The 57,671-nt window shown below is 60.5% G+C and carries 55 protein-coding genes and 5 pseudogenes; 34 read left to right on the top strand and 26 right to left on the bottom strand.

The genetic code is table 11. The features are described 5' to 3' along the window. The 4 genes from IPM84_08290 to IPM84_08305 form a co-directional block, all read right to left on the bottom strand. On the bottom strand, positions 1-734 hold a 734-nt coding region (locus IPM84_08290; protein MBK9092763.1), incomplete at its 3' end, for an RNB domain-containing ribonuclease. Between the two features lie 591 nt (positions 735-1,325). Continuing rightward, entirely contained in the window at positions 1,326-1,613 is a 288-nt protein-coding gene (locus tag IPM84_08295) for a hypothetical protein (GenBank protein MBK9092764.1), read from the bottom strand. Further along, positions 1,610-1,927 carry an NUDIX domain-containing protein gene (locus IPM84_08300; protein MBK9092765.1) on the bottom strand — a complete coding sequence of 106 codons (318 nt, stop codon included), beginning with the start codon at positions 1,925-1,927 and terminating at the stop codon, positions 1,610-1,612. Before IPM84_08300 ends, IPM84_08295 begins: the two co-directional genes overlap by 4 nt. After that, on the bottom strand, positions 1,882-2,079 hold the full coding sequence (locus IPM84_08305; GenBank protein ID MBK9092766.1) for a hypothetical protein: 198 nt from the start codon (positions 2,077-2,079) through the stop codon (positions 1,882-1,884). Before IPM84_08305 ends, IPM84_08300 begins: the two co-directional genes overlap by 46 nt. Positions 2,080-2,771: 692 nt before the next feature. On the opposite strand from IPM84_08305, the gene IPM84_08310 reads away from it, so the two are divergent. The 17 genes from IPM84_08310 (at position 2,772) to IPM84_08390 (ending at position 16,947) form a co-directional block, all read left to right on the top strand. Next, positions 2,772-3,488, top strand: a complete 717-nt coding sequence (locus IPM84_08310) for a hypothetical protein (protein MBK9092767.1) — start codon at positions 2,772-2,774, stop codon at positions 3,486-3,488. Positions 3,489-3,524: 36 nt separating this feature from the next. Continuing rightward, positions 3,525-4,724, top strand: coding sequence for a right-handed parallel beta-helix repeat-containing protein (locus IPM84_08315; GenBank protein ID MBK9092768.1), 1,200 nt, complete (start codon positions 3,525-3,527; stop codon positions 4,722-4,724). Further along, positions 4,691-8,233 (top strand): right-handed parallel beta-helix repeat-containing protein, encoded by a 3,543-nt coding sequence (locus IPM84_08320; GenBank protein ID MBK9092769.1) that lies wholly within the window; start codon positions 4,691-4,693, stop codon positions 8,231-8,233. Before IPM84_08315 ends, IPM84_08320 begins: the two co-directional genes overlap by 34 nt. Positions 8,234-8,275: 42 nt before the next feature. Beyond that, complete coding sequence (locus IPM84_08325) at positions 8,276-9,949, top strand: right-handed parallel beta-helix repeat-containing protein (GenBank protein ID MBK9092770.1); 1,674 nt, start codon at positions 8,276-8,278, stop codon at positions 9,947-9,949. Then, positions 9,855-10,973 (top strand): right-handed parallel beta-helix repeat-containing protein, encoded by a 1,119-nt coding sequence (locus IPM84_08330; protein ID MBK9092771.1) that lies wholly within the window; start codon positions 9,855-9,857, stop codon positions 10,971-10,973. Before IPM84_08325 ends, IPM84_08330 begins: the two co-directional genes overlap by 95 nt. Positions 10,974-10,984: 11 nt before the next feature. Next, complete coding sequence (locus tag IPM84_08335) at positions 10,985-11,698, top strand: hypothetical protein (GenBank protein MBK9092772.1); 714 nt, start codon at positions 10,985-10,987, stop codon at positions 11,696-11,698. 556 nt (positions 11,699-12,254) lie between these two features. Next, positions 12,255-12,422: a hypothetical protein gene (locus IPM84_08340; GenBank protein MBK9092773.1), complete on the top strand. Its 168-nt coding sequence runs from the start codon at positions 12,255-12,257 to the stop codon at positions 12,420-12,422. Continuing rightward, positions 12,419-12,859: a sigma-70 family RNA polymerase sigma factor gene (locus IPM84_08345; protein MBK9092774.1), complete on the top strand. Its 441-nt coding sequence runs from the start codon at positions 12,419-12,421 to the stop codon at positions 12,857-12,859. The genes IPM84_08340 and IPM84_08345 overlap by 4 nt, the downstream gene beginning before the upstream one ends. Positions 12,860-12,866: 7 nt before the next feature. Beyond that, on the top strand, positions 12,867-13,103 hold the full coding sequence (locus IPM84_08350; protein MBK9092775.1) for a zf-HC2 domain-containing protein: 237 nt from the start codon (positions 12,867-12,869) through the stop codon (positions 13,101-13,103). A gap of 2 nt (positions 13,104-13,105) precedes the next feature. Then, positions 13,106-13,429, top strand: coding sequence for a hypothetical protein (locus IPM84_08355; protein ID MBK9092776.1), 324 nt, complete (start codon positions 13,106-13,108; stop codon positions 13,427-13,429). A 28-nt stretch (positions 13,430-13,457) separates the two neighbouring features. Then, a complete protein-coding gene (locus IPM84_08360) occupies positions 13,458-13,715 on the top strand; it encodes a hypothetical protein (protein MBK9092777.1) in 258 nt (85 codons plus the stop codon). A gap of 279 nt (positions 13,716-13,994) precedes the next feature. After that, positions 13,995-14,210, top strand: coding sequence for a type II toxin-antitoxin system HicB family antitoxin (locus IPM84_08365; protein MBK9092778.1), 216 nt, complete (start codon positions 13,995-13,997; stop codon positions 14,208-14,210). A gap of 131 nt (positions 14,211-14,341) precedes the next feature. Beyond that, positions 14,342-14,890 carry a helix-turn-helix domain-containing protein gene (locus tag IPM84_08370; GenBank protein ID MBK9092779.1) on the top strand — a complete coding sequence of 183 codons (549 nt, stop codon included), beginning with the start codon at positions 14,342-14,344 and terminating at the stop codon, positions 14,888-14,890. Beyond that, positions 14,883-15,329 carry a putative toxin-antitoxin system toxin component, PIN family gene (locus tag IPM84_08375; protein ID MBK9092780.1) on the top strand — a complete coding sequence of 149 codons (447 nt, stop codon included), beginning with the start codon at positions 14,883-14,885 and terminating at the stop codon, positions 15,327-15,329. The genes IPM84_08370 and IPM84_08375 overlap by 8 nt, the downstream gene beginning before the upstream one ends. Position 15,330: 1 nt before the next feature. Beyond that, positions 15,331-15,708 (top strand): hypothetical protein, encoded by a 378-nt coding sequence (locus tag IPM84_08380; protein ID MBK9092781.1) that lies wholly within the window; start codon positions 15,331-15,333, stop codon positions 15,706-15,708. A 442-nt stretch (positions 15,709-16,150) separates the two neighbouring features. Then, positions 16,151-16,339 (top strand): hypothetical protein, encoded by a 189-nt coding sequence (locus IPM84_08385; protein MBK9092782.1) that lies wholly within the window; start codon positions 16,151-16,153, stop codon positions 16,337-16,339. 236 nt (positions 16,340-16,575) lie between these two features. After that, positions 16,576-16,947, top strand: a complete 372-nt coding sequence (locus IPM84_08390; GenBank protein ID MBK9092783.1) for a hypothetical protein — start codon at positions 16,576-16,578, stop codon at positions 16,945-16,947. Here IPM84_08390 and IPM84_08395 read toward each other — a convergent pair. Then, on the bottom strand, positions 16,883-17,182 hold the full coding sequence (locus tag IPM84_08395) for a hypothetical protein (GenBank protein MBK9092784.1): 300 nt from the start codon (positions 17,180-17,182) through the stop codon (positions 16,883-16,885). The two genes, IPM84_08390 and IPM84_08395, sit on opposite strands and share 65 nt — an antisense overlap. A 32-nt stretch (positions 17,183-17,214) precedes the next feature. On the opposite strand from IPM84_08395, the gene IPM84_08400 reads away from it, so the two are divergent. From IPM84_08400 to IPM84_08445, 10 genes and pseudogenes are all read left to right on the top strand, one after another. After that, positions 17,215-17,493, top strand: coding sequence for a hypothetical protein (locus IPM84_08400; protein ID MBK9092785.1), 279 nt, complete (start codon positions 17,215-17,217; stop codon positions 17,491-17,493). Between the two features lie 106 nt (positions 17,494-17,599). Further along, on the top strand, positions 17,600-19,093 hold the full coding sequence (pheA, locus tag IPM84_08405; GenBank protein MBK9092786.1) for a prephenate dehydratase: 1,494 nt from the start codon (positions 17,600-17,602) through the stop codon (positions 19,091-19,093). 131 nt (positions 19,094-19,224) lie between these two features. Beyond that, positions 19,225-20,238 (top strand): 3-deoxy-7-phosphoheptulonate synthase, encoded by a 1,014-nt coding sequence (gene aroF / locus IPM84_08410; GenBank protein ID MBK9092787.1) that lies wholly within the window; start codon positions 19,225-19,227, stop codon positions 20,236-20,238. Between the two features lie 99 nt (positions 20,239-20,337). Next, a pseudogene (gene aroF, locus IPM84_08415) lies at positions 20,338-21,280 on the top strand (3-deoxy-7-phosphoheptulonate synthase). Positions 21,281-21,552: 272 nt separating this feature from the next. Then, positions 21,553-22,581, top strand: a complete 1,029-nt coding sequence (locus IPM84_08420; protein ID MBK9092788.1) for a hypothetical protein — start codon at positions 21,553-21,555, stop codon at positions 22,579-22,581. A 50-nt stretch (positions 22,582-22,631) separates the two neighbouring features. Next, the gene (locus IPM84_08425) at positions 22,632-25,340 is read left to right on the top strand and encodes a hypothetical protein (GenBank protein ID MBK9092789.1); all 2,709 of its coding nucleotides are present in this window, start codon (positions 22,632-22,634) and stop codon (positions 25,338-25,340) included. A 22-nt stretch (positions 25,341-25,362) separates the two neighbouring features. Beyond that, a complete protein-coding gene (locus IPM84_08430; protein MBK9092790.1) occupies positions 25,363-26,280 on the top strand; it encodes a prephenate dehydrogenase in 918 nt (305 codons plus the stop codon). Positions 26,281-26,328: 48 nt separating this feature from the next. Further along, positions 26,329-27,630, top strand: coding sequence for a 3-phosphoshikimate 1-carboxyvinyltransferase (gene aroA / locus IPM84_08435; GenBank protein MBK9092791.1), 1,302 nt, complete (start codon positions 26,329-26,331; stop codon positions 27,628-27,630). Between the two features lie 67 nt (positions 27,631-27,697). Further along, on the top strand, positions 27,698-28,561 hold the full coding sequence (locus IPM84_08440) for a shikimate dehydrogenase (GenBank protein ID MBK9092792.1): 864 nt from the start codon (positions 27,698-27,700) through the stop codon (positions 28,559-28,561). A 109-nt stretch (positions 28,562-28,670) separates the two neighbouring features. Further along, on the top strand, positions 28,671-29,297 hold the full coding sequence (locus IPM84_08445) for a hypothetical protein (protein MBK9092793.1): 627 nt from the start codon (positions 28,671-28,673) through the stop codon (positions 29,295-29,297). Positions 29,298-29,368: 71 nt separating this feature from the next. Here the strand turns inward: IPM84_08445 and IPM84_08450 are convergent, their stop codons facing one another. The 4 genes from IPM84_08450 to IPM84_08465 form a co-directional block, all read right to left on the bottom strand. After that, positions 29,369-31,186 carry a hypothetical protein gene (locus tag IPM84_08450; GenBank protein ID MBK9092794.1) on the bottom strand — a complete coding sequence of 606 codons (1,818 nt, stop codon included), beginning with the start codon at positions 31,184-31,186 and terminating at the stop codon, positions 29,369-29,371. 1,130 nt (positions 31,187-32,316) lie between these two features. Continuing rightward, the gene (locus IPM84_08455; GenBank protein ID MBK9092795.1) at positions 32,317-32,748 is read right to left on the bottom strand and encodes a hypothetical protein; all 432 of its coding nucleotides are present in this window, start codon (positions 32,746-32,748) and stop codon (positions 32,317-32,319) included. Between the two features lie 184 nt (positions 32,749-32,932). Beyond that, a complete protein-coding gene (locus IPM84_08460; protein ID MBK9092796.1) occupies positions 32,933-33,406 on the bottom strand; it encodes a hypothetical protein in 474 nt (157 codons plus the stop codon). Between the two features lie 373 nt (positions 33,407-33,779). Next, positions 33,780-35,582 carry a response regulator gene (locus IPM84_08465; protein MBK9092797.1) on the bottom strand — a complete coding sequence of 601 codons (1,803 nt, stop codon included), beginning with the start codon at positions 35,580-35,582 and terminating at the stop codon, positions 33,780-33,782. A gap of 16 nt (positions 35,583-35,598) precedes the next feature. On the opposite strand from IPM84_08465, the gene IPM84_08470 reads away from it, so the two are divergent. Beyond that, positions 35,599-35,991, top strand: coding sequence for a hypothetical protein (locus tag IPM84_08470; GenBank protein ID MBK9092798.1), 393 nt, complete (start codon positions 35,599-35,601; stop codon positions 35,989-35,991). Here the strand turns inward: IPM84_08470 and IPM84_08475 are convergent. From IPM84_08475 to IPM84_08510, 8 genes and pseudogenes are all read right to left on the bottom strand, one after another. Continuing rightward, positions 35,872-37,566 (bottom strand): annotated as a pseudogene (locus IPM84_08475) (HAMP domain-containing protein). The gene IPM84_08470 and the pseudogene IPM84_08475 overlap by 120 nt on opposite strands. 83 nt (positions 37,567-37,649) lie before the next feature. After that, complete coding sequence (locus tag IPM84_08480; protein MBK9092799.1) at positions 37,650-37,787, bottom strand: hypothetical protein; 138 nt, start codon at positions 37,785-37,787, stop codon at positions 37,650-37,652. A gap of 19 nt (positions 37,788-37,806) precedes the next feature. Next, positions 37,807-39,948: an acetate--CoA ligase family protein gene (locus tag IPM84_08485; GenBank protein MBK9092800.1), complete on the bottom strand. Its 2,142-nt coding sequence runs from the start codon at positions 39,946-39,948 to the stop codon at positions 37,807-37,809. A gap of 87 nt (positions 39,949-40,035) precedes the next feature. Further along, complete coding sequence (locus tag IPM84_08490) at positions 40,036-40,626, bottom strand: dihydrofolate reductase family protein (GenBank protein ID MBK9092801.1); 591 nt, start codon at positions 40,624-40,626, stop codon at positions 40,036-40,038. 366 nt (positions 40,627-40,992) lie between these two features. Then, positions 40,993-41,226 (bottom strand): hypothetical protein, encoded by a 234-nt coding sequence (locus IPM84_08495; protein MBK9092802.1) that lies wholly within the window; start codon positions 41,224-41,226, stop codon positions 40,993-40,995. Then, positions 41,220-41,663: pseudogene (locus IPM84_08500) on the bottom strand (PIN domain-containing protein). Before IPM84_08500 ends, IPM84_08495 begins: the two are co-directional and overlap by 7 nt. Before the next feature lie 353 nt (positions 41,664-42,016). After that, entirely contained in the window at positions 42,017-43,063 is a 1,047-nt protein-coding gene (locus tag IPM84_08505; GenBank protein ID MBK9092803.1) for a 6-bladed beta-propeller, read from the bottom strand. 233 nt (positions 43,064-43,296) lie between these two features. Next, positions 43,297-43,728, bottom strand: a complete 432-nt coding sequence (locus IPM84_08510; protein MBK9092804.1) for a nuclear transport factor 2 family protein — start codon at positions 43,726-43,728, stop codon at positions 43,297-43,299. 441 nt (positions 43,729-44,169) lie between these two features. Between IPM84_08510 and IPM84_08515 the strand changes: the two genes are divergently transcribed. Next, on the top strand, positions 44,170-44,319 hold the full coding sequence (locus IPM84_08515) for a hypothetical protein (GenBank protein ID MBK9092805.1): 150 nt from the start codon (positions 44,170-44,172) through the stop codon (positions 44,317-44,319). 281 nt (positions 44,320-44,600) lie between these two features. On the opposite strand, the gene IPM84_08520 is transcribed toward IPM84_08515, so the two are convergent. Continuing rightward, positions 44,601-44,978: a hypothetical protein gene (locus IPM84_08520; protein ID MBK9092806.1), complete on the bottom strand. Its 378-nt coding sequence runs from the start codon at positions 44,976-44,978 to the stop codon at positions 44,601-44,603. Between the two features lie 218 nt (positions 44,979-45,196). Beyond that, entirely contained in the window at positions 45,197-45,997 is an 801-nt protein-coding gene (locus tag IPM84_08525; GenBank protein MBK9092807.1) for a class I SAM-dependent methyltransferase, read from the bottom strand. Positions 45,998-46,573: 576 nt separating this feature from the next. Between IPM84_08525 and IPM84_08530 the strand changes: the two are divergent. Further along, positions 46,574-47,923 (top strand): annotated as a pseudogene (locus IPM84_08530) (transposase). 59 nt (positions 47,924-47,982) lie between these two features. Further along, positions 47,983-48,477 (top strand): hypothetical protein, encoded by a 495-nt coding sequence (locus tag IPM84_08535; protein ID MBK9092808.1) that lies wholly within the window; start codon positions 47,983-47,985, stop codon positions 48,475-48,477. 339 nt (positions 48,478-48,816) lie between these two features. Here IPM84_08535 and IPM84_08540 read toward each other — a convergent pair whose 3' ends face one another. The 5 genes from IPM84_08540 to IPM84_08560 form a co-directional block, all read right to left on the bottom strand. Then, positions 48,817-49,497 carry an NAD(P)-binding domain-containing protein gene (locus tag IPM84_08540; protein MBK9092809.1) on the bottom strand — a complete coding sequence of 227 codons (681 nt, stop codon included), beginning with the start codon at positions 49,495-49,497 and terminating at the stop codon, positions 48,817-48,819. Between the two features lie 215 nt (positions 49,498-49,712). Next, complete coding sequence (locus tag IPM84_08545) at positions 49,713-50,480, bottom strand: hypothetical protein (protein ID MBK9092810.1); 768 nt, start codon at positions 50,478-50,480, stop codon at positions 49,713-49,715. A 36-nt stretch (positions 50,481-50,516) separates the two neighbouring features. Continuing rightward, entirely contained in the window at positions 50,517-51,137 is a 621-nt protein-coding gene (locus IPM84_08550; GenBank protein ID MBK9092811.1) for a hypothetical protein, read from the bottom strand. Between the two features lie 130 nt (positions 51,138-51,267). After that, positions 51,268-51,693: a nuclear transport factor 2 family protein gene (locus tag IPM84_08555; protein MBK9092812.1), complete on the bottom strand. Its 426-nt coding sequence runs from the start codon at positions 51,691-51,693 to the stop codon at positions 51,268-51,270. 168 nt (positions 51,694-51,861) lie between these two features. Further along, positions 51,862-52,314, bottom strand: coding sequence for a YccF domain-containing protein (locus IPM84_08560; GenBank protein MBK9092813.1), 453 nt, complete (start codon positions 52,312-52,314; stop codon positions 51,862-51,864). Between the two features lie 1,238 nt (positions 52,315-53,552). On the opposite strand from IPM84_08560, the gene IPM84_08565 reads away from it, so the two are divergent. The 3 genes from IPM84_08565 to IPM84_08575 all read left to right on the top strand — a co-directional run bounded on the left by IPM84_08565 (position 53,553) and on the right by IPM84_08575 (position 55,329). After that, entirely contained in the window at positions 53,553-54,071 is a 519-nt protein-coding gene (locus IPM84_08565) for a DDE-type integrase/transposase/recombinase (protein MBK9092814.1), read from the top strand. A 4-nt stretch (positions 54,072-54,075) separates the two neighbouring features. Then, positions 54,076-54,387: a hypothetical protein gene (locus IPM84_08570; GenBank protein ID MBK9092815.1), complete on the top strand. Its 312-nt coding sequence runs from the start codon at positions 54,076-54,078 to the stop codon at positions 54,385-54,387. 141 nt (positions 54,388-54,528) lie between these two features. Continuing rightward, positions 54,529-55,329, top strand: coding sequence for an ATP-binding protein (locus IPM84_08575; protein MBK9092816.1), 801 nt, complete (start codon positions 54,529-54,531; stop codon positions 55,327-55,329). Between the two features lie 178 nt (positions 55,330-55,507). On the opposite strand, the gene IPM84_08580 is transcribed toward IPM84_08575, so the two are convergent. Together IPM84_08580 and IPM84_08585 are read right to left on the bottom strand one after the other, a co-directional pair. Next, positions 55,508-55,906: a hypothetical protein gene (locus tag IPM84_08580; protein MBK9092817.1), complete on the bottom strand. Its 399-nt coding sequence runs from the start codon at positions 55,904-55,906 to the stop codon at positions 55,508-55,510. Positions 55,907-56,659: 753 nt separating this feature from the next. Beyond that, positions 56,660-57,290, bottom strand: a pseudogene (locus IPM84_08585) (HAD-IA family hydrolase). Between the last annotated feature and the right edge of the window lie 381 nt (positions 57,291-57,671).

The raw sequence follows: 57,671 nt of genomic DNA on the forward strand, positions 1-57,671 counted from the left end.
ATCTCCAGGCTGTTGATCTGCCCGTTGGCGTCCAGACCGATGCCGAATGAGAGCGCGGGCGAGATGTCCTGCAAGCCCAGGCCGAGCAGCTCGGTGGCGCGCCAGGGCAGCATGGTGACGACTCCTTCCGGCAGGTAGAGCGTGGCTCCGCGGCCGCGTGCCTCCTCGTCTGCGGGATCATCCGGCTGCACCAGGGCGGCCGCGTCGGCCACGTGAACCCAAATGCGGCCGTCCGCGTCCAGGCTGATGGCGTCATCGGGCGAGGTGGTGCGCGCATCGTCAATGGCAAAGGCGGGCAGGTGCGTCAGATCGCGGCGCGCTTCGTCCGGCAGGGAGGGCAGCGGCAGGTCAGGCGAGGCGTTAGGCAGGGTCAGGCGCTGCGGATAGGGGTTGACGGTGACCGGCCAGAAGCCCGTTTCCAGGAGCAGGGCATGGGCGCTTTCCGGCGTCTCCTCACGCTCCAGATCGCGCAGGACGCGGCTGCGGGGCTGGCGTCCCAGGCCCACGGCTTCGACCTCTCTGGGAAGCGGGCATCGCCGGGCGCGGTCTGCTGCTGGCTTGCGCGCTGGGCGAATTCGGCCCAGGCCGCTTTTTCCAGCCGCCTCGGCGCGCGCGCCTGCTGCTTGTGCTCCACCTCGTCCAGGCGAGCGCGCGGTGATCTGCGCCCGTGCCGCGGAAAAGAGACCGTCGCTGACGAAACGCCAGGCCGCCCAGGCGGTGGCGGGCGTGAGCACGCCGTAGATAAGATCGGCCAGTTCGGGCAGGTGGTTTCGCTGCCGGCCAGCGGTTCCCGGGCCGGCTGCGTCGCCCGCTGCGGGGTCGGTTCGCCCAGGCTCTGCACCGGGCGGGGTGCAGCAGGACGATGTCTTTGGGGCGACATACGCGGACTCGCCGCCCGGCAGGTCCAGGTCGAGCTTGTCGCCCAGTACGCGACCCGCGCCGGGCGGTTCTTGTAGAGCACCAGGCTGCCGCTGCGGACGGCGTGTTCGATGAGAGTCAAAGCCTTGCCTTTACGCGGGGAGTCGCTCGTGTGGTAATCCTGACCGGCGATGGCGTGCAGGACGGCGCAGGTCAGGCGGGCGTCGTCCAGGAGCGGTGACTGTTGGGAAGGGGATGCCGCACTGACGGCCGGCGTTTTCCAGGCTGTGCCAGCGGTAGGAGCGGTAGGTCGCGTTCCAGTCGCCCGCAGAACTGGGCGTAGAGTTTCATGATGCACAGGCTCTGGCGCTCGTGACGCTGCCAGGGCAGGCCGTAGCGGCATGGGTTTGGCGCATCATGCGCAGGTCGAAATCGGCGTTGTAGATGGCTCAGGCGGCGCCCTTCGATCAGTTCGGCAATCTGCGGCCACTGAGTTCGGGCCAGGTGAACGGCGGCCCACCTCGGCGTCGCTGATGCCGTGGATGCGCACGACATCGGCCGGGATGGCCGCTGCGCCGCACCAGCGAGGTCAGCAGCACGCTGCCGTCGGCTTCGAGCAGGCAAACTTCGACGATTTCAGCGCCGGCGCCGAGGCCGGTGGTTTCGGTGTCCAGGTAGAGCGGCCGGCTGGTCAGCGCGGCCAGGGCCAGGCTGGTTGCCTGCGCACGCGCGGAAGGGGTGACGATGTCGGTCATGCGGCCTCCGAATCCAGTGGTCGCTGCTGCAGGCGCTGGCGGTAGTGGGCCAGGTTGGCCTGGGTGACGACGGTGAGGTTGGCGGGGACGTCGTCCGGGGCAAACCAGCCGATGGCGGCGCATTTGCCCGGTTCCCGGATGGTCGGCTCGCCGGAAACCAGCCGGCAGATGAAGGTCGGCGAGACCCAGTGCTGACCTTCCGCGGGCAGGAGATGATCCACCACGTCGAGCAGGTCGCCCACTTCAATCTCGACGCCGTACTCCTCGGTCATCTCGCGGCGCAGGGCATCGGCCAGGCGCTCGCCGAACTCCACGCTGCCGCCGGGGGAATTCCCACAGGCCGCGCTCGTTCGCTGGCCGCGGGTCCGCGCAGGGCCAGGAACAGGCGGCCGGTGTCATCGAGAATGACCGCGCCCACGCCCACGCCGATGTAATCCACCCCACGTCGCATGGTGTTTTGGTTCATGGGTTGCACTCCTTTGCCAGACATCTTACTATGTCACCCTCCCGTAGCGCCATTTTACCATATGCATACAGTTGTCGGTAATCGTGTAACTGCTCACCCTGCAGGCCGATTTGGACAGGATGAACAGGATGTACAGGATTCTTGCTCTGTGGTGTGCAAAACTATCGGTACGGAGTTCAGATATCCTGTCAATCCTGTGAATCCTGGTAACTGCTCACCCTGCAGGCCGATTTGGACAGGATGAACAGGATGTACAGGATTCTTGCTCTGTGGTGTGCAAAACTATCGGTACGAGAGTTCCAGAATATCCTGTCAATCCTGTGAATCTGGTAACTGCTCACCCTGCAGGCCGATTTGGACAGGATGAACAGGATGTACAGGATTCTTGCTCTGTGGTGTGCAAAACTATCGGCACGAGAGTTCGAATATCCTGTCAATCCTGTCAATCCTGTCTGAGTTCCAGGCAGACCCAGCAGTTACGTAATCTTTCAATATGCGCCTGGATGTGATTACAGAGCGAGAAGACAGGTTATTGTAGTTACAAATGTTGTACAACATCGTTTTTTAGTCAGCAAAATTGACGGTTGGCGCGGGCGTGGTAGAATGACAGTGGCGGCTCACGAATCGCCTGGATTCGTTGAAACACGCGCCTGCGTTACCGCCACCCGTCGAGGATGTTGAGGAGGTTTCTCATGTCATCGCATCATCCGCTATTCCGTTCGTTGACCATCGTTGTCCTGATCGTCCTTGTGCTCAGTCCGCTGCAACCGGTGGCCGGCGCCGTAGCGCCCCCCACTGGAAACAGGATGACGGGAGGGGATGGCCTCTTTGGCGATGTCAACGGGGACGGAATCATCAATATCGTTGACGTGCAACTCATTACCAGTCATTGGGGTCAAACACCAGCCGATCCGGGTTGGAATCCCGCTTACGACCTGGATCAGAATGGCGTGATAGACGTTGGCGACCTGGTGCTGGTGGGAGGTGTGTGGAATCAATACGCTGCCGGCACCCCGGTGCCCGACTACGACGCCCACGCCCACCTACACGGCGACGCCGACTCATACTCCGACGCTCGCGAATACCCCGACCAATACGCCCACGCTCACGAATACCCCGACCAACACCCCCACGAACACGCCGACATTGACGCCGACGCCCACCAACACCCCGACGAACACGCCGACGCTCACGAATACCCCGACCAACACCCCCACGAACACGCCGACATTGACGCCGACGCCGACCAACACCCCCACGAACACGCCGACATTGACGCCGACGCCCACGAATACCCCCACATTGACAGCGACCCCGACAGCGACCCCGACGGCAACAGCGACTTGGACGGCGACACCAGCCAGCACGGCGACGCCGACCGCAACGCCCCTCAACAGTCCGACCCCTGATCCGCTCACCTCGCCAACACCGACCACCGGCCCACAGTGGCCCGTGATCAACGTGCCCGCCACACTCACGGCGAACACGACCTGGATCAGCGGTACGGTTTACCTGGTGAGCGGCCAGGCCAGCGTGAATGCGGGCGTAACCCTGACGATCCAGCCGGGTACTGTCGTCAAGTTCCAAAACAGCGGCTCGACCAAGGTCGCCTGACGACATGGTGTGCTCTGGCCGTCGGCACGGGCGACCAACCCATCGTCTTCACCTCGGTTCACGACGACTCCTGGGGCGGCGACACTAACCACAACGGCGGCGGCACGTGGCCCAACCCGGGCGACTGGGACGGCCTGTTCTTTACGGGTACAGCCGGCGGCAGCGTGCTCGACTACGGCCAGGTGCTCTACGGCGGCACCTACAGCAATGCAAACGTCAAGGTCACCGGCGCAGCCATCACGCTGGCACACAGCGTGATCCGCGGCAGCAGCTACGACGGCCTGCAGTGGGCCAACGGCGCCAGCGGGCAGATCACCGCCAACGAGATCGCCAATAATCTCGCCAACGGCATTCGTCTCACCGCGGCGAGCAGCCCGACGATTGCAAGCAACACTCTGCGCGACAACCGCAGCTACGCCGTGTATCTGGAGGGCAACTCATTCCCGCCCCTGGGCGGCAACACGGCCTTCAGCAACGCTTTCAACGCCATCGGTGTCTACTACGGCACGCTCGGGAGCGGGACCTGGTTTGCCAACCCGACCCTACCGTACGTCTTCACCACCAATCTTACACTAGAATCGGCCTCGACCCTGACCATCCAGCCGGGCACGGTGGTCAAGTTCCTGGCGGGCACGACCTTCATCATGCGCGGCACCCTGGTCGCCCAGGGCACCGAGGCGAACCCGATCACTTTCACGAGCATCAAAGATGACACGGTCGGCGGCGATACGCAGCAGGATGGGGGTGCGACCAAGCCGAATCCCGGCGACTGGGGCACGATCTATTTTGCCGATACGACCAACGACGCTGGCACGCTCCTCGACTATGTCGTCGTGCGCTACGCTGGGGCCAGCTACAACTATGGCGGCGGCACGGCCACCGCTGGCCTGACCCTCGATAGCGCCTCCCGAACCTGGATCATCTCGTTGTCGAGTGGAGCAGCAGCTATGGCCTGCAGCTCGCGAACGTCTCCTCGCCGCTCTTCCGCCGCAGCACCGTGCGCGACAACGCCAGCCACGGCCTCTGGCTGAGCGCTTCCTCGGCGCCCACCATTTCGTCGAACACCTTCCTGCGTAACGGCGGCTATGCCGTCTACCTGGGCGGCACGTCGCAGGCAGTTTTCCAGGGCAACAGCGCCGAAGGCAACGACGTCAACGGCATCGGCCTGGCAGGAACCATCAGCGCCAATACGACCTGGGAGACCGACCTGCCCTATGTCCTGGCAGATACGACGACCCTAGCGATCAACACCACGCTCACGTTGCAGCCCGGCGTCATCATCAAGATCGCGGATGGCAAACGCTTCGATGTCAGCGGCAAGCTCCTGGCCGAGGGCACAGCCGGCCAGCCGATCATCGTCACCTCACTGAAGGACGATCATATCGGCGGCGACACCAACGGCGATGGCAACGTCACCTGGCCCGTGGCCGGCGCATGGGAGTCGGTCAAGTTCACCCAGACCAGCGGGCAGTCCCGCCTGGCGCACTGGCTCGTGCGCTACGGTGGCAGCAACAGCACGACCGGCGCGCTCATTTTCGACAGCGCCGCACCCACTGCCTCCTATCTCACGGTCATGGGATCGTTGTATCGCGGCATCTACTGCAACAATAGCAGTCCGTATCTGACCGGCTTGCGCCTGAGCGCCAATGCGGTCGGTTTCTACGGCACTACGTCGTGCTACGGCATCGTGGCGGACAGCGCGCTCTACGGTAACACGCAGTACGCGATTCAAAACGCCAACACCACCTACAGTTTCGTCGCTACCGGCAACTGGTGGGGATCGACAACCGGGCCGACCCATCCCACCAACCCGGACGGCGCCGGCGATCCGGTGAGCAACTACGTAGACTTCAGCGGCTTCCTGACCACATCCCCCCTCCCGCTACCTGATCCGCTGCCGCCGGCTGGCACGCCCACCACTTGGACGGCGGTCAGCGGGCTGATCAGCGCGGACACCGTCTGGAGCCTGGCGAGCAGCCCGTACCTGGTCACCGATAGCGTCACGGTCAACGCCGGCCGGCGCCTGACGATCCAGGCGGGTGTGGTGATTAAGTTCTACGCCAGCAAGAGCCTGACCGTCAACGGAATTCTGGTCGCCGTCGGCACCGCGGGCCAGCGCATCACCTTCACCTCGATCAAGGACGACTCCATCGGCGGCGACGCCAACGGCGATGGCAGTGCGACGCGCCCCGCGCCCGGCGACTGGGGCGGTCTTGTCTTCAATGACAGCAGCGTGGACGCTTTGACCAAGCTGCAGTTCGCAACCGTCCGTTTTGGCGGCGGGTACGCCGTGCTGACCGATGCGGCCTCGCCGACGCTCAGCGACAACCAGGTCAGCGACAACAGCGGCTACGGCATTCTTTTGCGCAACTTCAGCGCGCCGCCGGTCAGTCGCAACTGGGTGCTCGACAACCGTGGCGGCGGGATCAAGCTGGAGGCGACCTCCAGCCCGGCCCTGGTGGATAACCAGCTCTGGGGCAACGGCGGGTACGCTGTCTACATGGACGCCACCTGCTATCCCAGCCTCAGCGGTAACGCTGCATACTATAACGTGCGCAATGCCGTGCGCGTGGCCGGGACGGTGGCGTTCAACCAGACCTGGAACGCCAACCTGGACTACGTCGTCGAGGGCAACCTGGTGATCAATGCGGGCACGGCGCTCACACTCGATCCGGGCACGGTGGTCAAGTTCAACGACACCGGCAGCGGCATTACCGTCAATGGTGCGTTGGTGGCGGATGGCACGTTGAGCCAGCGGATCGTGTTCACCTCGCTGCGCGATGACGACTATGGGCATGATGTGATGAACAAGCGGCCGACTATGCGTGGCAAGTCAGCCGATCAGCCAAAACCGCCTGTCGCCGCCGCTTACTTCGAGCCGACCGTTGAAGAAAACTTCCCCGATGCGGCGCCCGAGGACGCCTACTGGCCGGCGCCGGGGGATTGGGGGCGCCTCAGTTACAGCGACACCAGCGATGATAGCGTCAACGTTCTGAATTACGTCGTGGTGCGCTATGGCGGCGCGACCAACAGCCATGCCATTTCCATAGATAGCGCCGCCCCGCACCTCAGCAACAGCGAGGTTGGCTTCAACACCGGTCACGGCGTGTATGTGACCAATCAGTCGAACCCCTTGATCGAGAATAACACCTTTGCACTCAACACCTCGAGTGGCATTTATCTCACCAGCTCGTCCGCGCCGACGATCCGCAACAACGTCTTCACGCGCAACGGCGCCTATGCAGTCGAGATGACCGCCGACGCCAAGCCGCGTTTCAGCGGCAATCTCGCCAGCGACAATGCGACCAACGGCGTCAAGGTGACCGGCACGGTCGCCGGCGCCACGACCTGGGATGCCAACCTGGTTTACGTGGCCGGCGACGTGACCATCCCCAGCGATGCTGGCCTGACCCTCAGCCCCGGCGCCATCATCAAGTTCATGGCCGCGACCAACTGGACAGTCAACGGCCCGCTAGTAGCCGAGGGCACCGCGGCCGCGCCTATTGTCCTGACCTCGCTCAAGGATGACTCCTATGGCGGTGACACCAATAACGATGGCGGAGCAGCATCACCGCAGGCCGGCGATTGGGGCGGCATCACGGTCAACGCTACGGCCAGCGCCAGTCGCTTTCGCCATTCGGTGATTCGATACGGCGGCGACCCGACGGTTAGGGTGGTCAACAGTGCATTGGCCGTCACCGATTCAGTGCTGGACTACAATAAGCACGCACTTTGGTACGAAAACTCCACCGGCGCGATTACAGCAACGATATTCTTGAGCAACACGGAGTATGCGATCTATGAGACGGCTTCGGGGCTAACGATTCAAGGAGACGAGTTTCGTTGGAATAGGCGAGGCGTTTACCTTCAGAATGCCAGCAGTTCTCACAGACCAATTGCCGAGAACGTCTTTGGCGACAACACCGAATATGCTCTGCGAACGGATGTGGGCAGCCTGCAATTCATGAGCGGAACAAATTCATTTGTCAGCAACGGTACCAATGCGGTATGGGTAGAAGACGGATGGATCTCACAGGATAGTACCCTCTATTCAGGCGCTACATACCGGCTGGACTCGTTAAGTATTGGTTCAGGGGTCACCTTGACGATACAGGCCAATGTGGTTGTTAAGTTTGCCTCATCTGGCTCCAACCTGACGGTCTATGGCAAACTGATGACTACCGGAACTCATACGAATCCTGTCTACATCACCTCGCTCAAGGACGACAGCGTGGGTGGGGACACCAACAACGATGGTTCAGCCAGCAGCCCGGCCAAAGGCGACTGGGCCAATCTCCAGATCATCGGCAACGGTCAACTGAGCCTCGACCATGCCAGCGTGCGGTACGGCGGCACACCATTCACCTATTGCGGCAACGCCATGATCTGTAGCTACGCCTCGTCAACCACCGAGGCGGTCGCCCTCACCATCAATCACAGCACCATCGAGGAGAGCGCCTACGACGGCATCTTCCTGAGCGACGGTAATGCCGACCAGCGCAGCACCCTTGTCGGTTGCCAACTCCATCATCCGCAATAACGCAGGTAACGGCATCTCTGTGTACCTCGCACGACGACCACAGTGACCGGCAATACCTTCACCAACAACGCCGGCTATGCCGCTTGGGTGTATGCCGACAGCGTCAGCGCCTTTCTGGCAACACTGGCTCGGGCAATGGCACTAACGGCATCGCACTCGTCGGCTCGGCTGGGTCAGAACACTACGCTGGGAGTCAATGCCAACTTCCCGTACATCATTTCTTCCTACTTGAGCGTAGACAACGGCATGACCTTCACTATCCCTGCTGGTGTGGTCATCAAGTCGGAGCCCAATACCGTCTTGTACATCTACGGCACTTTGCTGGTGCAAGGCACCGCTGACAATCCGGTGTACATCACCTCGCTCAAGGACGACAGCGTGGGTGGGGACACCAACAACGATGGTTCAGCCAGCAGCCCGGCCAAAGGCGACTGGGCCAATCTCCAGATCATCGGCAACGGTCAACTGAGCCTCGACCATGCCAGCGTGCGGTACGGCGGCAATCCATCCACCTATTGCGGCAACGCCATGATCTGTAGCTACGCCTCGTCAACCACCGAGGCGGTCGCCCTCACCATCAATCACAGCACCATCGAGGAGAGCGCCTACGACGGCATAAGCCTGTACGACGGTAATGCCGACCAGCGCAGCACCCTGTCGGTTGCCAACTCCATCATCCGCAATAACGCAGGTAACGGCATCTCTGTGTACCCTCGCACGACGACCACAGTGACCGGCAATACCTTCACCAACAACGCCGGCTATGCCGCTTGGGTGTATGCCGACAGCGTCAGCGCCTTTTCTGGCAACACTGGCTCGGGCAATGGCACTAACGGCATCGCACTCGTCGGCTCGGCCGGTCAGAACACTACGCTGGGAGTCAATGCCAACTTCCCGTACATCATTTCTTCCTACTTGAGCGTAGACAACGGCATGACCTTCACTATCCCTGCTGGTGTGGTCATCAAGTCGGAGCCCAATACCGTCTTGTACCTCTACGGCACTTTGCTGGTGCAAGGCACCGCTGACAATCCGGTGTACATCACCTCGCTCAAGGACGACAGCGTGGGTGGGGACACCAACAACGATGGTTCAGCCAGCAGCCCGGCCAAAGGCGACTGGGCCAATCTCCAGATCATCGGCAACGGTCAACTGAGCCTCGACCATGCCAGCGTGCGGTACGGCGGCACACCATTCACCTATTGCGGCAACGCCATGATCTGTAGCTACGCCTCGTCAACCACCGAGGCGGTCGCCCTCACCATCAATCACAGCACCATCGAGGAGAGCGCCTACGACGGCATCTTCCTGAGCGACGGTAATGCCGACCAGCGCAGCACCCTGTCGGTTGCCAACTCCATCATCCGCAATAACGCAGGTAACGGCATCTCTGTGTACCCTCGCACGACGACCACAGTGACCGGCAATACCTTCACCAACAACGCCGGCTATGCCGCTTGGGTGTATGCCGACAGCGTCAGCGCCTTTTCTGGCAACACTGGCTCGGGCAATGGCACTAACGGCATCGCACCTCGTCGGCTCGGCCGGTCAGAACACTACGCTGGGAGTCAATGCCAACTTCCCGTACATCATTTCTTCCTACTTGAGCGTAGACAACGGCATGACCTTCACTATCCCTGCTGGTGTGGTCATCAAGCCGGAGCCCAATACCGTCTTGTACATCTACGGCACTTTGCTGGTGCAAGGCACCGCTGACAATCCGGTGTACATCACCTCGCTCAAGGACGACAGCGTGGGTGGGGACACCAACAACGATGGTTCAGCCAGCAGCCCGGCCAAAGGCGACTGGGCCAATCTCCAGATCATCGGCAACGGTCAACTGAGCCTCGACCATGCCAGCGTGCGGTACGGCGGCAATCCATCCACCTATTGCGGCAACGCCATGATCTGTAGCTACGCCTCGTCAACCACCGAGGCGGTCGCCCTCACCATCAATCACAGCACCATCGAGGAGAGCGCCTACGACGGCATAAGCCTGTACGACGGTAATGCCGACCAGCGCAGCACCCTGTCGGTTGCCAACTCCATCATCCGCAATAACGCAGGTAACGGGGTGTACCTCAGTGGCTATCTGGCCGGATCGCCCAGCATCCACAACAGCAACATCTATGGGAACGGTGGTTACGGCGTGTACAACGGCGGCTATTCAATCGTCCTCGCCGAAAACAACTGGTGGGGCTCCGATTCCGGCCCAGACCCGTACGGCTCCGGCAACGGCATCAACTATCTCACCTACACCTGCGGTACCCCACCGATCACCTGCTACGACTTTGGTGCCTACGTGGACGTCGTGCCGTGGCTCACCAGCCCACCATCACCGCCGACCATGGCAGACGAAGACGGCGATGGGCTGCCCGACGATTGGGAAATCAACGGCTATGACGCGAACGGAGACGGCGTCATCGACGTCGACCTGCCGGCGATGGGCGCCAATGCACACCACAAGGATCTCTTCGTGGAGATGGACTACATGACACGCGCCTCGGCGGCTTATGGTCTCGCGCCAGGCTCAGGGGTGATCTCGGTCTTGCAGATCGCCTTTAATCAAGCGCCGGTATCTAATCCCGACGGGACTACGGGCGTCCATCTTCATGCTGTGCTTGATAACGAAGTGCCGTACGACGCCCACCTAGGTGTGGACGCTGTGGGCTGCAACAGCTACGACTGGTCTGAGTTTCAAGCCGTGAAGGATTCCAACTTCAACCCTGATCAGGCCTGATCTTCCATTATATGATTTGGGCTGACTACCTGTCACCATGCCTGGGCAGCGTCAGCGGGATATCTCGGAATGTAAGTGACCCTTATTTCGCAAACGGCGCCACGGACTTCATTGTTTCATTAGGCGGTTGGAGTGGAGGGGGCGGAACCGATTACGAAAAGATCGGCACGTTCATGCACGAGCTGGGCCACAACTTGGGTCTAAAGCATGGCGGTGAAGATCACATCAACTACAAGCCCAATTTCCTGAGCATCATGAGCTACACCTTCCAGACGAGCGGACTGATCAGGGACGGCGGCTACGGGACCTTCGACTACTCCAGGTGGACCCTACCTCAACTAGACGAGAACTCACTCAATGAGACGCAAGGCCTCAATGGAGGCAGCGCAATTGCGACTTACGGGACGGTTTGGTATTGCAGAGAACTGGTCGGATTCAGCCTCCATGAGACTGCCAACGCGAACGGCCCGATTGACTGGAACTGCGATGATGATTCGACCGATACCGGGTTATCTGCCGATATCAACCAGGACGATCAGAAACGCCTGCTGACCACACAGGATGACTGGAGCATCATCAGTTTTTCGGGAAATGGAGTTATTGGCAACACAAGCTTCCGATCCATGAGTATCGCCGATCGAGAGAAACTCATACCAACGATCACCACCTACACAGATGAGCTAACATGGGAACGCGATCGTAAGCTTCGCACCCCGCGAGACTGAGCCTGGAGATGTTTCCAATCGCTAATGTCCTGCCTGAACCGCTGCCGCAGATAATATCGGTACCTTTGTGGGGCTGCAAAGTATCGTCGAGGCTGTCTTGCACGACATTGTGGCGACCGCAGGCTAAGCGAGACCAACGCACTGGTCGCACGACATGCACAGGGGTTCCCACGGTTCATGGACATCGGGAACCCCTGTGCTAAGTATTCTGGTTCTATCCCCAACCCACTGCTGACGGGCAGAATTGCTCAACAAAACGTCGGCCAGGCTGATTTGCTACACCAGGCGAGCAGAATTGTTTTCAACCGCGCTGCCGATCGGCCAGTTCCAGCAGGCACGCCTTGCGTTCCCACACATCCTGCGAAGCATGGGCCGGCCCGGTGTCGTGCAGAGGCCGGGAGAACTGCGACGAAACCCCTCCTTATCCGGTCGTTTGCCCGCCGATTTGACCACGTGCTATAATACGGCTGCATGAGAGCGAGTGCAGAAAGGGGGAATTCTCCATGACGACCGCCGGCCGCTCTGTAACCATGGCGCAAGGGCAGCATCTAACTCAATGAGCAACCCAGAGCAAGACCGCCTCCTATTCCAACGCATTCGCCGCGGCGACAAAGCCGCGTGCGCGGAATGTGTCGAGATCCACTCGCCGGCGATCTACCGCCTGGCCCTGCGCCTGATGCAGGATGAGACGGAGGCCGAAGATGGTGGTGGGAAACCTTTCTGAACGCGCTCAAGGCCTTTGGCAGTTTCGAGGGGCGTTCGGAGTTGGGCACCTGGCTCTATCGCATCGCCTACAACGCGGCGTTGGGCCGCCTGCGCCGCCGCAAAGTGGACACGGTGCCGGTGAATGAGGCCGCGGCCGACCGCGAAGGCGCGCTGGTGCCACAGCAGTTGTTTGATTGGTGCTGCCTGCCCGATCAGGATTTCAAGACCGGCGAGACGCGGGCGGAGATGCAGGCGGCGATTGCTGAGCTGCCGGAGAAGCTGCGCCCGGTCTTTGTGCTGCGCGAGCTGGAAGGCCTCTCCACGCAGGAGACGGCTGACGCGCTGGAGTTGTCGGTAGAAAACGTCAAGACCCGCCTGCACCGCGCGCGCTTGTGGCTGCGCGAGCGTCTGTCGGGCTATTTTACCGAGCTTGTCTACGTGCCGATCAAAGGTTGAAGTCAAGATGACGGCTGTGACCTGCCAGGATGTGCTGGCCAGCCTATCCGATTATCTCGACGGCGAAACCCTGCTCGAACAGCGTGTCGCGATCGAGCAACACCTGGCCGCCTGCGCCGATTGCTTTGCCGTGGCCGACACCCTGCGTAAGACCGTGCTCCTCTATCACGAGCTGCCCGCACCCGCATTGAGCCGCGCGGCCCGTGAGCGCCTCTACCGCGCGCTTGACCTGGTGGACGTATGATCATGGCCAACCTTTCTCAACCGACCTGGATTTTGCCCCTGGCCTCGGATCGAGCGACTCTGTTGCTGGTTGGGGGCAAGGCCGCCAACCTGGCGCGCCTGGCGCGGGCAGGCTTGCCTGTACCGGACGGTTTTCTGATCACCACGCCGGCCTACCAGGCATTTCTTACGGCCAATGATTTGACTGAGCGCATCATGGACGCCTTGTCGGAGGGGATGCCCGATTCTCCCGACCAGGCCGAGAAGGCTTCGGCGACCTGCCTTCTGGGGTACAATTCGAGTGAAAGCAGCAGAGGGAATGGAAGAAGTGGCGCAGAGCAAAGGTAGTTAAGAGCAAAACAGAGAGGGGGATACCATGAACAGAACAACCGCAGGATACGCTCGTCTGACTGTGAGCGTGCCGCTTGAGTTGAAGCAACGTGTCCAGTTGATCTGTACTCGGCGTCGCCTGTCCATGGACGAGTATCTGACGAAGGCGTTGGAAGATCGCCTGGCGAACGATCTGACCCTGTCAGATGACGACGGCAGTTGGTTGACTCTGACGGCGCGCGCCGATCCGGTATTGGCAGAACTTTGGGGCAACGAGAAAGATGCCGCCTATGATCGCCTGTGAACAAGGCGATATCGGGAGCATTTCATCCGTGCGATCCGTGTGATCCGTGTACCATTCCATCCATCAGTGTATCGTACCAGTAACGACGGTCTGCGCCAGCGGCAGTCCCCAACATCCACCCATCGAGAGAGCGCATCACGTGATGCGCTCTCTCTTTCTCGGACCCTGGCAGGGCCTGCAGGCGCAGCGCCCGGCCATCGGATCGGTTTGCGGCGACCTGCCTTCTGGGGTACAATTCGGGTGAAAACAGCGGAGGGAGTTGAAAAAGTGGTACAAATGATGAAAACCTTCACCGCCTACGTTGAATTCGACCCAGACACCAATCTGTATGTGGGAATCGTCCCGGGCATCCGCGGCGCACATTCACAGGGCGCTACCTGGGATGAGCTTCAACGCAATCTGAGAGAGGTGCTGGAACTCTGCCTGGAGGAGGCCCAGCCTCTCGATATTCTGCCGCGCTTTGTCGGTCTTCAGCAAATCGAGGTAGCAGCATGAGCCGTCTACCTCTCGTGGATGCCAGAACTGAATCATTTTGCGATCCGGATCCCTCGCGCAGTAACGCACTTTGACACTTCTCCGCGTCTCCTGTATACTCAAGTTATCTCAAGATCAGTGAGGAGACGCTGATGGCTGAGCTACTGAGCATCCAAGAAGTTGCGCAAATCACCGGGCTGCACGAAATCACCATTCGTCGCTATGTCCATGCGGGCGAACTCGAGGCTGTGCGGGTTGGCCGGCGGATTCGCATACGGCGGGAGGCGCTCGACAGGCTGCTGAAACCGATGCAATCTGATGTCGCGCCGCAAGCTACGTCAGAGGAAGCGACGTATCTCAAGGAAGGCGCTGTGGTTTACGAGGCCGCCGGTCTCGGCCAAACACCTGCATCGGTCCAAGCAATCATCGGCGGCGTGGCTCTGCGGCTGGTCCAGTTGCCGATGGAAGATGTCCGGCTGGTGGCGCAAATGGTGGCTCGGTTGCAACAGCAGCGACAGGCCGCCGCATCGCATCGCCTGTCGCCGGCCGAGATCGTAACCGAAGCCCGACGCCGGGCCGCCCTGTTGAGCGACGTGCCGCGAGCCGAGATCGCCGCCCGGTTCGAGGCGCTGGCAGAGGAGATTCGTGAGCAGGCCATCGCGCAGGGCACGGCCATCGAGGGAGATTGGCTCGGTGACTGAGCCACTCCGCGCGGTCTTCGACACGAACGTATTCGTGTCTGCCCTGCTCAGCCGGAACCCGACCAGTCCCACGCAGGAGTTGATGCGCCGCTGGCGCGCAGAGGAATTTGTCCTACTCGTCAGCCAGGCGTTACTCATCGAACTGGTCGAGAAACTACAAGAGCGCGGTATCGGCCAAGATCAGATCCAGGAGCTACTGGCGACGATCAACCGTCTGACGGAATGGGTAAAAGTGTCGCCGGAAGCGGTTGTTCCTGTAATAACCGCTGATCCCGATGACGACCAGATTCTCGCGTGTGCTGTAGTGGGCCGGGCGCACTATCTGGTTACGTATGATCCTCATTCCGATCTGCTGGAAGGAATCTACCGAGGCATCAAGGTCACCAAGGCGCTGCCTTTCCTGTGGAAAGTGCGGGGCGATCAGCCGCCGGAGCCATGATTTGCTCGCTCTGACGGCGCGCGCCGATCCGGTATTGGCAGAACTTTGGAGCAACGAGAAAGATGCCGCCTATGAGAGTCTGGGTCATGAAGCACAGACCTGCGAGTCATCTCTGTGGCTGGAAACGAAAGGACGTGCCATTATGAGTGCAGTGGAGATGCTTCAGTCGGTGCAGTATGTGGTGTATCCCGACGGTCGGCCGGCCGCGGTTCAGATGAGTATGGATACCTGGAATACCTTGCTCGCCTGGTTGGAAGACGTCGAAGATCGGGCGCTGGTAAAGGCTGTGCTGCCCAAGTTGCGTCAAGGCCCGCAGCAGAGCGGCGCGCTGCGCTGGGAAGACGTCAAGGGTGACTGGAATGCCACACAGACCGGGTGAGCCGCCTGCGCATCTGGTTGGATGATACCCGCCTGGTGGCGCAAATAGCGACCCGACTGCAGTAGAGCGCATCACGCGATGCGCTCTTTCTTTCTCCAACCCTGCCACAACAGCGCCCGGCCATCGCATCGGTTTGCGGCGACCTGCCTTCTGGGGTACAATTCGGGTGAAAACAGCGGAAGGAGTCGAGACAAAAACATGACAACTCAAACGATCAGCTTGAAGCACCAGCTTCTGGCGTTGCTAGAATCATTTCCTGAAGATACACTGCGTGAAGTGGTCACGTTTGTCGAGTTCCTGAACTCAGGCGCCAGACACAGACTCACGTGCAGACGCCGTATGTTCCGATTACCCTGGGTGGGCTATGGCAAGGTATTACGCTGCAAGATGAAGATGTGGCTGCCGTACGACGCAAATGTGGCAAAATTTCGGAGAACGGCCTATGAGCCAATTTGTGACAGATACGCATGCCTTGCATTGGCATGTGACCAATGATGCGAGACTCTCTCAAAGAGCGCATCGAGTTTTCCAGGAAACAGACCAGGGACTGCACCAAATACTGATTCCAAGCATCATTCTTGTGGAGCTTGTATATCTGGCCGAAAAGATCGCCTGCCCTATGCGCTTGTGAATCAGGTCTTCAGTCTACTTGAGACGATAGGTGGTAGCTATGCAATAGCGGCACTCGACGAGAAAATTGCGGCGACGTTGCGTAAGGTTGATCGCAGTCTTGTACCCGACATGCCAGATCGCATTATCACCGCCACGGCTCTTCAATTCAATCTACCGCTCATTTCTCGTGATGCTAGAATTCGGCAGGCAGGGATCGTCTCTACCATCTGGTAGCTCATAGACGCTACCAAAGAATTGGAAACGATCGCTGTGGTTTACGAGGCCGCCGGTCTCGGCCAAACACCTGCATCGGTCCAGGCGATCATCGGCGGCGTGGCTGTGCGGCTGGGTCAGTTGCCGCTGGAAGATATCCGCCTGGTGGCGCAAATGGTGGCTCGGTTGCAACAGCAGCGACAAGCTGCCGCATCGCATCGCCTGTCGCCGGCCGAGATCGTAGCCGAAGCCCGATGCCGGGTCGTCCTGTCGAGCGACGTGCCGCGAGCGGAGATCGCCGCCCGGTTCGAGATGCTAGCAGAGGAGACCCACGAGCAAGCAAGCGACTTCACTCATAGCTTGCGCGTCGTTCCGCGACGATCATCTCGCTGGCTGGCAGACCGCCGGCTTTGATCGGCGTGCGGCGAACACGAGTCTTGCGTTGTGCGGATGGCGTCGGTAGGGTGACGATGCCCGTCGAAGCGAGGGCGTCCAGGACATGCTGCTTGGCATGGGGATAAGTGATTTCTGCTTTCCTGATCGCAGCAAGCTGGCGAAGCCCCAGTTCGATGATCTCAGGCAAGCGATCCTGGAGCGGCATGATCTGTCGGGCCAACTCATTGGGCAACTGCAGCGGTATCGTGACCATCTTTCACCTCTTGACGGAGTATAGCAAGAGGCATGGAGACCGTCAAATCGGGTGAAAGCAGCCCAACTTTGACAATTCCCTACGGCTGTGCTAACATGCCCGCAGTCTTGACCACAACAGGCAAGATGATGAACAAGATCGCACGTTCGCTCGATTTGGATCAACGCCCCGCCCACGCCGCTGCTCAGCGCACCGCGGCGGCCTTCGTGCGTCTGCCCAACCCACGCTCGTTCGACTGGCGTGGGTTTTATTTTGCTTATTTTTATGGCGCCTACCAGCGCCAGATTGACGGTGCCCACGCATCAGGGTGATGACAAGGACGTTCAAACCCAACCGACCAGGAAGGCCGAGAAGCGTGGCGCACAAGCCCACGCTTCTTTTTTGCCCAACAGGCAACGGCCTCAGGGAGATGAGTCTGTGACAATCGTCTGCCGAGGCGTCCGCGGCGCGACAACCGTGGACAGCAATACCCGTGAAGAAGTCCTGCGCCGCACGCGCGAAATGCTGGCGCTGATGATCCGGCTCAATGGCATCCACCCCGATGAGGTGGCCGCGGCGCTGTTCACTACCACCGCGGATGTCAACAGCGAGTTCCCGGCTTTTGCCGCCCGCCAGTTGGGCTGGCTGAACGCCGCGCTGATGTGCGGACATGAGATGGCGGTGCCCGGCGCGCTGGGCATGTGCATCCGCGTGCTGGTCTTTTGGAACACGGACCGCGCCGCGGCCGATCTGCACCATGTCTATGTGCGCGGCGCACGCCACCTGCGCCCGGACAAAGCTGCCCTGCCGCCGGTGAACTGGGACAGCCTCAATGACTGGATCGAGCGCCAGATGCAGAGCTGGCGCGAACGACGCCAGGCGCAGAACCAGGCCCTGCTGCCGCCCGCCGCGCCCGCGCCGGTCGCAACCGCCATGATTTATGTCAACTCAGAGGATTCAGCGCCCATGAAAATAGCAGACAACCAAGCATTGAACCCCGCTCAGGCCCCGGCCACCGCGGCCGAGCCAGGCGCCGGTCACGCGACGGCGAGCGCCTTCCGCGTGGCATTTCAGGGCGAGCATGGTGCGTATTCGGAGCAAGCCGGCCGCCAGCATTTCACCGAGCCGGTGCTGACCCTGCCCTGCCACACCTTCGAGGAGATCTTTGGACTGGTGGAAAAGGGCGGCGCGGACTTTGGTGTGGCGCCGGTGGAAAACTCGGTGGCCGGCTCGATCAACAAGACCTACGATCTGCTGCTGGAGCGGGACTTGACCGTGGTGGGCGAGATTCTGCTGCGCGTGCGCCACAACCTGCTGGCCCTGCCCGGCACCGGCATGGCCGACATTCAGCAGGTGCGCTCGCACCCGCAGGCGCTGGCGCAGTGCGAGCGTTACCTGAACCAACACGGCTGGCGCGCGATCCCCTGGTATGACACGGCCGGCAGCGCCAAAGAACTGGCGCAGCATCCAGAGCCGGGCGTGGCGGTGATTGCCAGCGCGTTAGCCGGCCGCACCTACGGGTTGACCGTCCTGGAAGAGGGCATCGAGGACCTGCTCTGGAACTTCACGCGCTTCTTCGTGGTGGCGCAGCGGGGCGCGGCCATGCCGGCTCGCATCGCTGGCGATGAGCCGCACAAGACCTCGCTGGTCTTTGCGACACCGCACACGCCGGGCGCGCTGCACGGCTGCCTGGGTGAATTTGCCAGCCGCGGCATCAACCTGGCCAAGCTGGAAAGCCGGCCGCGGCGCAATCGCCCCTGGCACTACGTCTTCTACCTCGATTTCGAAGGCGACTGGCGCCAGCCCGCCTGCCAGGAAGCGCTCGTCGCCCTCCTGGCCCGCGCCGCGTTCGTCAAACTGCTCGGCAGCTACCCGGCCGCGCGTATGCCCGAAATGGGCGAAGCCAGCCAGGACGCGCTGTTGCAGATCTGAAAGTACAAAGTGCAAAGTGCAAAGTACAAAGTAGCAGAGGGTCGCGTGCGATGCGGCGTAGGCGCATCGAAAATCGAAGAACGGTTAGTGTCACCCGGTTTTCGCAAAATCGAAAATCGAAAGGAGTATTTATGATCGTAGTCATGAAGCCAGGGGCAACGGCGGGGGAGATTGGGGCGGTGATCGCCAGGGTGCAGGAGTTGGGCCTGACGCCGCATCCGATATATGGCGAGGAGCACACGGTGGTGGCGGTCGTGGGTAACGAGCGCAAAATTGACAAGGAAATTTTCGAGGTGATGCCCGGCGTCGAAAAGACGATGGTGGTCATGCACCCCTTCAAGCTCGCCAGCCGCACTTCGAAGCCGGAAGATACCGTGATCGCGCTCAATGGCGTCAAGATCGGCGGCAAGCGGCTGGTCATCATGGCCGGGCCGTGTTCGGTTGAAAGCCGCAGCCAGGTGCTGGAAACGGCCTGGGCGGTCAAGGAGGCCGGCGCGACTATTCTACGCGGCGGCGCGTTCAAGCCGCGCAGCTCGCCCTACAGCTTCCAGGGCTTGGGCCTCAAGGGTCTGGAATACCTGGCGGAGGCGCGGGAGGCGACCGGGCTGTACATCGTGACCGAGGTGATGACGCCCGAAGCGGTGCCGATGGTGGCCGAATACGCAGATATTTTGCAGATCGGCGCGCGCAACATGCAAAACTACGGCCTGCTGCACGCGGTGGGCAGAATCCAACGCCCGGTGCTGCTCAAGCGCGGGCTGATGTCCACCATCGAGGAGCTGCTGATGTCGGCCGAGTACATCCTGAGCAACGGCAACTACCGCGTGATGCTGTGCGAACGCGGCATCCGCACCTTCGAGACCTACACGCGCAACACCTTCGATCTGAACGCGGTGCCCGTCATCAAGCAGCTCAGCCATCTGCCGGTCATCGCCGATCCCAGTCACGCCACCGGCAAGTCGGAGTTGGTGATCCCGATGGCGCGGGCGGCCATTGCGGCCGGCGCGGATGGTCTCATCCTGGAAGTCCATCCCACCCCGGAAACAGCCCTGTCGGACGGCGCACAGAGTCTGAGGCCGGAGAAATTCGCCGAGTTGATGCAGCAGCTCAAACGCATCGCCGCGGCCATGGACCGCGATCTGTAAATGAGGGAGGAAAATCATCAGGGGCAGCGATTTCAATCGCTGAGACCGGCCGCGGGTTTTGGGCCGCGAAATCCGCACGGTGATTAGCGCGTGGAGCGCATGGGCTACAAGGTCCACCTGAGTCAGGGCGAGGCGCGCACGGTGATCGGCGTGGTGGGCGAAAAACCGATCGTGGACCGTGAGCAGTTCGATATGATGGAAGGCGTGGAAAAGACCGTGCGCATCTTACAGCCGTTCAAGCTGGCCGGCCGCGAGTTTCATGCGGCCGATACGGTGATTGACGTCAGCGGCGTCAAGATTGGCGGCAATCAGATCATCCTCATGGCCGGGCCGTGTTCGGTGGAAAGCCGCACGCAACTGCTGGAAACGGCCTGGGCGGTCAAAGAGGCGGGCGCGCATATTCTGCGCGGCGGCGCGTTCAAGCCGCGCAGTTCGCCCTACAGCTTCCAGGGCATGGGCGAGGAGGGGTTGCAAATCCTGGCCGAGGCGCGTGAGCAGACCGGCCTGCCTATCGTCACCGAGGTCATGGCGCCGGAGCAGGTGGCGCTGGTGGCTGAATACAGCGACATCTTGCAGATCGGCGCGCAACATGCAGAACTACGCGCTGCTGCACGCGGTGGGACGCAGCAATCGCCCGGTCTTTCTGAAGCGCGGCATGATGTCCACCATCGAAGAATGGCTGATGTCGGCCGAGTATGTGCTGAGCAACGGCAACTACCAGGTCATGCTGTGCGAACGCGGCATCCGCACCTTCGAACGCTACACGCGCAACACCCTGGACATCAACGCCATCCCGGTGCTCAAGCAGCTCAGCCATCTGCCGGTGATTGGCGACCCCAGCCACGGCACGGGCAAATGGGACCTGGTGGCGGCCACAGCTAAAGCCTGCGTCGCGGCCGGCGCGGACGGCCTGATGATCGAGGTGCATCCAAACCCGGCCGAGGCCCTGTCGGACGGCGCGCAGAGCTTGAAACCGGAGAAGTTCGCCCAATTGGTCAGGGAATTGAAAGCCGTGGCCGCGGCCGTGGGCCGCGCCCTGTAGCCGCTGAGCGACAGGCGATCAAAATCGCGCCTGATGGACGCGAGGCTGGTCGGCGCAGGCCGACCTGGCGGCGGAACGCCCCTTCGCCCCGAATTCATTCGGCCGGCCCCTTCGCCCCGAATTCATTCGGCGGCGCTGATTTACAGGCCATGCAAAAAAGGCGCTTTTCTGGCTCTTGTGGTAGAATAGAGTTCATTCTGTGCATAAACTCTAATAACCGCTGTGAAATTAACGCAGCCAGCCATGCTGCATCTTGATGAGCGAACTATTTCATGACACCAGAACCTGATATTGACCTGGAGCACTCCTGTCCCTTCGTGGGCACTGACTTCGATCGAACCGTCCATTTCGGCTATCCGACGCATGAGAATCTCTGCTTTGCCCTGACGCGCGCCGAAGGGATCGAAATCGAGCATCAGGACACCTTTTGCCTGACGCGTGAGCACGTGCGCTGTCCACTCTATGTCAAGGCTGCGCCTTCGAGGACACGGGCCGCGGTCCTGGCCGAAGCGGACGACGCCGACGAACCTGCGGCGCTCACCGCGCTGCGCTATGTGCTGCTGGGCGCGGTCGTAATCGGCCTGGCCCTGGCCCTGGTCTGGTTTTGGCCGCAGATTCGCAGCCTGATCGAGCCTGCACGCATGGTGATTGCCGAACGCGCCACCGCGACGCTGCCAGCCTCCACGGCAGAGGTCACTGCCACCGATTTCATCCTGCAGGCCGTTGATGGCACGCCCATGCCCACGTCGCCGCCGTTCACAGCCACGAATACCCCCACCTCCACAGCGCCGCCGCCCACGTTCACCCCAACCGCGACTGCCACTGCGACTGCGTCACCGCCGCCGACCGCCACACCCACGCTGACGCCGCGCCCGCGCGCCACCAATACCCCGGTGCGCGCCACGCCCACCCGGCGCCCCACGGCCGCGCCGGCGACGATTGACAAAGCGCCCGTGTTGATCGCGCCGGCCAACAACCTCGTGACGAACGGCGAAGTCACCTTTGCCTGGAATTGGGCCGGCCCACCGCTGGTCGCCAACCAGGGCTTCGAGATACGGGTCTGGCGCGAGGGTCAGCCGGATCACTACGGCGCCAGCTCGCCCGTCAGCACCACCAGCGCCACCGTTGGCCTGGCCGGGTCCTATGGCGTGCAGCAGGGCGGCAGTGGCCGCTATTTCTGGACTGTGGCAGTGGTGCAGTTGAACCCCTACCGCCGCATTGGGCCGGAAGCCTCGGCACGCGTGCTCATGGTCGAACTGCCGGGCGGCGGCCCCACACCGGCGCCAACCCTGCCACCCTGAGAACTGGGCGCACGCCCTGATCGAAACATCGCCACAAGGAGTCTTTGAACATGCGTCTTGACGGACTGCGGCTGCGCCCGCACGCTTTTTGGATCGCGCTCTTGGTGGGCACAATCGCCGTCTCCTGTCTTCTCGCCTGGTCTGGCCCCGTTGCCGCCAACCCAGTGGCCGACATCAGCGGCTGGGCCAGCGTCACCGCCCTGCCCGAAGCCCTGGACAGCACGGCCGCGGTGGCCCTGGGCGACTGGCTGTACGTCATCGGCGGCCGCAACAGCGCAGGTAACGCCCTGAGCACGGTGCGGCGCGCCCGCATCAATGCCAACGGTACGCTCGGCGCCTGGCAGACCACCACCCCGCTGCCCGTGGCCCTCTACAGCCACAACGCCACGGTAGCCAACAATCGCATCTATGTGGCGGCCGGCTACGGCGCCAACTACGAACGCGCGGTCTACATGACCACCGCGGCCGCGGATGGCTCATTGGCGCCCTGGCAAAGCCTGACCCCGCTGCCCGACGGACAGCAGCGCGTGACGCATGCGTTCGCGGCGGTGGGCAATCAGCTTTTTGTCATCGGCGGCTACTTCCAGAACCCACTGGCGTCGGTCTGGCGGGCGAACATTCAGGCCAACGGCAGCCTCGGCGCCTGGACCGCCGCGCCCGCCCTGCCCACCCCCCTCTACCGCCTGAGCGCAGTGATGTTCGACAACGCGCTCTGGGTCAGCGGCGGCCGGCCCACCACAGCCACGGTCTCGCGCCAGGTCTACCGCGCACGGCTGCAGAACGACGGCAGCCTGGGCGCTTGGGAGAACCTGGGCGCAGCCCTGGCCGAAGGCCGCGCCGACCATGCCAGCGTGGCCGATCAGGGCCGTCTCTTCATTGTCGGCGGCACCGACGGCGCGGCCATCGAATCAACCGTCTTCGTCTTCGGCCTGGGCAGCAGCCTGACGCCGCTCCCGCCTGGCGCCTCACTGCCGGTTCCCCGTGCGCGCATGGCGATAGCCGCCAGCCAGGGCCATGACATCTACATCATCGGTGGCTGGAACGGATCAGCGCCCAGCGCCACCGTCTTCCAGGCGCGGGTTCAGCCGCCCACCCCCACGCCGACGGCCACACCGACACGCACGCCAACCGGTACGCGCACGCCGACCGCAACCCCCACGGTCACCCGCACCCCCACGCTCACCCCCACCTTGACGCCCACGCCGACCGCGACGGCCACCCGCACAGCCACCTTCACCGCCACGCCGACCGCCACCGCCACCCCAACGCCTGACCTGGCCCTGCGCCTGACCGGCAGCCGCAGCGGGTCAATCACCTGGGGCGACGAGATCACCTACACCATCGAGTACCAGGTGGGCGACGTGCCGGTGGAAAACGTTATCATCAGCAACACCCTGCCGATACTGCCCGCCGGCGCCTGGGAAATCGTTGACTTGGGCGGCGGCGAGTTGATCGGCAACGCGGTGCATTGGAATCTATCCGCGCTGGCCGCGCAACAAACGGGCAGTGTCAGCTACCGCATCCGCCTGCCAGCCGCGCCCCCCACCGCCACTCCCACCGACACGCCGACTGTTACGCCCACGGCCACCGATACGACCACCCCGGTAGACACCGCCACGCCCACCAACACGCCCGCGGTCACCGCCACCCCCACGGCTAGTTGGACACCCACGCCGACCGCTCCGTTCACAGCAACGCCCACGCCAACGTTGGCCGTCACCCCGACGCCCACGCCGACCGCTCCGTTCACAGCAACGCCCACGCCAACGTTAGCCGTCACCCCAACGTCCACGCCGACCAGCGTGACCGGGGTCGCGCAGTTCAGAGGTCGTCTCATTCAGCCCGGCGGCGGCAGCGTGCCCGGCTTTGCCTTTGTGCAACTTTGGGCCTCCGCCGATCCCAACCTGCTCGGCGCCTTCCTGGGCAACACTCAGAGCGACGGCAGCGGCTTTTTTGCCCTGCAAACCAGTGATCTGTCCTGGGCGGCCTATCATCTCTATCTCGCGCCCCAAGACCCCAATCAATACCAGTTCAATGTGGCGCTGGCCGGGCCTGGCGGCGTCAGCGTGAGCAACCGCTGGATCCGCTTCGCGAGTCCGGGCAGCGGCATCTTCGCTGACAACCTGTTCATCGTGACCTACCTGGCAACCTCGACGCCGACCGCGACGCCGCTGCCAACGGCCACGCCAACCGATACCCCGCTGGCAACGGCCACGCCGACCGATACACCGCTGCCAACGGCCACGCCGACCGATACCCCGCTGCCAACGGCCACGCCGACCGATACCCCGCTGGCAACGGCCACGCCGACCGATACGCCGCTGGCAACGGTCACACCGACCGATACCCCGCTGCCCACGGCCACGCCGACCGATACCCCGCTGGCAACGGCCACGCCGACCGATACACCGCTGGTAACGGCCACGCCGACCGATACACCGCTGCCCACGGCCACGCCGACCGACACGCCGCTGCCAACGGCCACGCCGACCGACACGGCGCTGGTGACCAGCACGCCGACCGCTACCCCGACATCAACGCCGACCTCCTTTGCCACGCCCGTTCGGCGTGGGGCGTTGAGTGCGGCGCTGACCGCGGGCAGTCGCTCGCCGCGGCTCCAGGATGGCTGTCATGACAGCCTGGTGCTGGTCAATGTGGGCGCGCAGGCCAGTTGGACGGCCAATGGGGCAACGGCAACGACCCAGAGCCATCAATGGTTGAACGGCTGCCTGCTCTTTGCGCCGATCATCCCCCGTTGAAGACATCAACACGGCGGAAGCCATGGCTGACACGCCTGTCATAGAGAACGCAACGACTTTTCGCCGCCGATCGGTCGCCATCGTGGGCCTGGGCCTGATGGGCGGCTCCCTGGCGCTGGCCCTCAAGGCTGCAGGGCACCAGGGCCGCCTCATCGGCATTGCCCGGCGGCCGCAGACGCTGCACACGGCGCAGGCGCTCGGCGCCATTGATGACGCCGACAGCGATCTGTCAGCGGTTAGTGCGGCCGACCTGGTGATTCTGGCGACGCCGGTGCGCACCTTACTGCGCCAAATCCCCGAGGTGACCCAGCACATGCAGCCGGGCGCGCTGCTGCTTGACCTGGGCAGCACCAAGCAAACGGTGTGCGCGGCGCTGGCGCTGACGCCGCCGGCGTTACAAGTGCTGGGCGGTCATCCGATGTGCGGCAAAGAAACGTCGGGACTGGAAGTGGCCGAGGCGACGCTGTATCAAGACAAGACCTTTGTGCTGTGCCCGCTGTCCCGCACCAGCCCGACCAGCCTGGCGACCGGCCTGGCGTTGATCGAAGCGCTGGGCGCGCGACCCCTCGTCATGGAGCCGGCCCGCCATGATCGCCTGGTGGCGACCATCAGCCATCTGCCTTATCTGTTGGCCGCCGCCCTGGTGAACCTGACCAGCCAGGTGGGCGCAGACGATGCCGAGGTATGGCAGGTGGCCGCCAGCGGTTTTCGGGACACCTCCCGCCTGGCCGGCAGCGACCCGGCCATGATGTTGGACATCTTGTTGACCAATCGGCCAGCCGTGCGCGCCGCGCTGGCAGCCTTCCGCCAGGAGCTGGAGCAACTGGACGCCTGGCTGGCCGACGACGACGAAACGGCCCTGCTGCACCGGCTGCAAGCGGCGCAGGCGCAGCGTCTCGCCTTTGCTCGGGGCCAGGTTGTGAGTGGGGGACAGGTTTAACGCAGGGACGCAAAGTGGACTGAGAATTCAAGGATGGGAAGGTCACACATGAACAGTTTGACCGTGCAGCGGTCGGAAGCGCTGATCGGGCAGGTGCGAGTACCCGGCGACAAATCCATTTCACATCGGGCCGTCCTGTTCGGCTCCCTGGCCGATGGCGTCAGCCGGGTGCGTGGCTTTCCGCGCGGGGGCGACTGCCTGGCGACCCTGGAGTGTGTGCGCCGTCTCGGCATCGAGATCGAAGAGGCCGGCGCGGACGAGCTGCTGATTCATGGCCGCGGGCTGCACGGCTGGCAGGAGCCATCCCTGCCGCTCGATTGCGTCACCTCCGGCACGACCATGCGCCTGTTGGCCGGGCTGGTGGCCGGCGCGGGCATCTTCGCGGTGCTCAGCGGCGGGCCGCAGCTCAGCCGGCGCCCCATGGGACGCGTGGCCGAACCGCTGCGCAAGATGGGCGCGATCGTGCTGGGTCGCCAACGCGGCACGCTGCCGCCGCTGGCGATTCAGGGCGGCAACCTGCGCGGTATTGACTACCGGCTGCCGATCGCCAGCGCCCAGGTCAAATCGGCGATCCTGCTGGCCGGCCTCTTCACACACGACCTGACGGTGGTGGTCGAACCTGGTCCCAGCCGCGATCACACCGAGCGCATGTTGCGCGCCATGGGCGCACCGGTGCATACCCTGGGCGCCAAAATCACCAGCGAAGCGCCCACAATGCCCTTGCAGCCGCTGGATCTGCGCGTGCCGGCCGACATGTCTTCGGCCGCGTTTCTGCTGACGGCTGCCGTCCTGGTGCCAGGATCAGTCATCACCCTGGAGGATGTGGTGCTCAACCCCACCCGCCGCGGGTTGTTCGACATCCTGCGCCGCATGGGCGCGGACCTGCGTATCAGCGAAGAGACGGAGGTCTGCGGCGAGCCGGTGGGGCACATCACCGCACGGCCTGGCCCGCTGACGGCAACCACCGTGGCGGGAGAAATGGTGGTGCGCGCCATTGACGAACTACCGGTGCTGGCGGTGGCCGCAACCCAGGCGCATGGCATCACCACCGTGCGCAACGCCGAAGAATTGCGCGTCAAGGAGACCGACCGCATCAGCACGGTGGTGGCCGAGCTGCGCAAGCTGGGCGCACACATCGAGGCGCAGCCTGACGGCTTCATCGTCGAAGGGCCAACCCCGCTGCGCGGCGCCGTGGTGGATTCGCACGGCGATCATCGTCTGGCGATGGCCCTGTGCATCGCCGGGCTGCTGGCGCACGGCGAAACCACCATCATGGACACGGAATGCATCGCGGACTCGTTCCCCGGCTTCGAGCGCCTGCTGGTCAAGCTGGGCGCCGAGGTGAGCTGATGGAGACGGCGGGCCGGAAGCGCCTGGGACTCCTGGGCTGGCCTAGGCCCATTCGCTCAGCCCGGCCATGCACAACGCCGCCCTGGCCGCCTTGGGCCTGCCCTGGACCTACGAACTGCTGCCGACGCCGCCCGCTGACCTGGCGGCCGCCGTGCGCAGGCTGCGAACCGAGGGCTTCATCGGCGCCAACGTCACCGTGCCGCACAAGCAGGCGGTGCTGGCCCTGGTAGATGACCTGACGCCGGCGGCGCGGGCGATGGGCGCGGTCAACACCCTCTTTTGGGCCACGCCGGCGCTGCAAGGGGAAAACAAGGCTATTGGCACCGACGACGGGCCGATGGTAAAATACGGAGAGATGCGTGTCTCACGCCTGTTGGGAGACAACACCGACGGCAGCGGTTTCATCGCCGATTTGCTGGCGCACGGGGTCCAAGTGATCGGGCAGCAGGTGTTGGTAATTGGCGGAGGTGGCGCGGCGCGGGCCGTGGTCTTTGCCCTTGTGGCGGCCGGCGCAGCCGTGACCATCGTCAACCGCACGCTGGCGCACGCCGAAACCATTGCCGCAATCGTCACTTATCATTACCCGGCGGCGTCTGTATCCTGTGCGCGCTTCCCCGAGGCCCTGGCCCCCGCGGCCGCGGGCGCGGGGCTGATCGTCAACACCACCTCGGTGGGCATGTGGCCGGATGAGGATGCGATGCCCTGGGATCAGGCCTTGGCGCTGCGGCCTGACCAGATCGTGTATGACCTGGTTTACAGACCCCGCCTGACCACCTTCCTGCGCCATGCCCAGGTGGGCGGCGCACGCGTGATTGACGGTCTGGGCATGCTGGTGCAGCAGGGCGCCGCCGCCCTCACCCGCTGGACTGGCAGGCCGGCCCCGGTGGCTGTCATGCGTGCCGCGGCCGAAGCAGCCCTGGCGCAACATTGAGCGCCAGTCGAATGCGCTCATCACGGGCGGGGATCAGCCAGTCGGCGCAGGCCGACTTGGCAATGGTTGCAGCGGTTTCAACCGCCGGTATAGTTGTGAGAGGAATCCTATGAACACACCCGTGGATCAGGTCGGTTTGGCCCCCTACTGGCTCCTTTGCGCCATTGCCGCCGGCGCAATGATGCTGGCCGATTACTGGCTGACCCTGTGGGCGGCGCAGCCGGCGCTGCGGGCCGGCGCTGTGTACGAACTCAACCCCTGGCTGCGGTCGGCCGTGACCAATCAACGTTGGTTTTATGGGCCGTTCATGGCCGCGGCGCTGGGCGTCATCGTCATGTTGGCACTAATTGGCAGCATGGTGCGCGGCGCGGAAGATGCCTTCCTCTTTTATGCCCTCAGCAGCGGCATCATCGTGACGCGGCTGCACCTGGTGATCTTGCATCTGCTCAACCGCCTGCGCCCGGCCCGGCGCGCAGATTCGCCCCTGCGCGTGCTAACCGTATCCGCGGCCCTACTCAAACTAGCCAAACAGCAAACAGCCCTGACTGTGTTGTGGACGCTGGCCGTCCGTTTCAACCGCTTGCCCTGGCTGCAGCCCTGGCTGGTAGGCGCGGCCGCCGGCTTCATGCTCATGGCCGCCATGTCGCTGTTCTGGCATGAAATCGAACTGCGCCGCCTGCGCCGCACCTACTCCGCCAGCGCCCCGTTGCCCATCAAGAACAATTCCCGCCCGTAAGAACGACTCCTCCGCGCCCTTGCGTTGAATTCGTCAACGCCAAGACCCAAAGGGCGTCCTTGCCCCGCGCTTCACCGTGAGAGCGAGATGCGATCCACCTCGATCACATCCGCGCCGCCGGGCTGAATGTACAGCCGCGGCAAGCCTGCCCGCTCAGGATCGTATAGCCCGGCCATGAGGCGATAGACCCCTGGCGCCAAATCAGCCGGCAGATCAAGATCATAGGTCGTGACGGCCACCTCGCCCGGCAGCCACGCGCGGGTGGGACGGTCGCCCGGCGCCAGATTGACCTGGCTGCGCATCTGCCCATCCTCATCCCACAACTGCACGAAACTGCCCAGATCGGTCGCCGGAGAGATCAGCGCCTGCCAGGCCAGGGTGACGCGCCAGGTCTGCCCCGGTCGGTCAGGCCGCGGGGCCAGATTGGCGCCCAGCAGGCGCAGCACGCCGTTGAAGTCCGCGCCGATGGCGATCTCCAGCGGCGGCGGATCGAAGCGCCGCGTGCTGCTCAGCACGGTCAACGGTAAGATGGCCGCGACTCCGGCTGACGTCCCATCCGCCCCGCTCAGCGCGAGGTGCAGGGTCCAGGCGCCGGCCGTGGCGCTGATGGGCAGCGACGGCGCGGCCAGGGTCAACACCTGCGCCTGCGCCGGCCAGGCAGACGGCGCCCAGTCAGACGCCAGGGCCAGGATTGGGCCGGGCAGCGCAGTTCCGTCCGCGGCCTGCCACTCCAGGTGCAGGCGATAATTGGCCGCGGGCGCCATCTCCCCCACCTGCCACCAGAGCGCCAGCGCCAGGCGAGATCCAGGCTCCGCGGCCGCCGGCGCCAGCCAGCCGCGGCTGAGGGTCAGGTCAGGCGCCAGGCGCTGCGCCGCGGGCAGGGTCACAGCAGCGGCCGGCGCGGGTGGACCGGCCAGTCCTTGCCTGACCAGCGCCGGTATCTGCACAGCGGTCAGGCGCACCCCGGCGCCCTGCGAAACGCCACGAGCGTCCAGCACCTCCAGGCTGGCGGGCTGACCCTCGGCATAGACGCGCAGACGTACGTCGTAGACGCCAGCCGGTGTACCCGCCCACATCTGCAGGGGCACGACGGCAAATACCGGTGCGCCTGGCCGCCAGCGGTTGGTGGGAAAATCGTACACTGACAGGCGCCGGTCGGCTATTTGCCCCCACACCTGGCCCTGGTCATCCACGATCTCCGCGGCCAGCTTGAGGTCCGCGCTGAGCGGCTGCAGGGCCTGCCATTCCAGGCGCAGCGTCGAAGTCGGCACGCCGGCCGCCGCGGGCTGGCTCCACCCCAGCAGCTTCACCTGGCCGCCAAAGGTCAGATCGCTGGGCACGGTCAGCGGCGGCGCGGCGCTGAACACCGCGTCCGGCGGCAGGGAAAAATGGCGCAGGCCGATCTGCGCGAACTGAGCCGGAACCGGCAGCTCGGTCCCCGCCCGCGCCAGTTGATCGGCCACAAAGCCAACCGGATCCACCACGTTGTCCTGCCAGCTAACCAGCCAGGCCCCCGACCGCCCGGCGACCTGCGCCTGTAACGTCGTTGCCGCGTCGTAACCAAGCACCTGGTTCACATCCAGCACATCGAAGGACGGCAGGCGCAGCGGCGGCCGCAACGGGGCATAGTAATTCCAAACCGGAAAGGCATGACCGCTCACCAGAATGATGGTTTCATCATCTTGACTATGCGAAACTGCATAGTGAGCCGCGCCGCGCCAATCGGCCTTAGCGAAAGCAGGGTCGGAGAACCAGTTGTTTACGGATTGGATGGAGAGCAGCAGCGCGAGGCCAAGCAGAAGCCCCGCCAACGGCCGACCGCGCCCGCTGCGCCAGGTCCACAAACCGCTTAGCCCGCTGCCCAACAGCAGGTAGAACGCGGGCGTCACCAGCAGGAGGTAGCGGGGGTTGAACTTGGGTGTGCGCAGGGCGAGGAGCAGAATCAGGAACGACCGGCAGGAGCAGGTAGAGGAGCAAGAAGATGAGAGCCAGGCCGGCGCGGCGGCGATCTGCGACCTGGCGAACAAGGAGCAAGCCCAGGCCGAGCAGCGCGGCAGCCAGGATCAAGCCCCACGCGGGCAGCCAGGCAACCGCGGTCGTTTCCAGCATCATCTCCGGCGCGCCCAGGGTGAGGGCGATGGCGAGATGGCGTAGGGCTTCACCGATCTTCAGCGGGCCTTGCCAGTAGCTGGCGTCTACCTGGTAGCGGTTGAGCAGGAAGGGGAGCCAGGGGATGTAGAGCAGTAGAACGGCAACGGTCGCCAGCCCAGCCTCAAGCAGGCGTTGGCGCCAATCGGCAGCAGAGCGCAGCCAAAGCGCCAGCAGATAGAAAATTCCCAGGGCCAGGAGGAGAAAAAGGGCGAAGTAGTGGGTGTAGAGCGCGGCCGCGGCGGTGAGCACGGCCGTCAGCCACAACCAACGCCGCGCGTGCGCAGCGCCGGTCATGAGCAGCCGCAGCAAGAGGTAGGCGATCAGAACGCCCAGGCCGGTGAGCAGGGTGTAGTTGCGCGCCTCTTGCGCGTAGTAAAGCCAGGGCGGCGAAAGAACGGTCAGGAGGAGCAACGGCAGCGCGAAGCCGAATGAATTCGGGGCGAGACGCCCGCCGAATGAATTCGGGGCGAACGGGCGTTCCGCCGCAAGGTCGGCCTGCGCCGACCGGCGCCGCGTCCGCGCAGCGCCGCCGAATGAATTCGGGGCGAACGGGCGTTCCGCCGCAAGGTCGGCCTGCGCCGACCCACGCCGCGTCCGCGTAGGTGGACGCCTGGCGGTACGCCCTTTAGATGCGATTTCAATCGCCTGGCCCGAGGCAAACCGCCAGAGGCGGCGCTGCAGGGCCAGGAGCAGGGGGAGGGTGAGCAGGCCGGCGGCCACGGAGGGGAAGCGCAGGGCCCATTCGCTGGCGCCGGCCAGCCGCGTCCAACCGGCGACCAGGACGTAGTAGAGCGGCGGCTGGATGTCGTCGGCGGTCCAGCGCGCCAGATCGGCCAGATTGCGCTGGCTGATGGCCGCGGTCACGCCTTCATCGTACCAGAGGCTGGGCGCGGCCAGGCGGTGAAGGCGCAGCGCCAGGGCCAACAAGAGAAGAAGCAGCACAGGCCACAGACGGCGAGCGGGATGGATTGGGTGTGTTGGCATGATGGGAATTGTAACGCAGGAGCGGTGAGCGTCCAAACCGGCGGCGCCGCGGAGGCCGGCTCGCTAACTTGCGGCGGGGGTGGTGTAGCTGACCAGTTGTTCCTGCAGGCGTTGAACCCGGCGCTCCAGGCCGCCCGGCTCCTCCAGCGGCTCGCCGCGGGCCGCGGCCAGGGTCAATTGCGCTGAGCAGGCGGCAGAAGCCGATGCCGCGGCTGATGGCCCAGTCAATGATGCCGCCGCAGAGTGCGCCCGATTGGGAGAGGAACGCGATGTGGCCGCGGGGCCGCATGTCTTTGACGAAGGTGGTGTTGAGCATTGGAGCGCAAAGGCGCCAGGACGCAGCGGCCTCGATCAAGCCAGTTTACGCAAGGGGGCCGGTCCTCGATGCCATCGAGCCAGCGGAGCAGAAACGATGATGCAAAAGAACAGAGCCGGTCGGGGGTGACCGGCTCCGCAGGCGCTGGGTTGATCGCCCCAACGCTGACTTCGACGCTGTGTCGCTAACAGATCACACTCTCGACAGTGTGAAGCGTATCTGGTCCGCTCAGCACGTCGTACGCAGTATCGGCGCCATTGCCCCCCTTGACCGTGTCCAGCGCGCCGTCGCCGCCGCAGCCGCCCCCCGCGTAGAGGATGTCGTTGCCCGCGTCTCCAGTGAGTACGTCCGCGCCGATCCCGCCATCAAGGGTGTCATTGCCAACGTCGCCCAGCAGCGTGTCATTGCCCGCGCCGCCACTAAGAGTGTCGTTGCCGGCCTGTCCATAAAGGGTGTCATCGCCATCATTGCCATTCATAATGTCGTCGTTCGCCCCGCCTTCCGTGCCGCCATACAGGGTGTCATTGTCAGCGCCGCCGTTCATGGTGTCGCTGCCGGCCTTACCGTAGATGACATCGTCCCCGGCATCGCCATCGAGCAGGTCGTTGCCATTGCCGCCGTTGATCGTGTCCCCGCGCCCCGTGTTTTCCCCCAGCATCTTGCCCCGCGGCCAGGGCCGTCCATAGCCGTCGGGTAGGCGTAGCTGCTGCCGTTGAACGTCACATGGAGGGTCGTCGCGTCGCCGCTGATCGTCACACTGTCACCAGCCAGGTCATCGCCATGCTGCCGCGCCACCCTCAGATGTAGACACCGCCGAAGGGCGGAGCCATAAATCAACGCGGGATGGATGACGGGCCGTGCACGTCGTGTCTACCGGTCTGCTCGGCGCCCCCCGCATTTGTGAGGACGCTGGCGCCCTGGCCGGGGCGGGGACCTGTCGGTGGTGTGGGTGTTGGGGGGGGCGGGGGGGCAATTGTGCGCCTGGTACATTGACCATTGGTAAAGCGTGCCGTTTGAATCAGGTTATAACCCTACTGGTAAAGACGGGTTTGTTTCGGCGGGGCGGGTCGTGTTCTATTTGTGTGCCGCGGTTCTGATGCCCCGTGTGGCTCGGCGGCCAGCACGCGATTGCCATAAATAGTGCTGTGAACAATGTTCAACGTGCCGCCGCTGTTAAGGATCCCCCCACCACTGCTAAAAGCACTGTTGTTAGTAATGGTGCTGTTGGTGATAGTCACTTCGGTGCCGGATTGCATCTTGATGGCGCCGCCGTGAGCGTCGTAGGTTCCGTCAGCGATGTTGTCAGAGAGGGTACTGTTGGCAATATTCAAAATACCGCTCTGTACCCTAATGCCGCCGCCATCCCAATTGGTGGAAGGATGCCCATTCGAGATGGTGATGTTGTTGAGCGTCAGATTGGCGCCAGTGGACAAGTTGTTGAGCGTCAGATTGTCGGCAGTGTACAAATAGAAGATGCGGAACGCAGGTGTGTTCGCATCACTGCTGCGTTTGATGGTGGAACCATTGCCGTTGATGGTGATCTGGCTGGTGATAACGGGCAGGCCGTTGCCGCCCCTGTTGTTGGCGGAGTTGTCAATGGTATCCAGTATGTAGTTTGCACTGGAAGCCAGTTCGATGACGTCGGCCCCGCTGCCGGCGGTGCAGTCCGTCGAACCGGATTGGCTATCGTCGTTGGCATTAATGATGGCTTCCCGCAGGGAGCATTGGCCGTTGGTGTTTTGTTCGTATGCGGTGGTGGTAACGGTGATGGTGGCCTCGATGCCGTCGCAGACCGGCATGTGGATGTCCATCACGATCACGTCCGGGCGGGCGCTGCGGGCCAGGGCTTGGGCCTCCAGACCGTCATGAGCCATGCCCACCACGTGCAGGCCATAGGCGGTCAGCAGATTGTGGAGACCCTCCAAAAAGATGGGTTGGTCGTCCACCAGCAGCACCCGCAGGTCTTTGAGGGGGCCAGCCAGCTCCCCGATTCCCTCCCGCCCCACCGGGAAGCTGATTTCGATGGCCGTGCCCTCCCCCGGCCGGCTGCGGATTTGCAGGTCGCCGCCCAGGGCCGCGGCGCGCTCGGCCATGCCCGCCAAGCCGAAATGTCCCGCGTCCGCAGTGGACGGTCCCGCGGGCTGACCCAGGTCGGAGAGCGGCCGGGCCGTGTCGGGGAGAAGCGCCCGGGCGTCGAAGCCCCGCCCCGCGTCGGCGATGGTCACGCGCATCCGCGCCCCCTCCTGGCGGAAGCTGATCCGGGCCTGCTCCACGCCGCTGTGCCGCCGGACGTTGGTCAGGCTCTCCTGGATGATGCGCAGCAGGTGCAGCTCCTTGTCCGGCGGCAGCAGCAGACCGGGCTGGGGCGGCAGATCCAGCGTCACCTCCATCTGGTAGAGCTGGCGCAGACGGACGGCGTAGGCTTGCAGATTGCCCCAGAAGTCCTGGGGCGCCGCAGCCAGGCTGCTGCGCATGCCCAGGATGAACTCCCGGACCTGGTTGTGGCCTTCTTGGGCCACTTCGCCCAACTGTTCCAGGGCGATGAGGCCGGCCTCTTCCTTGCCCGCGGCCAGGAGGGCGGCGGCGGTTTGGCTTTGCAGGCTGAGAAAGCCAAAGATCTGCCCCAGGTGGTCGTGGAGATCCCGGCCGATCTGCGCCCGCTCCTCCAGCACCGCGATCGAGCGCTGCTGGCTGAGCAGCCGGGCCTCGGTGATCATGCGCTCTGTGACGTCCCGGCTGAAGCGGGCATAGCCCAGCAGATGGCCGGCGCTGTCGTAGATGCCGGCGATGCGGGAGGCGATCTGGCGGAGGCCGTTGGGGCCGGCCAGCGCCATCACGTATTCGTGCGCCGTGATTTTCCACCCGGCGCAGCCCCGCCTCGAAGCGGGCCGCGTCCCGCTCCTGGGCGCAGATGTGGGCGATGGGTTGGCCCAGGGCGTCGGCCTCACGGATGCCGTACATCGCCTCGGCCCGATGGTTGAAAAAGGTGATGCGCAGCTCCCGGTCGGTGGTAATGATGGCGTAGTCCGTGGCGCTGCGCAGGATGTTGTCGAGATAGGCACGGGCGTCGGCCAACGCGATCGTCCGCTCGGCCACCCGCCCATCCAGATCCCGGACCAGGGCGCGGAGTTCGCCGGTCATTTTGTTGAAGGATTCGGTCACATAGCCAAACTCGTCGCGCGCCAGCACTGGGATGGTCACATCCAACTGTCCGGCATCCACTTTTCGCAGGCCCACCAATAGATTGTCCAGCGGCCGCACCAGGACGGCGCGAAAATAGAAGGGGATGGTCAGAAGCAGCACGGCCGTGCTGAGCAGGATTACGTAGAAATAGGGTAGTAGAAAGGTGTGCAGGGTGCGGCGGAATTCGAGATGGAATGCTGCAGCCGCGCCGTCCGCGTTCCCGGCGTAGGGCAAATCCTGGGCAAGCTGAAAATAGGCCAGCCGGGTGTTGCCGTTCCCCGGCAGCGCGCCGAGCAGCCGATAGGAATGCCAGGGAACGCGCATGTCGAACGGGACAGGGTCGTCAAGGGCCACGAAGCTTGTCTCGAAGACGCCATCCGGGTAAAGGGTCAACTGCAGGGTATTTCGGTGCGTTTCAGTGCGGGATTCAGGCAGATTCAGCCAGGTGACGGTCGTTTTTTGGGGCGCGCGGTGAATGTAGAGACCCCCGACTTCGTTGGCGGCCGGCGGGTCCAGATCCAGCCCCAGCAGGAAAATGGCCGGGACGCGGCCGTATTGAAACAACGAATCTAGCAGGAATGCCTCCCGGCCAAAAGAGACGACTGAATTGCGCATGACATAGAATTCGGACCAATTCTTGCCGAAAAAGGGAAAGGCGAAGCCGATCGCCGCATGGTTGTATTCTTCGGGCAACGATTCATCCCACGCAGGCTCGAAGCGGTAGGCAACCCAGTTGGTGGTGTATCCGCCCCGCGCGTTCGGGCTAAAGCGCAGGGTCTTGCCCGTCAGGTCGCTGTTCGGATTGTGGTAGGATTGGGTGAAGGGTTGAGTGAGCAAATAGCCCATCGCTCCGGTGAGCGCCATCAGGCTCGCCAGAGAAACCGCCGCTAGTTTGACGATGAACGAGGTCTGCTCCGGCAGCGCCTGCAGGTAATAAAGGATGAAAATCAGCACGGTGGCCAGAATCCCCACTGAGATGAGCGCGAAAGCGACATATTCGGAAAAAGGGGCATTGTCTCGTAATAGACTGATCCCCATGATGAGAAGCAGGAGCAGCCCGATCAGTGCGGTGTTGCGCGCGCGCCGCGCCAGCGCCTCCCTGGGTTGCCAGAATTTGCGCCAATAAGGGGCCGGCCGGAGGTCGGTCAGGGCGACCTTGCGCAGCGCCACCCACGCGATCCAGACGATGAAGAAGATGAGCGTCCACCCCGGGCGATAGCGGATGGCGCCCTGTGCCAGCATGACGTAGCGGTAGATGGCAAATCCCAGCTCCCCCAGCGGATAGAGCAGGGAGAGCCAGAAGGCCACGCGCATCTCCCGCTTCTCCGCGGGGAAGGCGGCCGGAAAGCGATAGGCGAATTGCAGCAGGCAGACCAGTCCGGCGGTCAGGAAGACGGTTTGCAGGGGCAAGACGAGCTGGCCGGCGTGGGGATAGAGGGTTTCCTCCAAGAAGATGCACAGGATGGCGCCCGCCATTCCCGCAAAGGCCCCCAGGAGAAAGCCCATCGTCACCGCTTTTTCGCCATGCTGCCGGGCGCGGCGCAGCAGCAGTCCCAGGTAAGCGATCACAAAGCCGATGAAGATGAGCAGAGAGAAATCGCTGAGCGCAGTGGGGGTCAAGTAGAAAGGATGCATAGTTGTTCCTGCAGGCGTTGAACCCGGCGCTCCAGGCCGCCCGGCTCCTCTAGCGGCTCGCCGCGGGCCGCGGCAAGGGTCAATTACAGCGAGCGGATGGGCGCCTGGCCGATCAACGCCACGAAGTCGGCCAGGTCGCCGGCGTCTGCTCCTTCCAACGCCAGCAGGTAGTCGCCGCGGGCTTCGAGCTGGATGATGACCGGCGCGAAGCCGTGCTGCATCAAGATGAGGTTGGTAAGCTCAAGCCAGGATGATGCGCGCGTCCACGGCGATGGCGCCCTGACCGGCGGGCATGACCAGCAGCGGGTTGATGTCCAGTTCGCTGATCTGCGGATGATCCACGGCCATCTGCCCGACGCGCAGCAGGGCATCCACCAGCGCGGCGCGGTCGGCCGGCGGCTGACCGCGCAGGCCGTCGAGCAGGCGCGCGCCGCGTACCTCGGCGATCATCTCCTCGGCGTCCTGCTGCGTGAGGGGCGCCAGGCGAAAGCTGACGTCGGCCAGCGCTTCGACGTAGATGCCGCCCAGGCCGAACATGACGAGCGGGCCGAAGGTGGGGTCACGCTGCACGCCGATGATGACCTCCTGCCCGCCGATCAGCATCTTTTGGATGAGGACGCCGCGCACGTGCGCGCGGGGCTGGCTGGCGCGCGCACGGGCGATGAGCGCCTCGAAGCCGGCGCGGGCGGCAGCCGCGTCGCGCACGTCCAGGAGTACGCCGCCCACATCGGTCTTGTGCAGGATGTCTGGGCTGATCAGCTTGAGCGCCACCGGAAAACCGATCGCCTGCGCCATCTGCGCCGCCTCGTCGGTCGTAGTTGCCAGGCCGGTGGCCGCCACGGCCAGGCCATACGCGGCCAGCAGCGCTTCACTGGCGGCCGCATCGAGAACCTGCTGACCGCCCGCCGTCGCCGCCTGGAATGCCAGGCGTCGGAGGGCAGCCTCGTCGGCGGTGACTACGCGCAATCCGGTGGGTTGCGTTGCAGGTGGGCGCGCCAGCCAAGCCGCGCGTTGCCAAAGCACGCCGGCCGCGGACACGGTCTGGTCGGGGAAGACATAGGCCGGGATGCGCGCGGCGTGCGCGGCTCGATTGGCCGCGTCCAGGCTGGCAGCGCCCATCAGGCAGGCGAGCAGTGGTTTGCCCGGCTGCGCGGCGGCGGACGCGGCGATGGCCTCGACCACGGCCACGGCATCCACCAGGGCCTGCGGCACCAGGATCACGAGCACGCCATCGCAGTCCGGGTCGGCGAGCATCACCTCCAGGGCGCGGCGATAGTCTGCCGCCTCCGCGCCGCCGAGCAGATCCACCGGGCCGGCCACCTGGGCTTCGGGGCCAACGGCCTGGCGCAAGGCAAGCTGCGCGGCGGGGCCGGTGCGCGCCAGGTGCAGGCCCGCGGCTTCCAGTTCATCTGCGGCCAGCGCGGCCGGGCCGCCGGCGTTGGTGAGGATGGCAAAGCGGTTGCCGGCCGGGAGCGGTTGGTAAGTCAACGCCAGCGCACCATGGAACAGGGCTTGAATGGTGGGCGCCTCGATGACGCCGGTCTGCAGACAGGCGGCGTGAAAAGCCACATGCGCGCCGGCCAGCGCACCCGTGTGCGAGGCGGTGGCAGCCTGTCCGCTGGCGGTGCGGCCGGCCTTGAGCGCCAACACCGGCTTGACGGCCGCGGCCGCACGGAGGGCATGCACGAAGGCAGGGCCGCCCTTGATATCTTCCAGGTAGAGGGCGATAACCTGGCTGTTGTCGTCCGCGGCCAGGAAGGACAGCCACTCGGTTTCGCTGACATCGGCCTGATTGCCGATACTGAGCAGGCGGCTGAAGGCGATGCCGCGCCGAATGGCCCAGTCAATGATGCCGCCGCAGAGCGCGCCCGATTGGGACAAGAAGGCGATGTGGCCGGAGGGCGGCATGTCCTTGACGAAGGTGGTGTTGAGCGGGGTGTGCGTGTCCATGATGCCGATGCCGTTGGGGCCGACCAGGCGCATGCCGTAGCGCCGCGCCAGGGCCACCACATCTTCCTCGTGCGCGGCGCCCTGCGGGCCTGTCTCGCGGAAGCCGCCGGAGATGAGGACGATGGCCTTGATGCCGCGTTGACCGCAGGCTTCGACGGCCGCAAGCACCGCGGCGGCGGGGATGACCAGCACCGCCAGATCAAGCGGGTCGGGCGCGGCGGCCAGGCTGGGGTAACAGGGCAGGCCGAGGATTTCGTTGGCCTGCGGGTTGATGGGGTAGACCGGGCCGGGGAAGCGGTGTGCGCCCGTGGCCAGGTTGCGGAGCACGGCGTAGCTGAGCTTGGCCGGGTTGCGGCTGGCGCCCACCACCGCCACCCCACGGGGGCGAAAGAAGGGCATGAGGTCCTGGGCGGGCGAAGAGAATGGCGACACGATGGGCTCCTTGGTCACGGAAGCACGAGATCAGGCGCTGTACCTGCAGCGTCCGGTGGAGCGATGGGTTAGCCGGCGCAAAATGGGTTACTGTGCGCGCACATATCGGCAAACCTGCGCGCCCGTGCTGGCTTTGGCTGTCGACTCCAGCGCGAAGGGTAGTGTCTTTCCGTTCTCAGCGAAGATCGTTTTTCCGCCCCCGAGAACGATCGGTTCGATCGTGAGCAGCAACTCATCAACAAGATCAGCGGCGAGCAACGATCGGACCATGGTCGCGCTACCATACACGTAGATGTAGCCGCCCGGCCGCGCGCGTAGTTCAGACACCGTCCTCAAGAAGTCGGCGCCACGAATGATCGTGGTGGGGTTCCATGTCGCATCTTTCTCGGTGAGCGTATCGGAAACCACGTACTTCTGGACGCGATTGATCCAATCGGTGAATGGATCTCCTGAGCGACTGGGCCATGCAGCGGCCGAGACCTGATAGGTACGGCGTCCTTGCAAGAGCGCGTCACTCTTTGCAGCGAGTTCGGCGTACATGCCGCCCATAATCGCCGGGTCAAAGTATTTCATTGACCATCCGCCATGACTGAAGCCGCCGTCGGTGTCCTCGCTAGCTCCCCCTGGAGCTTGTACGACACCGTCGAGGCTGATGAACTCTGCGATGAGCGTTTTCATGAAGTCTCCTGATTCTGTGAGTTTATTGAAGTGAGTCAGCGGCCCTCGTGCCGGCCCAACGCCAACCGTCAGCCGCCGGGGCCGCCAATATCGTCAATCAGCCCAGATCCTCCCCGGTCGGTGTACGGAATGTTGGGCAGCGGCCCCCCAAGCACCACCAGACCGAGCGGGCCTGAGCAAACCAGCGAGCCATTCCAACCGCCTGCCCATGGACGCCCCGGCCGGGGCTCCGCCCAACGCCAACCGTTAGCCGTCGCCGTCTCTACCGAACCGTCCGCCGCGGCGACTGTCGGCGGTCGGCTGCACGCGGTGTTAGGCCCGCTTGCCCCGAACCCTGACATGTGTGGCTGGTGCATGAGATTGGCTTCATCCGCCTGGCTGTGACTGAGTCGCTGTCTGGTATCGCCGTTCCTTGATTCCTGCAATCATATCGTCCAAAGTCACACCACTGAACAACTCATCGCGCTCAGCCGTGTAATCACCATAACCTATGGTAAACTGGCCGACAAAGCGCATCGTGTCGGCCAGGCCAATTTCCCGACACAGCACGTGCAGTGCGGTTTGGGTCACTTCGGCCAGCGGCTTTGTCTGTACTACCATCGTTCAAGCTCTCCTATCAACTCAATTGGCGAAACAACTTTCGTCTTCAACCCCTTGACTCTTCTGGCGCATTTGAGAAAGCGGTCATCACACGTACAGAGAAAGTCAGCTTGACCCGCCTCGGCTGAGGCCAGATGCAGCGCATCCAGCGGTTTGAACCCCAGACGATTCAGCTCTCTGGCGCGCGCTTCGACATCAGGTTCCAAGATCACAAACGATGCAGCTTTCGCCAGAGCTTCCAAAGCATATTCCTGACGGGTCAAGTTCGGGTTCCGTTCGATCTCGAACACCAACGCTTCCGAGGACAGCAACTCAATGCTCTCCTAGTCACGCAACGCCAAGATCCCCAGAACGGCTTCAGACTCAAGTAAGACGCGAAGTTGAGTCTTGTTGTCGAGTGGGCGTTGCAGGCTGCACGTATCGAGATAGATCTTCATGCTTGGAGTATACCACTTGTTGGGGAGAATGGGAATATGTTTTGCTGATGTCCAAGTAGCCCAACGTTCCGGTTCAGCGGCGCTGAGGCCGCCAGGCCGAAGGGACGCGAGCGCCGCAGGCGCGAAGCGCACCCGCTGGAACCGGGGGTTGGGCGCGTAGGATCAATTCTCAATAACGGCTCATTGCTAAGCCTGTTTTCGACACCCCAATGGGTAGTAGGTCGTCAGGCACTTGCCACAAGCCGTCGCGTAGAACGTTTAAGCGAAAACAGGACTGTTCCTACAGGTTGTGTTCGATTTGCCAATGACCACAAGCTGTTGTATGGAAACATCTGTTCTATGTCGAAAACAGGCTAAGGTGCTGTCTCCCGAAATACCTGGATACGATTGTTAAGATAATCAACAACGTAAATCCTTCCGTCTGGGCGAACCTGGAGGTTACTCGGCTCACGCAATTCCAACTCGCCATCGCCGCTGTCACCCCACTTCAGTATAAAGTGTCCCTCCGGATCGAATTTCTGAATACGGTCGCCCTTGTATTCTGTCACATATACATTGCCGTTCGGGTCCACTGCCACGCCGTATGGACGGCTGAACTCCCCATCACCTATGCCGGGTCCGCCCCACTTGAGTAGAAAATGACCTTCGTTATCGAACTTCTGAATACGGTCGTTGCGGTTGTCCGCGACATAGATCTTACCATCCCCATCCATAGCCAGATGAGTTGGATAAGCGAACTGCCCATCAGCCTGGCCACTACTGCCCCATTTGAGCAGGAACTGGCCTGTGTTGTCGAATTTCTGAATATCCGATCGTTCTTCGTCGCCGACGTAAAGATTTCCCTGCGCATCGATGAGCAACCCCTCAGGGTACAGGAATTGCCCATCCTCCGTGCCATGACTCCCCCATTGGTTGAGGAACTGACCGTCACTGGTGAACTTCTGTATGCGGTAGTTCAAGGTATCCGCGACGTAAACATTTCCCTGGGAATCGGCGGCCACACCTCCGTACCCATCTACGCCATCCAGGAAGTCGAATTGGCCTGCCTCTGTTCCTTCATTGCCCCATGTGGTGAGGAAATTGCCGTCCGGGTCGAATTTGACAATGCGCTGGTTGTAGCTGTCTATTACATAGAAGTTTCCTTGCCCATCGAAAGCAAGATCTGTGGGCAGGCGGAGCGGGTCAGGGCCTGCCGTAATGCTTTGAACAAGTTCAACCGCTGCTGCCTTAGTTGGTGTTGGCGAGGGGGCAGGGGTGTTTGTTGGAATAGCGGTAAAGGGTGCTGTTGGTTTGAGAGTGGGCGTTGAGGGCGTTGAAATCTGGCCAGGGAAGCAAGCACTCGTGAGACTGGCCATGCCCAATATAAGAACCGTGATACTGATGATTGTTTTGCTGTTCATTTAATTCAGATCCTTATCTCACCTTCTCGACTCGTGTAAGGAGCATCGCGCCCAACGGTTTGCGTTACCTGCGCTGGGGTGCGCGGCGGAGCGCCGTCCAAACAGAAAAAACTACCAGCGTAAAAAAATGCTTGAAAATGGCGCAGACTCCCCAGCATCAGGTGCATGCTTTGTTGGGCGGTCTTTTGGTCTTATCAAGGGTTATTGGCTGACGCCTTCATCACATTCAATAACTATGCAAATATTTGCTCTCCAACCCGCACTTCATATAGACAGTTTAAGATAGACCAGCGATCATTGATCTTGACGAGATGGAGATAATCCATGTATGGATATGAGTAAACTTTTACGGTTGCAATATCACGGAAGACATCAAGAACTACGATTTCAAATGCTTTCTCAGACTCTGGCAAGGCACTGCCGCCTCCATCACGAGTAATACCAACCATTGACTCAGCATCGTGAGAATTACTTGGTTGCCAGGTACCCGTTTGCAGGTCGTGCCAAATTGTACGTTTCACAAGTTGAGGATGCAAACTGCGCCGCATTTGTTCTGCATTAGCAGTGAACCAGCCTTCAGCGTAATCGCGACTGGCTTCGGTGATAGCTTGGATGTCTTCGGGGGTTGCTTGTGGGACAGAAGGTATTGCAGAATTATTTTTCATTATATTATCTCCTAATCGGTTGCTTATCGCTAAATGTGAGGTTAAGGTATTTCATGATTTTGTTCATGCTTAACACAGTTTCTCTTTTGCAAGGAGCCGCCCAACGCCCTCGGCGTCAGTCGCCGTCCACCAACACAAGTGACAATGGTCAGCCGTAACGCTCAACCGGCGCAGCTGGGGCGGTCGGCTGCCCCCCCCTTGTTCATCACAATCCCTACGGCAGAAACGGGACATCGTGTATAATGACCATGGTCAGGCGAGAAGCTACAATCGTAACACTCATTGGTATGCAAGAATCCGCGCTGCACCCTGATTCTCGGTCACGAGTGAATCCCACACTGGTGGTAGGCGCCTGTGTATACCACACAGATGCCGAACCCCGATGAGTAAGCTACTATATTTTACCTGTGACCGGGCTCGCCTGTCCAATCTATCGTTACTATGTCAATCAACAAGGAGGATCGCTGCCAGATCGGCACAGTCGCTATGGAATCCACCGGCGTCTACGAACAGTTCCGTGCGCGTGAAGTGAAGAACCTGCAACGCAAAGCCGCCCAGCTTGGCTTTTCACTCACCCCGCAAGCGGCCTGACACGAGACCGATCAAGCCTACCTGGCCTGTCCCTTGAACTGCGTTCCATCCAGCACGGTTCATCTCTGCGCGCCCACAAAACACCTGTTTTTGTTCGAACACGCCCTCTTTTTGCCGCCGCAGCCCGCGATCTACGCCTTTTGCGCACCTTCTTCAGTCACTTCGACACCCCTTGCCGCCCGCGCCTTGGACCGTTTCTGAGTATGCAGTGTTAGGCGGCACTGTGTAGCGTCTGAAATTGCGTCTTCCTACTCCAACACCAGCACCACCCTCAGACAGCGTTATTGTGAACCTCGGTCTAGTTCGTTCCGCCATCTTGACCCTACCAGAGTGTCAAGCGCCAGTGCAAGCACTACCCCCACTGCATTGGCCACAAAGTCGACTGAATCGTACACGTTTGTCATTACACCGAATCCATTCGTAACCTCAAAAAATTCTACGACCAGAAGAGCAATGCCGGCGGTTACTGACCTTCCATACCTCCAGCCAGAGGTCAAAATCCTAACCACAAAGTATACAGCGAACGAGGCCGAGACGTTGCCACTGTAGCTGTGGATAATCTCCACAAAAGGTCCAGAGTAATGCCTCTTGAGTACAAGTGCCGCAACGCCCAAGAGGACGAAAAAAACGTTACGCGCCTTGGGTGTCGTCTTGACCATCAATGAATCTCCACCAGCATAAGTTGGGCAAACGCGACTCATCTAGCGGCAGAGCCGCCCAACGGTTTGCGTTACCTGCGTGTGGGCGGGCGTGGATTCTGTTTGGGAGCAGGAAAAACTCGAAGCCAGAAAAATGCTCGAAAATGCCGCAGAATCCCACACGTCAGGTGCACGCTTTGTTGGGCGGCGATTCTTGGGGCAATTTTATTACAGGTTTTTCAGTTTGCCTTTCGCGCTTGGAGCGAAAACAAAAGGGGGACCATTCCATTTTGTTTCGTCAATCGCCATAAGCCATCTTCGCCTTGTACCATGCCAGAAATTCTTTCACGCAATGTAAAAGGAAATTCATTGAAAGATTCTATTTGTAACCCTGCGCCAATGAGTGCATTGAAAATATCACTGAGACTGTGTTTCCAGTTGTAACCATAAACTGTCTCATTAGTTTCGGCGGCATAAGAGCCTTGCATTTCGAAACGGAAAGGTTCTTCTGAGAAGAAATATTCGTTTGCTACTTTAAGTTCAGGTGAATCTGAGTCAAATATATTGGAGAAGGGATGAAATTCGACAATATAAAATATGCCGTCTGGCTTGAGAAAGTGGGCAATGACATCTGCCCAGCCTTTTAAGTCGCTGAGCCAATTTAGCACTCCATACGAAGTAAAGACGATGTCGAATTGTCTTGTAAGTACATTGGGCAAGTCTAGCAGTTCAGAACAGATAAAAGTAGCGGGGATGTCAAGTTCAGAACTCAAAGAGCGTGCCAAGTTAATAGATTCATCGGATAAATCTACCCCAACTACATCAGCACCTTCACGCGCCCAAGAGAGAGTGTCAAGTCCAAAGTGACATTGCAAATGGAGCAATGTCTTGCCTGCAACATTTTTCAGTTCATTATGCTCTACTGGTCGGAGTGTGCTACCGCCAGATTTGAATTCTGCCACCTTATAAGCGAGTGACTGTTCATGTAAAGGTGTCCACTTATTCCACAGTTGCCGATTTGAATTCAAGTAATCATCCATAAAATGTATCCTTCTATTATAAAAATTCTCAGCCAGCCGCCCAACGGTTTGCGTTAGTGGTTTGTGGGCGGGACGAGATTCACTCCGAAGATGAGAAAAAACTCGAAGCCAGAAAAATGCTTGAAAATGCCGCAGAATCCCACCCGTCCACTGCACGCTTTGTTGGGCAACCTGCTTACCAGAACGCTGGCGAAAAAAAAGACAACACCGTTAACTTGATTGAATTTTACACGCAACTTTGATTTTTACCAGAACCAAAAAAACTGTGACTTATAAAACGCTTGCTGAAAAAAGACTTTGCTAAACAAACCACAACGAAAATTTTGGGAAAACCAACACAACCAAAAAACGACAACGCCAACGAAACCAATAAAATTTTACAAACTCAACTGACCAGAACTTTTGCAGAAAACAGATAAGCCGATTTTAGAAACTTTGCCAGACGAAAAAACGACTTTGCTAAAACAATACCTTCGCCAAAATGGGGGTAAGTCAAATGTGAACTAAACGGGCTTTCGTAGTAAAGTTGTTGTTGATAGTTTACGAAAATCACAACACAAGGACTAGCGAAAGCCCATGCCTGATATTGTAGCACGTTTAGAGTGTATCGAATCATTAGTGACGGCGACGACGCTGCGCCAACTCAGCCGCATCATTGCGGCAGTGTTACCATGACAGGGCGGGTGACCATGCTTGGCATCTCGCTGGGCCGGTGAAGGGGGCAGTTATCGCACGGTACAGCGTTTTTTCTACACGGTAGTGCCGTGGGCGACGTTGTTTTGGGCGTTTTTCCGCCAGCATCTATATCGGCCAGACGATGTCTACATCATGGTTGGCGACGAGGTGGTGGTGAGCAAAGCGGGGCACCACACCCACGGGCTGGATCGTTTTTTTGCGGGGGTATTCGGCCGTGTGATTCCCGGCCTGGCCTTTTTCAGTTTGGCACTGGTCAACACCAAAAAACGCCGCTCATCTCAGCTGCGGATCGAGCAAGTCGTGCGCAGCGAGGAAGAAAAAGCGGCTAACCGTGCCAAGACAGTCGCTAAGCAGACGCCCAAACCGGCTGAGCCGCGCAAGCCGGGCCGCCCCAAAGGCAGTAAGAACAAAGCGGCAACCGAAATCACCCTGTCGCCGGAACTGCTTCGCATCCAAGCCATGCTGGAAGCTCAACTCAAACTTATGGGCAAATTGATCCCTCTGACCTATCTGGCCCTGGACGGGCATTTTGGTAACCGTTTTGCCCTGCACATGGTGCAGCAGTGCAAGTTACATCTGATTTCTAAGCTGCGCTCCGACTCGGCCTTGTACTTACCTTATACTGGCCCCTACAAAGGGCGTGGGCCGCACCGCAAATACGGCGACAAGCTGGATTACCAGAACTTGCCAGTCGAGTACCTAAAACAAACGACCGTTGACGGCCAGATCGAAACTCGCATGTACCATATTCGATGCCTGCATAGAGAGTTTAGCCAGCCGCTTAATGTCGTGGTTATCCTGAAAACTCATCTGCAAACGCAAGCCTACGCCCATGTCACCCTGTTCAGCAGCGATCTCACGCTCGCCTACGACAAACTGGTTGACTATTATTGTCTGAGATTCCAAATCGAGTTCAACTTCAGGGACGCTAAACAGTATTGGGGCCTGGAGGACTTCATGAATGTCTCCGAAACCGCCGTCACCAATGCCGCCAACCTCTCTTTGTTCATGGTCAACTTCTCCCAGGGCTTACTGCGCAATCTCCACGACACAGACCCAGATTGCAGCGTCCTAGACCTTAAAGCGCACTATCGCGGTGCCAAATATGTGACCGAGACCATTAAAATGCTTCCCGAAAAGCCCGAGCCAGTTTTATTGGCCCGCATCTTCAGTAAACTAGCCGCCTTGGGCCGCATTCATGTCGCTCAACCTACCCCCAACTCGCCCTAGCTGGCGAAGGTATTGTAAAAGAAACCAACTTGACCAATCAAAACCAAACTTGAACAAAAATGCTGGCGAAGGAAAACCAGCCGATTTCGGAAACCTGTAAAAATAAACCTGAATTTTTGCTGACGAAGAAAATGCTGACAAACGAAAAAGCCAAGAACTTGAAAAAACGCCGCCACAAAAAAACTGAATTTGATTTTCTAAACTCAACGATAAAACGAAACTTGCGAATCAAAGATGATTTTGCTTTTTGCTTTGGGTTGCCCAACGCCAACCGTCAGCCGCCGGGGCCGCCAACATCGTCAACCGGCCCAGATCCTCCCTGGTCGGCTGCACGGAATGTTGGGCAGCGGCGCCACCAGCAGAGCCTGACCCGACCGACCTGGGCAAACCAGCGACCCCTTCCCTTCCAACCGCCTGCCCGCGAACGGCCGTCGAATGACCGCCCAACGCCAACCGGTATCCAATCTCCGGTCTCCAATCTCCGGTCTCCGGCAGAGCAGCCCAACGGCGATGTTCACCTGCGCCTGCGGCAAGGCGCTTCTCGTCATCCCTGATCTCGCCGCCGCAGGCGTCAGGTGGAACTGAGGTTGGGCGGCCCCGCCCACGAAACCCCGCGGCACCCCGCCCACGAAGACGACCCACGGGCCTGACTTTGCGACGGCGAGCGTGGTGCCGCGGCGAGCCCCAGCAGCAGCCCAACGGCAGGCGTTACCGGCAAGGGCGGGATTTGGCGGACAAAACCACCAGACGCCGAATCCGCCTCTTGGGGCCGCTTCCCCGAAAGTGTGGGCGAATGCCCGCACTTGTCCGGTGCACGCGGTGTTGGGCGCATTTTGCAAGACGCTTTTGAACTTGAACTTGCCACTACATGTATCGGTGGGCGGCGGTTTGGACTAACGAACCACCTTAAAAGCAATCTCTGCTGGGCTAAGAGCTTGCATAACTGCATGTCCAATCGACAACATCATCTCTGTGCCTCTTGCTGTGGAAATATCACCTAAGTCCAGAATGTCATCCCAACCAAACTCATGTAGCAATTCAGCTACTTGCATTTTCGCTTTTATATCATTTCCAGATAGAAACACAGTATGGTCGCCATTTCCTACCAACTTAGGGTTTACCATTAGTGCTGCTGTCATGGCATTTAGAGTTTTGACAACTCGCGCATTTGGGAATGATCTTTGGATGATTTCGCCGAGTGAATCAGTATCTTTGACAAATAAGGTTAGTGGAAAACCGCGACTAAAATCAATGGGGTTGGAAACATCCATAAGTGTTTTGCCATCTAGATTCTCTTTTCCTACAGCCTGAAGTACATCTAGGCTCACCATACCGCTGAGAGCATTGATGACAAGTTCCCCGTAGGCTGCCGCATCACGAAACGTAACAACACTAGCCCGTGATTCCGTTAAAGTAAGCCAGTCACGCAAAGCGTGTGCATCAGGACCCCGCCCCTTAGGCTCGTCGAGATTAGAAGGATCGCGAGTGCCTATCATAACAGAATGACCAAGTTGAACAAGTTTGAGACCTAATGTTTGACCAACGATACCAGTACCCAGAATTCCAATTTGCATAGCAGTCTCCTTTAGAAATAAGAATATCTACCAGTAATCAGTTAAACTTCCATATCCTTCCGATTCTATCAGTATGTTGCCTATCGCAGCCGCCCAACGGTTTGCGTTAGCTGCGTGTGGGCGGGTGTGGATTCTGCCTGAGATGTAGGAAAAACTCGAAGCCAGAAAAATGCTTGAAAAACGCGCAGAATCCCACACGTCAGCTGCACGCTGTGTTAGGCGGCCGAGGAAAACAATGTGATAACCCATTGCAGGATGACCCAGAAAGCTGCTATGAGCAAACTGCCGAACGCAGTAAACCCCAGGCCTTTTAGAAATCCAACGAAGTGGAAGCGATAGTCGCGATAGGCCGTCATGCCTTCGGTACCGGGGAGAACCATTGAACGCGGCTGGATCGTGCAGAAGAAAAGCCAGTCGAGGATAATTAGATCGAATGTGTTGAATGTGAGCAGTGCAATACCTGAGAACGCTAAAGCGGGCAAAAAGGGGACAGAATCGACCTGAGCCTGCAAAGCGAAAAGACCAATAATGGGGATGACGAAAATGGTTATGAATAATAGGGCCGCGATGAGGGGACGCAGGCGGGCAGCCCGCGGAGACATGGGTCCATACTTTTCCTTGATATCAGGCGGATACTTGTCGACGAACATGTCGAGAGCGATGGTTCCGCTGATGGCGGTGAGAATGGTGAGGACGAGAGACAATACCAGGCCATAAATGAGCGCATCGTAAAACATGAGTTGCCAATCAAGCACTTTGACCTCCGAAATATTGAACCCGGCCGCCCAACGATAGGCATAAGCGGTTGGCGCGTACTTCGCTAGGGCGACTCGCTTGAAGTAGTAGAAACTACGCGATAGCGGCACGGCTGGTCGGCGCGGAGTGCCAGTCGGCTTGACACCCGGGTTGGGCGGCGGAAGTTTAGATGATGGCAAATGCTTGATGAGAGAGCAGATTGCAAGATGTGCTACTGCTTTGACCATATTCCGAAAGATGTTCTATATGAACAGAAGGAGATGCTATTTATTCAAATGTTGTCGCACCCACAACACGCCACTACTTAGCCCAAACACGAGCCCCACGCTGAGACCGAGAACGCCATGTGTTTGACCATCAAGCCCCGGTCTCCATGCAATGTTCAGCAACCCTAAGTTGCTTAGGATGGCTATGCCAATCAGCCAACCCACATACCAAGTGAGCGCGTTGATAGGGATGAGCCAAACTGCCCAAGAGTGGAGGCGCAAGAGTTGCCATTGAAAAATGCCTACAGCCAAGCCGCCCAAAATAACGCTTACCGACAGATCTCGGGCGTTTTCAAATCCGTCTGCCAAAAAATGCATTAGCCCCACCCCTATTGAAGACGAGATAATCCACCAGCGCGAGACCGAAAGTCGGTGGCTCAAAATTAAACTTTGTAAAATCCCAATCAATAGCGCCGGGATAAATCCGAAGAAAAAGCCAGCGATGGCAGCCTCTGTACGGAAGCCGCCGAGCCGGAAAACATCGGGAGGAAAAGCGGATGCGAGAGGAAAGTTGTGGAACATAGCCCCAACAAGCCCGAAACTCAAGATGTTGGCGATGAGCCATAGCAACGCGGTAAACCAAACAGATTTAAAAAAACTCGGATTTTGTGCATTCATCGTTTCGATTCCTTAATGTTACTTACTACTACATGATGAGCCGCCCAACGTTTGAGCTCAGCCGCGTGCGAAGGCCGCAGGCCGTAGCACGTCGGCTGGAGCGAAGGGTTAGGCGTCGCTGTTCGGCAGCTCATAGAAGGTAACCGCGTACTCCATATGGAAAGCCGGCGAGTTCAGTGTTGGACGTGTCGCTGTAGCCAAAGTACGCTCGAACCTCGGAAATACGGTCTTCGCGCATTGCGTACCACTCACTGCCCCGCATCAGTAGACGCAAGTCAGTTCCTTCGGGAGTCCACAGGCAACTCCACTCACTGACGACTTCGTTGCCTTGAGCAATGATGTGATCGATCTTCCAGGTGGGATTGAGCAGGACTTTGAACTTTCGCCAGTACTTCGCCAAGTGCTGAGCGCCTTGTATCGGCTTGAACCGCTCAGGCAAGAAGTAGTGAATGACTTCAGGGTCAAGCGTACTGAGAAGTTCATCCAGGTCTCCGCTATTGCACCCGTCAAAGTACTTCAGGACGACTGAGATGTTGCGCGCTTCGAGTGACGACATGGCGATCCTTTGAGTAGCGGCGAGGGGGCCTGCGACGCCTAACGCCAAGTTTCAGTTGCGCCGCACGCATCTGCGCTGAAAACACGTCGGCTGCTTCGGCGTCAACTGCAAACCGTGTTGGGCACGCACCATCACGAGACAAACTGCGAACCGCAAGATAGGTAAAAATCAGTTGCGACGAAGAGTGAGCAAAGCGGGAGCTTTATCAAACATCCAAAAGCCGATTGGCATTCCGATAATCGTACAGGCAAAAATATACGCTAGAGAAAGCCAAAAGGCAGTTAGCCAAAATCCTATCAGCAAGAACCACAATGCACGGATGATGAAATTATGCTGAGCCGCAGCACTTCCTGCATATGAAATAACTGGATCGGTCTGACGCAATGCCATCAAGTATGGGATCTTATTTATGATCATGACACCCAAGGGAATGCCAAGAATTGTCAGAAACAGTAGGTAAGCAAGTGAGATGGCAAGCGCCCCAAGCCACCAGCCAATAAAGACAAAGTACAAAAGTTGAACCAAACAACCAGGCTGATTGCGCACAATGATGGTTGGTGTGCCAGCAACATTCACGGTGACATTCACCGAATTACTTCCCTGACTTCCTTGATTGCTCATATTAGTTGATCTCCTTCGAACGTGTTATTGGTTTTGTTGGTAAATACCTAACGCCCTACGTCAGTTACCCGGGACAGTCAACGTCGAATGCGAAACCGAGCTCACTCCCGGTCAACTAGATCTATTGTTGGGCAACGGCCCACCGAGCACCACGTGGCCAGACCAGCCTGGGCAAACCGGCGACCCCTTCCATTCCAACCGCCTGCCTGTGGACGGCCGTCGCAGGGCCGCCCCACACCAACCGGTCTCCAATCTCCGGTCTCCAATCTCCGGTCTCCCGCAGCTCCGCCCAACGCCAACCGTCAGCCGCCGGGGCCGCCAACATCGTCAACCGGCCCAGATCCTCCCCGGTCGGTGTACGGAATGTTGGGCAGCGGCACCCCGAGCAGAGCCTGACCGGACGAACCTGGGCGAACCAGCGACCCCTTCCATTCCAACCGCCTGCCCGTGAACGGCCGTCAAAGCTCCGCCCAACGCCAACCAGTCTCCAATCTCCGGTCTTCGGCAGAGCCGCCCAACGAAAAACGTCACCTGCGCCTGCGGCCAGATTACGCTCGCGACCCACGCTCCCACCGCCGCAGGCGTCAGGTGGACGTGGTGTTAGGCCAGGCCCAAGCACCAAATGTTCAACGACAACTATAATTACTCATTGACGACAATTAGAACTGCCCACTAGGAAGCAGCAGGCAGGTCAGGTAAACTTCCTCTGATCATGAAGGAGAGGGAGGATAAGATGACTTGTACCGATGCTCAAGTGAGGCTAGCAATGCGTGAACGAACGAAAGGCCGTACCCAAGAACAATCGGCCGTCAAAGCGAACATTAAAGTCGAAAAACGGTTGCTAAGTATGAGGAGCTGGAACAACTTCCCAGTGAAGTGCAGCAACCACGGGCATATCGCACGCGAGACGACCCGTTTAGTGACTATTGGCCGAAGGTAGAGCAGATGTTAGCAGCTGCTCCAGAACTGGAAGCCAAAACGCTTTTCGAGTGGTTGTGCGAACAGCAGCCAGATAAGTATCAGGAAGGCCAGTTGCGAACCCTACAACGGCGGATAGCCGAGTGGCGGGCGATACACCTGGCCCAGATCGCTGTTTTGGCGCAGGTCCACCGACCAGGCGAAATTCTGCAGACGGATGGCACCTGGCTAACGGAGTTAGGGGCGACAATTGCCGGTGAGTCCTTCAAGCATGTGCTGATTCACAGCGTGTTACCCTACTCCAACTGGGAATGGGGGTGGTGGCACAATCGGAATCACTATTGGCGTACCAGCGCGCCTTGCAGGTGACCCTGTTCAACTTGGGCGCGGTGCCGGTGTACCATCAGACCGACAATTCGTCGGCGGTTACCCACTCACTGAGCGCCAGCGATGAGTTGGGCCGGGAGTATAATCTGGCTTACCTGGCTCTCTTGAAGCATTATGGGATGCAGCCGCGGACCATCCATGTCGGCAGCCCCGAAGAGAACGGTGACATCGAAGCGGCCAACGGTGCGCTCAAGCAGGCGTTGCGCCAGCATCTGCTACTGCGCAGCAGCTCGGATTTTGCCTCCGTGACAGATTATGAGCACTTCATCGCTCAGGTGATGACCCGGCGCAACGAACGTCGGCGGGAGCGCCTGGCCGAGGAATTAGCGGTGATGAAGCCACTGACGGTACCTCCGCTGGAATCGTATCAAGAATGCCGGGTGAGAGTCGGCCGGGGTAGCATGATCCGGGTGCAGCACAATGCCTACTCCGTACCGACCAGCCTGATTTAGCCAAATGGTCATCGTTCACATCCATGAGTGGCACCTGGAAGTCTACTTCCGGCGAAACCTGATGGCAAAGATGCCCCGCCTTGTGGGCCAAAATCAGTATCAACTGAACTATCGGCACTTAGTGGATAGCCTGCTACGCAAACCCGGCGGCTTTCGGGATTACCGTTACCGGGAAGCCTTGTTTCCGACCGTTGTTTTCCGGCAAGCCTGGGAAATCTTGAACCAGTGGCACTCACCGCGCAAAGCCGACCTGATCTACCTACGCATCGTGCATTGGGCGGCGCACACCCTGAAAGTGACGTGGAAGCCGCACTGAAACGTTTGCTGGAGAGTCCAGAAACCTGGGATGACACCGACGTTGAACGCTTGATCAAGTCTCCATCACCAGCGATACCCCAGTTGGCGACATCATCAGTCAATCTGGCCCAGTACGATGCCCTACTCAGGGAGGTGAACGATGACAGTGCTTGAACCAATTGCGCAACACTGCAAACGCCTGCGGCTGCCCAGCATCGCCGAGGCCGTACCGGAAGCCCTGAGCCTGGCCCAGCAGCAGGACTGGTCTCTCGAGAGTTTCCTGCTCTATCTGTTAGAGCAGGAAACAGCCGGTCGCCAGCAGCGTCGGGTTGAGCGCTTGCTACGTGAGGCTCACCTACCACCCGACAAAACCCTGGCCCGGTTTGAGCAGTCCCGGCTGCCTTTACGCTTGCGCCGCCAATTAGCTGGCCTGATCGAGGGCGGTTTCATCAAGGAGGCAGAAAACATATTGATTTTTGGCCAACCCGGGACTGGGAAAACACATTTGGCCGCCGCGTTGGCTTACGAATGGATTCACCACGATTACAGCGTCTGGTTCACTCCGACCTATAAACTGGTCGACGGCTTACTGCGAGCCAAACGGGACTATGCACTGGAACCGGAACTGAAACGGCTCGATCGCTTTCAGGTGGTCATCCTCGATGACATCGGCTATGTTCAGCAGAGCCGGGAAGAAATGGAAGTGTTATTCACTTTTCTGGCTGAGCGTTATGAGCGCCGCAGCGTAGTGATCACCTCCAATCTCGTGTTTTCACAGTGGGATCAAATCTTCAAAGATCCCTTGACCACGGCCGCGGCGATCGACCGCGTGGTTCATCACAGCCGGATCATCGAGTTCGGGTCCGAAATGACCAGTATGCGAGCGGAAGCAGCCGCCCGCCGCCAATCACAGGAAATGGGTCAGGCTCAGCCTGGCCAGGTTGAGGCAATTCGAAACTAACCATTCAAAATGGGTAATTCTAATTGTCGCTGATGTGTAAATCTAATTGTCGCTTGACAACCAAACCCGCAAAACGACAAGCGCCGCCCATGACGGCGAACCGTGGCCGCACTGCTGCGCTGCGAACTGCCAAACGGAACGAACTGCCGATCGCTACCACACACACCGCCTTTGCCGATTATCTGCTGGATTGGGTGTCAGGTCGGTTCGCCGCTCGCTCTTGGCTGAGAGTCCAGAGATTTTGGGCCAGTTCAACGTAATCGGCGCGCTTGCCAGCGATTTCAGCCTCAAACCACTTCGTAAATTCCTCATAGAGCACCGCAGTCACATCATCAGCCGTTTGACATGCGCTGAGTCGCGGAATCACCGTGCCTGCTTCGGGGTCATACTCATCGGTGTTTATCGTGAAGTTGATGCCGATCGGGTCAGCCTTGAAGATCATGGTTGAGATGGCGGCGAAGAACTGAGGGTCTTCGGCGCGCACGGCTTCGCGCGCAGCTCGCGCTTGGTCAACTCTTTCGAGAACTTCCGGTGAAAGGTCGGATGCGCTCATATCCATCACGTTGAACGAGTTCACTCCATTGGTTGATTAGTTTTGACGAGGGCGTGCGTTTCCGCGCCAGGAGCAAGCCATCCCTCATTCTATCAGTTGCCCCATGCTGATGGTTTGCTGCGCCTAACGCCAACCGTCAGCCGCCGGGGCCGTCAACATCGTCAATCGGCCCAGATCCTCCCCGGTCGGCTGCACGGAATGTTGGGCAGCGGCCCCCCCGAACACGATCTGACCGGACGAGCCTGGCCGAACCAGCGACCCCTTCCATTCCAACCGCCTGCCCGTGAACGGCCGTCGCAGGACCGCCCAACGCCAACCGGTCTCCAATCTCCGCTCTCCGGCAGAGCCGCCCAACGCCAACCGTCAGCCGCCGGGGCCGCCAACATCGTCAACCGGCCCAGATCCTCCCCGGTCGGCTGCACGGAATGTTGAGCAACGCCGCCACCAACAGAGCCTGACCGAACGAGCCTGGGCAAACCTGCGACCCCTTCCATTCCAACCGCCTGTCCATGGACGGCCGTCAAAGGACCGCCCCACACCAGCCGGTCTCCAATCTCTGGTCTCCGGCAGAGCAGCCCAACGGTTTGCGTTACCTGCGCTGGGGCGGGGACGGCGAAGCCGTCCAACTGGGAAAATGCTAAGGCGTGTGAAACTGCTTGGGATGTGCGCAGAATCCCCAGCGTCGGGTGCACCTTTGTTGGGCAGGTTTTGCAAGACGGTCTTGAATTTGGTACTGTATTATTTACTTTCATTGGTGCATATATATTGGTGGATATTTTACCCAAACTTATCCATTAATTTTGGTATCTCTGACATATCGCTAAATGTAATTGCGCCAGGAAACGTAGGGCAATCTTCGTTTGGTCGATATTGCAAGGCGAACATTTTTGCGGCGCAAGCAGCTTCAATTCCTATGTTGCTGTCATCAACTACAACACACTGCGCAGGAGCGAAGCCCATTGTACTTGCGGCGTGTTGAAAGAGTAAGGGTTCTGGCTTCCATGAGCCAACTTCATATGAACTAAAAATATGATTATCAAAGTAAATAGATAAACCGCTTACTTGAAGAGCTTGACGAATTTTTTTCGTTGGGGCACTGGATGCAATGCATATTGGAAATCTAATAGAATTAAGCATTTCAATGACGTTTGGCATAGGCTTAAGTTGGCTAGAGAAAAGTTCGGAAACATGCTGCCGATAATCTATTTCAAATTGTTTTGGCAGGTTATGTTTAAGGCGTTGTTCGATATCAGCAAAATTAGGCTAAGTTTTGACCACGATAACGTTGCGTCAATGTTCCAACCGATTCGTTCAACTCTGGTAAAAGATCAAGGAATGCCTGATTGCATAAATATTCGCTGTCAACAAGTGTTCCATCTAAATCGAAAATTATGCAAGATGATTTCATGATGATTTCATGGTGACTGCCCAACGCTAACCGTCAGCCGCCGGGGCCGCCAACATTCTCAACCGGCCCAGATCCTCCCCGGTCGGCTGCACGGAATGTTGGGCAGCGCCCCCCCAGCAGAGCCTGACCGGACGAGCCTGGACAAACCAGCGAACCATTCCAGCCGTCTGCCTGTGGACGCCCCGCAGCAGCTCCGCCCAACGCCAACCGTCAGCCGCCGGGGCCGCCAACATCGTCAACCACCCCAGATCCTCCCCGGTCGGCTGCACGGAATGTTGGGCAGCGGCGCCCTCAACAGAGCCTGACAGGACGGGCCTGGGCGAACCAGCGTCCCCTTCCATTCCAACCGCCTGCCCGTGGACGCTCTGCTGCACCGCCCAA

This window comes from Candidatus Amarolinea dominans, assembly GCA_016719785.1.
Classification (GTDB): domain Bacteria; phylum Chloroflexota; class Anaerolineae; order SSC4; family Amarolineaceae; genus Amarolinea; species Amarolinea dominans.

Coding starts and splice junctions, on each gene's coding strand:
- IPM84_08395 (MBK9092784.1), bottom strand. CDS start 17,182: ATGGTCACGATACCGCTGCAGTTGCCCAATGAGTTGGCCCGACAGATC.
- IPM84_08575 (MBK9092816.1), top strand. CDS start 54,529: ATGACAGTGCTTGAACCAATTGCGCAACACTGCAAACGCCTGCGGCTG.
- IPM84_08570 (MBK9092815.1), top strand. CDS start 54,076: ATGGTCATCGTTCACATCCATGAGTGGCACCTGGAAGTCTACTTCCGG.
- IPM84_08515 (MBK9092805.1), top strand. CDS start 44,170: ATGTCAATCAACAAGGAGGATCGCTGCCAGATCGGCACAGTCGCTATG.
- IPM84_08455 (MBK9092795.1), bottom strand. CDS start 32,748: ATGCTCAACACCACCTTCGTCAAAGACATGCGGCCCCGCGGCCACATC.
- IPM84_08330 (MBK9092771.1), top strand. CDS start 9,855: ATGACCTTCACTATCCCTGCTGGTGTGGTCATCAAGCCGGAGCCCAAT.
- IPM84_08420 (MBK9092788.1), top strand. CDS start 21,553: ATGACACCAGAACCTGATATTGACCTGGAGCACTCCTGTCCCTTCGTG.
- IPM84_08535 (MBK9092808.1), top strand. CDS start 47,983: ATGCTGGCGAAGGAAAACCAGCCGATTTCGGAAACCTGTAAAAATAAA.
- IPM84_08400 (MBK9092785.1), top strand. CDS start 17,215: ATGGAGACCGTCAAATCGGGTGAAAGCAGCCCAACTTTGACAATTCCC.
- IPM84_08520 (MBK9092806.1), bottom strand. CDS start 44,978: ATGGTCAAGACGACACCCAAGGCGCGTAACGTTTTTTTCGTCCTCTTG.
- IPM84_08350 (MBK9092775.1), top strand. CDS start 12,867: ATGACGGCTGTGACCTGCCAGGATGTGCTGGCCAGCCTATCCGATTAT.
- IPM84_08355 (MBK9092776.1), top strand. CDS start 13,106: ATGGCCAACCTTTCTCAACCGACCTGGATTTTGCCCCTGGCCTCGGAT.
- IPM84_08445 (MBK9092793.1), top strand. CDS start 28,671: ATGAACACACCCGTGGATCAGGTCGGTTTGGCCCCCTACTGGCTCCTT.
- IPM84_08505 (MBK9092803.1), bottom strand. CDS start 43,063: ATGAACAGCAAAACAATCATCAGTATCACGGTTCTTATATTGGGCATG.
- IPM84_08295 (MBK9092764.1), bottom strand. CDS start 1,613: ATGACCGACATCGTCACCCCTTCCGCGCGTGCGCAGGCAACCAGCCTG.
- IPM84_08370 (MBK9092779.1), top strand. CDS start 14,342: ATGGCTGAGCTACTGAGCATCCAAGAAGTTGCGCAAATCACCGGGCTG.
- IPM84_08430 (MBK9092790.1), top strand. CDS start 25,363: ATGGCTGACACGCCTGTCATAGAGAACGCAACGACTTTTCGCCGCCGA.
- IPM84_08360 (MBK9092777.1), top strand. CDS start 13,458: ATGAACAGAACAACCGCAGGATACGCTCGTCTGACTGTGAGCGTGCCG.
- IPM84_08335 (MBK9092772.1), top strand. CDS start 10,985: ATGATTTGGGCTGACTACCTGTCACCATGCCTGGGCAGCGTCAGCGGG.
- IPM84_08540 (MBK9092809.1), bottom strand. CDS start 49,497: ATGCAAATTGGAATTCTGGGTACTGGTATCGTTGGTCAAACATTAGGT.
- aroF (MBK9092787.1), top strand. CDS start 19,225: ATGATCGTAGTCATGAAGCCAGGGGCAACGGCGGGGGAGATTGGGGCG.
- IPM84_08525 (MBK9092807.1), bottom strand. CDS start 45,997: ATGGATGATTACTTGAATTCAAATCGGCAACTGTGGAATAAGTGGACA.
- IPM84_08340 (MBK9092773.1), top strand. CDS start 12,255: ATGAGCAACCCAGAGCAAGACCGCCTCCTATTCCAACGCATTCGCCGC.
- IPM84_08545 (MBK9092810.1), bottom strand. CDS start 50,480: ATGGTCAAAGCAGTAGCACATCTTGCAATCTGCTCTCTCATCAAGCAT.
- IPM84_08555 (MBK9092812.1), bottom strand. CDS start 51,693: ATGTCGTCACTCGAAGCGCGCAACATCTCAGTCGTCCTGAAGTACTTT.
- IPM84_08305 (MBK9092766.1), bottom strand. CDS start 2,079: ATGAACCAAAACACCATGCGACGTGGGGTGGATTACATCGGCGTGGGC.
- IPM84_08550 (MBK9092811.1), bottom strand. CDS start 51,137: ATGAATGCACAAAATCCGAGTTTTTTTAAATCTGTTTGGTTTACCGCG.
- IPM84_08495 (MBK9092802.1), bottom strand. CDS start 41,226: ATGGTAGTACAGACAAAGCCGCTGGCCGAAGTGACCCAAACCGCACTG.
- IPM84_08480 (MBK9092799.1), bottom strand. CDS start 37,787: ATGCAGCACGGCTTCGCGCCGGTCATCATCCAGCTCGAAGCCCGCGGC.
- IPM84_08460 (MBK9092796.1), bottom strand. CDS start 33,406: ATGCTGGGGGAAAACACGGGGCGCGGGGACACGATCAACGGCGGCAAT.
- IPM84_08310 (MBK9092767.1), top strand. CDS start 2,772: ATGTCATCGCATCATCCGCTATTCCGTTCGTTGACCATCGTTGTCCTG.
- IPM84_08490 (MBK9092801.1), bottom strand. CDS start 40,626: ATGAAAACGCTCATCGCAGAGTTCATCAGCCTCGACGGTGTCGTACAA.
- aroA (MBK9092791.1), top strand. CDS start 26,329: ATGAACAGTTTGACCGTGCAGCGGTCGGAAGCGCTGATCGGGCAGGTG.
- IPM84_08510 (MBK9092804.1), bottom strand. CDS start 43,728: ATGAAAAATAATTCTGCAATACCTTCTGTCCCACAAGCAACCCCCGAA.
- IPM84_08465 (MBK9092797.1), bottom strand. CDS start 35,582: ATGGCGCTGGCCGGCCCCAACGGCCTCCGCCAGATCGCCTCCCGCATC.
- IPM84_08385 (MBK9092782.1), top strand. CDS start 16,151: ATGAGCCAATTTGTGACAGATACGCATGCCTTGCATTGGCATGTGACC.
- IPM84_08560 (MBK9092813.1), bottom strand. CDS start 52,314: ATGAGCAATCAAGGAAGTCAGGGAAGTAATTCGGTGAATGTCACCGTG.
- IPM84_08365 (MBK9092778.1), top strand. CDS start 13,995: ATGAAAACCTTCACCGCCTACGTTGAATTCGACCCAGACACCAATCTG.
- IPM84_08440 (MBK9092792.1), top strand. CDS start 27,698: ATGCACAACGCCGCCCTGGCCGCCTTGGGCCTGCCCTGGACCTACGAA.
- IPM84_08425 (MBK9092789.1), top strand. CDS start 22,632: ATGCGTCTTGACGGACTGCGGCTGCGCCCGCACGCTTTTTGGATCGCG.